The organism is Kitasatospora sp. NPDC058046 (assembly GCF_042885595.1).
Lineage (GTDB): Bacteria > Actinomycetota > Actinomycetes > Streptomycetales > Streptomycetaceae > Kitasatospora.
The window spans coordinates 1-57671 of record NZ_JBHVRS010000014.1 but is presented as its reverse complement, the minus strand read 5'-3'; the positions used below and the strand labels follow the sequence as shown (position 1 = coordinate 57671).

Below are 57671 nucleotides of genomic sequence, written 5' to 3'. Positions count from 1 at the left end.
GCCCGCGCGCGGGCGGCCGCCGCCGCGTCGGTGTGCAGCACCGGCCGGCGGAAGACCGACAGCAGCACGGCCAGCGCGACCGCCCAGAACGCCAGCCCGCAGTACGTCTCCAGGAAGCGCGCCACCGGCCCGACCGCGATCGGGTAGTCCGGCAGCAGGTCGTTGTACGCGGGCGGCAGGAACTGGGCCGGCAGCCCGGCCACCAGCCGGCGGGCGGACGCCCCCGGCTCGAACTCCCCGGCCACCAGCCGCCCGACCCCCACGTAGGTGGCCGCGGAGGCGAGCGCCGCGCCGCCGAGCACCAGGGCCAGCCGGCGCACCGAGCGGCCGGACAGCCGCAGCAGGAACCGCTTGCGGGTGGCCACCAGCAGCGCGGTGGTCAGCAGCGGCAGCAGCAGCGCCTCGACGAAGTACTGCACCACGTCCCGGCTGACCGGCCCGGCGTCCAGGTAGAGCCAGCACAGCAGCGCCGCCCAGAGCAGCTCGGTGGCCACGGTGACCAGCCAGGCGAACCGCAGCCCCCGGCGCAGCCCCTCGGCGAGCACCAGCAGCAGCGCCGGGATCAGCGCGGCCATCATCCGGCCCGGGGTGTCGAAGATCCGGACGACGGCGTGCGCCCGGGCGCAGTCGTGCGCCGACTGCGCGCAGAAGTCGGCCACCTCGTCCGGGCTGAGCCGGTGCGAGAAGTACAGCTCGGAGAAGGTGTTGAACGGCCCGCTGGCGTTGTCGTACAGCGAGGCGAGCAGCGGCCCGAAGGCGGCCGCGACCAGGCAGAGCGCCACCAGCACCCGGGTCTCCGAGTGCGAGGAGCGGTGCGTGCGCAGGTGCGGGCGGCCCCGGCTGACCAGCGCGCCCAGGCCGAGCCCGGCCAGCGCGGCGGCGCACCGCTGGACGCTCTGCAGGTGGCCCACGTACAGCGTCATCACCAGCGGGACGAGCAGCACCAGCAGGTGCAGCCGGCGGCGCCAGAGCACGGTGAGCCGGTACCCGAGGACCCCGGCCAGCGCGAACACGCCGACGCCGGGGCCGACCGAGATCTGGTCGGCCACCGAGGCGGTCCACTGCTCCCCCGCCGAGGAGCCGAACGCGACCAGCCCGGTGCCCAGCAGGGTGCCGACGACCTGCCCGCCGACCAGCACCGCGAGGGTGCGCAGCCGCCCGAGCCGGTGCTCGGCGGCCGGGCCGACCAGGAGCAGCAGCAGGCTGGTGAACACGTACGAGCCGCGGCCCGAGCACCAGAACATCGAGGTGACCGGCGTCCACCAGTGGCCCTCGGCCAGCGTGGACAGGCCGATGCCGGCCCGCTCCAGCAGCCGGTCCGACGGGCCGTGGCCCAGGCTGCGGGTGGCCGCGCCGAGCAGCCAGAGCCCGGCCAGCAGGGCCAGCGTCAGCGGCGCCGAGCGCAGCCTGGCCCCGAGCACCCCGGCCGCCCGCCGGACCTTCTGCGGGCGCGGCTCCGGCGTCCGGGTGACCGGCGCCCGGTCGGCCCGGTCGGTGCCGCGCTCGGCCGAGCGCTCCGCGTCCGGCCCCGGCCCGCGCTGCTCGCCGACGGTGGCCAGCGCCGTCCCCGCCCCGGTCACCGGGTCAGCCCGGTCTGCTGGGCGAGCCACGGGAGCTGCTGGGCGATGCCGGGCCGGAAGACGACCCAGCCGTGGCCGCCCGGCATCAGTTCGAACTTGGACTTCATTCCGGCCGCCTGCGCGGCCTGGTAGACCTTCTCCATCTGCGGTCTGAACTCCTCGTCGGTCTCGCCGACGACCAACGCGACGTTGGTGTCCGGGAACTTCTTGCGGGCCATCACCTGGAGCGGATCGACCGCGTCGAACTTCTTCTCGTCACCACCGAAGGCGGCCTTGACGGTCTGTTCCCGACTGCCCAGGGTCGGTTCCTCCTGCCCGGACATGTCGAGGACGGTGCCGTACACGTCGGAGGCGTTGACGCCGAGCTGGAGGGCGCAGGTTCCACCCATCGAGGCGCCCCCGATCGCCCAGGACTTCCGGCCGGCCGCCGTCTGGAGGTGCTGGTGCACCCACTCGGGGACGTCCACCGCCAGGTAGGTCTGGGTCTTGGCGATCTTGGAGTCGAGGCAGAGCGTGTTGGCCCAGGTGGAGCCGAGCTGGTCGGGCATCACCACGATCGGCGCGAGGCCGCCGTGGTCCGCGGCGTAGGCGTCCAGCGCCTCGTTGATCTGCGCGGAGAGCACCCAGTCCCCCGGGACGCCGGGCTGACCGGTGATCATCACGATCACCGGGAGCAGCGGCCGCGGGGTGGCCTGGTAGGCGGGCGGGAGGTAGACGTACGCGTCGCGGGCCTTGAAGCCCGACTTGGTGCCGGGGATCGGCACCACCGACACGGTGCCCTTCTCGGGCAGGTCCGCCGGGGGCTGCCAGACCTCCTCCAGCGTCTTGCCCGGCGGGGCGGCCACGGTCTGGCCCGCCTTGTCGGCGACCAGCCCGTCGGTCTTGGTCAGCCACGGCGCGAGCATCACGCGCCCGCTCGGGAACTGGCCGAAGCCGATGTTCACCTCGGAGGAGGCCATCAGCACCACCAGGCCGCACAGGCCCAGCGCGAGCCCCCGCCGCCGCCAGGTGAGCCGGCGCATCCGGTAGCCGGCCAGGCAGAGCCCGGTCAGGGCGATGGCTATCCACCAGGTGACGTACTTGGGCGTGCCCTCCGGGAAGGGGTGCCACCAGCCGTCGACCACGACGTCCAGCAGCCAGCTGAGCGCCGCGGCGGTGATCAGGGCGGCGGGCAGGCGGACCCGCCACCAGCTCCGGCCGCGGCCGACGGCGAGCGCGATCAGCGCCGCCCAGCCGGCCGCCAGCACGGCGTGCGGGATCAGGCCCTCGGTGAGCGGCCAGTCGATCGGGTTCCAGCGGGAGGCAAGGGTCAGCGTGCTCATGCGGCTTTGCCCGGCGGGGTGGTGTCGGCCAGGAAGCCGTAGGCGACGACGTTGCCGTCGTAGCCGTGCTCCTCGCTGTACGAGCCGCCGCAGGTGATCACCCGCAGCTGCGCGTCAGTGGCCTGACGGTAGACCCGATCGTCCGGGAAGTCCTTTCGGTCGTGCACTTCGATGGCGTAGAGCTGGTAGACGGCGGTGGCGCCGTCCGCCCGGGCGATCTCGATCCGGTCCCCCCGACGGAGCGCGCCCAGATGATAGAAGACCGCGGGGCCGGTCTTGTTGTCGACGTGTCCCGCCAGGATCGCGGTACCGCGCTGGCCGGGGCTGGCCCCGCCCCGGTACCAGCCCGCCAGGTTGCGGTCCGCCTCGGGCGGGGTCTGCAGGTGGCCGTCCGCGTCCAGTCCGAGCGCGGTGACCGGGGCGTCCAGGCGCACCGCCGGGATGCGGATCCGGGTCGGCGCGGACGGGCCCAGCGGAGGGACGACCGAGACCGGCGTGATCCCGGCCTGGGCCTGGCCGGCCCCCGGTGCGGGCGGCAGCGACGGGCCTCCGTCGTGCACGAGCCAGGCACCGAGCACCAGCGCGGCACCCGCCGCCAGGGTGCCCGGCCAGGGCCCCCTGCTCTGCTGGACGCCCACGGGCGCTCCCCTCTGCCGACGGAACCCCGCTTCCTGGGAGTTTCCTGGGAAACAATTCAACCGGAACGGACTGTAAGGCACGTCCATACGACGGTCGTACCGGCACCCGCCGATCGGCAGGGCTGACGCCCTCTTTCGTGCGCCCCGTGGGCACCCGGTCGCGGAGCGCGACGGCCGCCCCCCGCATACGATCGCCGCAGGAACACTCCCGACACGAGCTACCGACGGTTCTACGGACCCGATCGGTTGCGGCGTTCGGGCGATCGCTCCGGACGACGCGCTGCGCCTCTCCGACCGGCCCCGCCCCCGTGCCATGCTGACCCGGCCACGGGTTGTATCACCCACTTGTCCGACCGGACTCCGCACTCCCGCACGCCGCCCCACCGCCCCACGAACGGAGTGACCATGGAAGCCCTCTCACGCCGCACCCTGCTGGCGGCGGGCGCCGCCACCGCCGCCACCCTGGCGGCCGGCTGCGGCAGCGACCACGCCACCGGCGGAGTGCGGGTGCCCGGAGCCGTCGTCCCGGCCACCGGCGCGGCCGACGAGCGGGGCGACACCCCCGCCCCGGCCCCGGCCCCCAAGCCGCAGGCCGTCCTGATCGGCGACGGCTCCACGTCGGACACCGGCGCCCAGCCGCACCAGCCGGTCCCCGACCGGCTGCAGCCCGGCCAGCGCCCGCCGCAGTTCGTGGTCTTCTCCTGGGACGGCGCCGGCGAGCTCGACAACGGCCTGTTCGCCCGCTTCCGCCGGCTGGCGCAGGAGCACGACGCGAAGATGACCTTCTTCCTCAGCGGCCTCTACCTGCTGCCGGAGTCCAAGAAGGACCTCTACCGCCCGCCGCAGCACAGGGCCGGCGCCTCCGACATCGGCTACCTGAGCGACCAGCACATCCGCGACACCCTGGAGAACGTGCACGCGGCCTGGCTGGAGGGCCACGAGATCGGGACCCACTTCAACGGCCACTTCTGCGGCTCCACCGGCGTCGGCAAGTGGTCCCCCGAGGAGTGGGACAGCGAGATCCAGCAGGCGATGGACTTCGTGACGAACTGGCGCACCAACACCGGCTTCACCGACCTGCCGGCGCTGCCCTTCGACTACCGCAAGGAGCTGATCGGCAGCCGCACCCCCTGTCTGGAGGGCCAGCGCAACCTGCTGCCCACCGCGGTCAAGCGCGGCTGGCGCTACGACAGCAGCGGCAACGGCACCCAGGTGTGGCCGCAGAAGATCCAGGGCGGCGCCCTGTGGGACCTCCCGCTGCAGTCCATCCCGTTCCCCGGGCACACCTTCCAGGTGCTCTCGATGGACTACAACATCATGTACAACCAGTGCGGCCCCAACACCAAGGCCGACCCGGCGCTCCACCCCGGCTTCCAGACCCAGGCCCGCGACGCCTACCTGATGGGCTTCGACCGCACCTACAACGGCAACCGGGCGCCGTACGTCATCGGCAACCACTTCGAGGAGTGGAACGGCGGCATCTACATGAACGCCGTCGAGGACGTCCTCCGGACCATCGCGGGCAAGCCGGAGGTCCGGCTGGTCTCCTTCCGGCAGCTGGTCGACTGGCTGGACGCCCAGGACCCGGCGGTGCTGCGCAAGCTCCAGACCCTCGCCCCGGGCCAGGCGCCGGCCGGCGGCTGGGAGGCCTTCCTCGGCGCCCCGGTGGGGGCCGGAGCCCCCGCCGGGTCCTGACCGTCAGGCCTTCGCCCGCACCCGGCCGGCCAGCAGCGCGCCGAGCAGCGCCACCCCGGCCATCGACAGCAGGATCACCGCGAAGGCGCCGGGCGAGCCGGCCGCCCCGCCGCCCTCGTGGGCGGCGGCGAGCGAGCCGCCGCCCAGCGCCGCGAACAGCACCCCGGCCATCCCGGTCAGCAGCACGTTGCCCAGCGCGTCGCTCATCTGCAGGGCGGCCGAGTTGGCCCCGGCGTCCTCCGGCGTGGAGAGCTTCATCATCAGCACGCTGACGCTCGCGATCGCCATCCCCATCCCGATGCCGCCGACGCCCCAGGCCACGGACGCGACCCAGGCCGGCACCGCCGGGAACAGCACCAGCGCGGCGCCCCCGATCGCCACCGCGGTCAGCAGCAGGCCGCCCCGGATCATCGCCTCGCGGTAGCGCTCCGCCCCGGGCCGGCCCTGGAGCCAGGAGCCGACCGCCCAGGTGAGGCCGCCGCTGGTCAGGGTCAGGCCGGCCAGCGTCGGCGAGAGGTCCCGCTGGGTGGTCATCATCAGCGGGACGAAGGCCTCGGCGCCGAGGAACGCCCCGGCCGCCATCCCGCGCAGCAGGATCACCGCCGGCAGCCCCCGCCCGGCCCGCAGGGTCCCGGTCGGCAGCAGCCCCAGGACGGCCGGCACCAGCAGCGCCGCCCCGGCGATCCCCGGGAGCAGCCCGATCAGGTCGCGCCGCTGGCCCGCGTACTGCAGCAGGCCGGCGCCGACCGCCGCCATCGCGGCCAGCAGGGTGCGACGGCGGTCGAAGGCCGCGCCCCGGACCACCGGGCGCTCCCGCTCCGAACGGGCCAGCGCCGGGCCCATCACGGCCAGCGGCAGCAGGATCAGCGCCGGCACGGCCAGGAACACCCAGCGCCAGCCCAGGTGCTGGGTGACGGCCCCGGAGACCAGCGGGCCGATGATCGAGGGCAGCACCCAGGCGGAGGAGAAGGCCGCGAACACCGCGGGCCGCAGCCGCTCCGGGTAGGCCCGGCCGACGACCACGTACAGCGCGACGATCACCAGCCCGCCGCCCAGGCCCTGGATCGCCCGGCCGGCCACGAACACCCACATCCCGGGCGCCGTCCCGGCCACCACCAGCCCCACGCCGAACACCGCGATGCCGCTGAACAGCGGCCTCAGCGGGCCGCTCCGGTCGCACCACTGGCCGGAGACGACCAGGGCGAACAGGGTGGTGGTGAAGTAGCCGGAGAAGGCGAAGGCGTACAGCCCGAGCCCGTTCAGCTGGCGGGCCGCGGTCGGCATCGCGGTGTTGACGGCCGTCGCCTCGAAGGCGATCACCAGGACCACCGAGACGATCCCCAGGGTCAGCGCGCGGTAGCGGCCGCCGAGCACCCCGCCACCGGGGTCGTCGTCGAGGGGTATCGGAACAGGGTCGACCGAGGTGGGGGAAGCAGTGGTCATACGTAACATCGTAAGAGCCGTCCGCCCCGATGACCCCTGACCCCGGTCGGTGATCGACTCCGCCCCGGGACCTACGCCGCGGGCCCGCCGGGGCTCAGTGCAGCACCTTGAGGCCCACCACGCCGGAGACGATCAGCAGCAGGCAGCCGATCCGGGCCATGGTCACCGCGTCCCCCAGGACGGCCATGCCGTAGACCGCGGTGCCGACCGCGCCGATGCCGACCCAGACCGCGTAGCCGGTACCGATCGGAATGGTGCGCATCGCGTACGCCAGCCCGCCCATGCTGAACAGCAGGGCGACGCCGAAGACGAGGCTGGGAACGAGGCGGGTGAAGCCCTTGGACGATTCCAGGGCGACCGCCCAGACGGTTTCGAGGAAACCCGAGAGGATCAGAACGAGCCAGGCCATGACGGTGGTGCCTCCGCAGTCCACAGCGGCCGGATTGCCGCTGAACTGCGCCGTCTTGTCGTCACCGGGTACGACGCGCTCGTCCGGGGTGGCGGAAATGCCGCCACCGGTCTCCGACGGTAGCACACACTGCCATACAGAATTTACAAAGGAGCGTTGACCGCTCTCCCCGGATCGGCCACTATGAATTCACTGGCCGTGTGCCCGAGTGGCTTAGGGAACCGTCTGCAAAGCGGTACACGCGGGTTCGATCCCCGCCATGGCCTCGTGGAGAAAGGAATTGCCGGTCGACCCGGAAAAGTCGGCCGGCAATTCCTTTCCGCTGTTTGCACCGCTTTTTGTCGCCTTTCCGAACCGTCCGGTCAGGCGGTGACGGCGTCCTCCGCCCGGATCGGCAGCCGGCCGACCGGCAGGCCGGTGGCGGCGCGCACGGCCGCGGCGACGGCCGCCGGGGCGACCACCGCGGGGACGGCGCCGACCGCCTTGGCGCCGAACGGGGCCACCACGTCGCGCTCCTCCAGCAGCGCGGCGATCCGCACCTCCGGGGTGTCCAGCGCGGTGGGCAGCCGGTAGCCGGTGAGCGAGGGGTTCTGCAGCACCCCGCCCTCCGTCCGCAGGTCCTCCAGCAGCGCCAGGCCGACGCCCTGGGCCACCCCCGCCTCGATCCGGTCCTCGATCTGGCGCGGGTTCAGCGCCCGGCCGACGTCCTGGGCGACGGTCATCTCGACCACCCGGACGGCGCCCAGCTCGATGTCCACGTCCACCACCGCGCGCATCGCGCAGAACGAGATGGAGACGAAGGCGTCGCCCTGCCCGGACTCGTCCAGCGGCTCGGTGGGGTGCGGGCGGCACTGCGCGGTCGCCCACAGCTCCTTGCCCTCCAGCGCCTCGGCGACCGGCATGCCGAGCACCCCGTCGTACGAGGTGATCTTGCCGTCGGCGATCTGGAGCAGCTCCGCCGACATCCCGAAGTTCGCCGCGATCGGCTGCAGCAGCTGGTGGCGGACCATCAGCGCGGCCCGCTCGACGGCGCCGCCGGAGACCCAGGTGTGCCGGCCGCGGGCGGACGGCCCGGCGATCGACTGGTCGCTGTCGGCCGGCGCGATGTAGACCTCGCTGACGCCCAGCACGGTCTGCACGATCTGCCGGGCCAGCGTGGCGAAGCCCTGCCCGGCGTCGACCGCCGCGCAGATCACCGTCGCGTGGTCGCCGCTGACCCGCACCGTCGCGGTCGAGACCTCGTCCTCGCCCTCGGCGCCCAGCATGTGCACCATGCCGACGGCGTAGCCGATGCCGCGCCGCACCGCCGCCGGGTCGCCCGCGCCGCCGGGCCCGCCGGGCAGCAGCCACTCGGCGTCCGGGTCGTCCACCGGCAGGGCCGGCAGCGGCTCGGCCGCGACCGCGTCCAGCAGGGCGCGCACCGGCGCCGGGCAGGTGACGGCCTGTCCGGTGGGCAGCGGGTCGCCGGTGGACATCGCGTTGCGGCGGCGGATCTCCACCGGGTCCACGCCGATCCGGGCGGCCAGCTGGTCCAGCTGGGACTCGTAAGCGAAGCAGGCCTGCAGGGCGCCCTCGCCGCGCATCCGGCCGGCCGGCGGGTTGTTGGTGCGCACCGCCCAGGCGTCCACGAAGACGTTCGGGCAGACGTACGGACCGGCCGAGAAGGCCGTCGCGGCGGCCAGCGCCTCGGCGGAGACGTCCGCGTAGGCGCCGCCGTCCAGCAGGATCTGCGCCTCGACCTTCACCAGCGTGCCCTCGGCGTCGGCGTGGTGGCGGTAGCGCAGCAGCGCGGGGTGGCGCGAGGTGTGGGTGTGGAAGGACTCCTCGCGGGTGAGCGTCATCTTCACCGGGCGGCCGGTGCGCAGCGCCAGCAGGGCCAGGGTGACCTGGAACGAGAGGTCCTCGCGGTCGGTGGTGGCGCCGGGCACGCCGGTGGCCACCAGCCGGACCCGGTCCGGCTCCAGGCCGAGGCAGGCGGCGGTGCGGTCGCGGTCGCCGTGCGGGTCGGTGGAGGACAGGTGCAGTTCGACGCCACCGTCCGGGCGCGGCACGGCCAGCCCGGCCTCGGCGCCGAGCGGGGCCGGGTCCTGCCGGCCGACCTGGTAGAGGCCCTCGACGATGATCTCGCCGACCGCGTCCGGGTCCCCGGTGCGCAGCGGCAGGTGGCGGAACAGGTTGCCGTCGGGGTGCAGCGGCGGCGCGGTGAAGGACTGCTCCGGGTCGGTGACGGCCTCCAGCGGCTCGTAGTCGACCGCGATCAGGCCGACCGCCAGCCGGGCGGTGTCCGGGTGGTCGGCGGCCACCGCGGCGATCGGCTCGCCGTGGTGGCGCACCACGCCGGCGGCCAGCACCGGCCGGTCGGAGACGATCGGCCCGGCCGGGGCGCCGTCGGGGGTGCCGTCCGGGCCGGGCGGCAGGTCGGCGGCGGTGACCACGGCGTGCACCCCGGGCAGCGCCAGCGCGGCCGAGGTGTCGATGCCGCGGATCCGGGCGTGCGGGTGCGGCGAGCGCAGCACGGCGCCCCACAGCAGGCCCTCGGCCCACAGGTCGGCCGCGTACGGGTAGATGCCGAGCGCCTTCGGCAGCGCGTCGCCGCGCAGCGGGGAGCTGCCCAGGCCGATCGGCTCCGGTGCGCCGCCCTCGCCGCCGTCCTGCTGGAGTGCTGCGCCGATGTCGGTAGGCGACGTCATGATGCGTGGTCGTCCTCGGGGAGCCGGATGCCGTGGGCGGGGGTGGCCCCGTACGGGACACCGGCCGGGGCGCCGCCCTCGGCCGGGGCACCGTGCGGGTGCGGAGCGGGGTACGGGGTGCCGTGCGGCGGCGTGCCGTCGTAGACGGTGCCGGGCAGCGGGGTGCCGTGCGCGGGGGTGCCGTGCGGCGGCGTGCCGTCGTAGCCGGTGCCGGGCAGCGGGGTGCCGTGCGCGGGGGTGGGCTCGTAGACCGGGGCGTCGTACCCGGTGTCGTAGCCGTTCTGCTGCTGGTGGCCGTCCGGGTAGGGCAGGTAGGTGCCGTGCGCGGGGGTGGCCTGGTAGGGCTGCTCGGGGTAGCCCTGCGGCGGGTAGTACACCTGCTCGTCGGCGGCCTGGGCGGGGATGGCGTCCCGGATCGGGGCCAGCACGGTGGTGTCGTACACGCCGGTGTCGTAGCCGCCCTGGGGGTCGCCGTACGGCACTCCGGCCGGAGCCGGCCCGACGCCCAGCTGCCCGACGGCGTGCTGCGGGACGGCGTGCTGCTCGACGGGCTGCTGCGGGACGGGCTGCTGCGGGACGGGCTGCTGCTCGACGGCCTGCTGCGGGACGTGCTCGATCCAGTCCCCGGCGTCGGCGTAGACCGGCGGCTCGACGGCCTGCCCGGGCTCGACCGGCGCCTCCGCCGGCCGTGCGGCGGGCGGCTCGGCGACGGGCTCGGCGACCGGCTCGGCCGGTGCCTCGGCGACGGGCCCGGCGGCGGCCTGCGCGGCGGCGGCCTCGGCGGCCTCCTCCGCCTGCTCGGCCTCCAGCGCGCGGGCGTCCGCGACGGTCTGGACGGCGGCCAGCACGCCCCGGTAGCCGGTGCAGCGGCAGAGGTTGCCGCACAGGGCCTGACGGGCCTCCACCTCGGTGGGCCGGTGGTTGCGTTGGAGCAGGTCGTGCACCGCCATCGCCATGCCGGGGGTGCAGTAGCCGCACTGGACGGCGCCGGAGGCGGCCAGCGCCTGCTGGACGGCGCTCGCGCCGCCGGCGGCCGACAGGCCCTCGACGGTGTTGATCTCGCTGTCGGCGGCCAGCGCGGCGGGCACCAGGCAGCCGGCCACCAGCTGGCCGTCCACCTGCACCGAGCAGGCCCCGCACTCGCCCTGCTCGCAGCCGTCCTTGGCGCCGGCCAGGCCGAGCCGCTCGCGCAGCACGTAGAGCAGGCTCTCGCCGATCCAGGCGTCGGTGACGGGCCGTTCGAAACCGTTGACCCGCAGCGTGTACGAGGCGCACGGGCGCAGCTCGCGGCTGACCTGCGGGGAGAGGCCGAGCGGGTCGGCGTCGAGGGTCTCGATGGGGTCTGTGGTCACTTCAGCACCCTTCCCAGCGCCCGTCGGGCCAGCACCGATACGGTACGCCGCAGCCGAACGGCGGCCGCTGTCGGCCCCTCGGTCACGGCCTCCCAGGCGCCCTCGGCGCCGTAGTCGTCGGGGACGCAGGCGGCGGCCACGTACTCGCCGAAGGCGGCGGTCGCGGCCGGGTCGATCTCCCGGCTGCCGTCCCAGTCGATGCAGCCGGCGACCCAGGCCTCGGCCTCCAGCGGGCGCAGCGGCACCGGCGCGACGGCCCCGACGGCGCAGCGCACCGAGCGCCTGGCCGGGTCGAGGACGAGGGCGACGGAGGCGGTGGCGCGGGCCGGGCCGCTGCGGCCGGTGGCCTTGAGGAAGACCTGCGGGGCGTGCAGCAGCGGGACGCGCACCCAGGTGAGCAGTTCGCCGGGGCGCACCGGGTCGAGTCCGGTGAGCAGGTGACTGACCGGCACCTCGCGGGTGCCCCCGGCCCGGGTCAGGGTGACGCCGGCCTCCAGCGCGGTGAGCACCGGGAGGGTGTCGCCGGCCGGGGCGGCGGTGACGATGTTCCCGCCGAGGGTGCCGACGTTGCGGACCTGCGGCGGGCCGGCGGTGCGGGCGGCGTCGGCGAGCGCGGGGATGAGCGCGGCGAAGTCGGGGCGGTCCATCCGGGCGTGGGTGAGTCCGGCGCCGAGGACGGCGGTGCCGCCGTCCTCGTAGCGCCAGCCCCGCAGTTCGGTGATCCGGCCGAGGCCGACCAGGGCGGCGGGGCGCAAGCGGCCGGCGTTGACGGCCTCCATCAGGTCGGTGGCTCCGGCCACCGGTACCGCGGCCGGAGCGGCGGCCAGCGCGTCGACGGCCTCGTCGAGGGAGGCCGGCAGCATGATCGTCCGGTTCACCTGGGTCCCACCGTGCTCCACTTGCTCATCGATCGCCTGCCGCCCGCCGGCCTGCGGCCGTGCCGTCCTGCGTCAGCAGCCCGGCCTGGCCCGTAGGGTACGGGCGATCGGGCCGGGTTGGGCAACTCTGGCACACAATGCTCGATGATCATTTCGGGGCCGGTGAACGGGGCTGCCCGATTGGGACCGATACCGGGCGGTATCTGCCCCGACCCGCTCCGGGCCAGGGCAGATGTTCATCAGTTCTTGACGTCCGATGACCGCTCAGAAGTTCCCGGTCAGCACGACCGGGGCGTGTCACGGGGGTCCCGGCGGCCCCGGAAAGGGCCCCCGGGACACGCCCTAACGGACCGGCGGCGGGCCCTCGATCGGCCGGCCGGCCGGGGCGGGCCAGCGCTGCCACGGGTGCGGCCCGTCGGCCGGGCGGTACTCGACGCCGAGCGCGTCCAGCGCCTTCAGGTGGGTCGTCAGCCGCCGCTCGAAACCGGCGAAGTCCCGCTCGGCCGGCTCGGCGGGCAGCGCGGACCAGGCGACCTCGGCGAAGGCGACCAGCCGGGGGAAGGCCCGGTAGTCGATGTCCCGGGCGCTGTCCATGAACTCGCTCCACAGGTTGGCCTGGGTACCGATCACGTGCCGGGCGGCGGCCTCGTCCAGCTGCTTCGGGACGGGCTCGAACCGGTAGACGTCCTCCAGCGTGCGCACGAAGCCGACCGGGATCGGCTCGTCCGGCCCGTCCGCCTGCCGGTGGTCGAAGTAGACGTGCTGCTCGGGGCACATCACCACGTCGTGCCCGGCCTTCGCGGCGGCGATCCCGCCGCCGAAGCCGCGCCAGGAGGAGACCGCGGCGCCGGGCGCGAGCCCGCCCTCCAGGATCTCGTCCCAGCCGATCAGCCGGCGGCCGCGCTCGGCCAGCCAGCGGTCGAAGTGCCGGATCAGGTGGCTCTGCAGTTCGTCCTCGTTGGCCAGGCCCAGCTCGCGGATCCTCGCCTGCGCGGCGGCGCTGTCCTTCCACTGCTCCTTGGGGCACTCGTCGCCGCCGAGGTGGACGAACTCGGACGGGAAGAGCTCCAGGACCTCCTCCAGCACGCCCTCGAAGAAGCGCAGGGTCTCCTCGGAGGCGTTGAGCACGTTGTGGCTCACCCCCCAGTCGGTCCACACCCCGAGCGCGGCGGTGTCCACCACGTCGGTGTTGCCCAGTTCGGGGTAGGCGGCGACGGCGGCCTGGGTGTGGCCGGGCAGGTCGATCTCCGGGACGACGGTGATCCCGCGGGCGGCCGCGTAGGCGACGATCTCGCGCAGGTCGTCCTGGGTGTAGAAGCCGCCGTGCGGGCGGTCGTCGCGGCGCTGTCCGGCCCGGTACCCGACCATCGAGCGGTCCCGCCAGGAACCGCGCGCGGTCAGCCTCGGGTAGCGCTTGATCTCGACCCGCCACCCCTGGTCGTCGGTCAGGTGCAGGTGCAGCACGTTGAGCTTGTGCGCGGCCAGCAGGTCGACGAAGCGCAGCACGTCCGCCTTGGGCAGGAAGTGCCGGGCGACGTCGAGCAGCGCGCCGCGCCAGCCGAACCGGGGGGCGTCCTCGATGTCGGCGCCGGGCAGCACCCAGCCCTCGTGGCGCAGCGGCGAGCGGCGGTAGGCGTCCGGCCCGAGCAGCTGCCGCAGGGTCTGCGCGCCCCACAGCGCGCCGGCCGGGCCGCCCGCGGCGAGCAGGGCGTGGCCGGGGCGCACCGTGATCCGGTACGCCTCGGCGGCGAGCGTCCCGTCCTGGACCAGCTCGATGCCCGCACCCGGCCGGCCCGGGCCGAGCGGCAGCCCGGTGGCGGCGGACAGCGTGGCCCGCAGCCAGCGCTCGGCGTCGGCCAGCGCGGGGGGTGCGGTCAGCGTGGTGGCGGCGTCGAGCGGATAGTCCTCGTCCGGGCGGCGGGCGGCACTCGAAGGTGCGGGAATGAGGTCCATTCCGACATCCTGCCCACGCCCCGACGATTGGCATAGACCACCAGGGGAACCCTGGTGCTATGCAAAACGGCGTTGTGCGGGGCGCCGCGGACTACTTCTTGTCGCCGTCGCCGCCCTGCGGCTTGCCGATGCCGTCGTAGATCTCCTTGCACATCGGGCAGACCGGGTACTTCTTCGGGTCGCGGCCGGGCACCCACACCTTGCCGCAGAGCGCCACCACGGGGGACCCCGAGAGCGCGCTCTCCATGATCTTGTCCTTCTGGACGTAGTGCGCGAAGCGCTCGTGGTCGCCGTCCCCGTGGGACACCTGCGGGACGGGCTCGACCAGGGTGCCGGTGCCGAGGCCGCGCTCGGGCTCAAGAGTGCTCATGGGTGCCAAGTCTATGGGCGCCTCCGGAAACCCGGCCAGTGTCGCGGCTCCGGGCCGGTCGGCTCAGTTCATCGTCGGGTCGTCCGGGTAGGTCGCCAGCAGGGCGAGCGGGCCGCGCTGGCGGCGCAGCACCGAGCGCCACAGCCGCTCCGGCTCGGGGCTGGAGACGTCCCCCGGCTCGCAGTCCACCAGGTACCAGGCGCCGCTCTCCAGCTCCGCCTCCAGCTGCCCGGGCGACCACCCGGCGTACCCGGCGAAGATCCGCAGGCTGCCCAGTTCGCCGGCCAGCACCTCGGGCGGCGCCTCCAGGTCCACCAGGCCGATCGCGCCGTGCACCCGGCGCCAGCCGAGCGGCTCGCCGGTGCCCGGCTCCCCCGGCGCCACCGCGAGGCCGAGCGCCGAGTCCAGCGCCACCGGGCCGCCCTGGAAGACCACGGCCGGCTGTCCGACGAGTCTGTTCCAGCCGTCCAGCACACTGCCCACCTCGACCGGCGTCGGCCGGTTCAGGACCACGCCGAGCGCCCCCTCGACGTCGTGGTCGAGGAGCAGCACCACCGCCCGCGCGAAGTTCGGGTCGGTGAGCAGGGGCGTCGCGACGAGCAGACGGCCGGTGTGGGACCGGCCTCCGTGCGAATGGGCCGCCGTCATGCCCACATGATCCCGCAGAACCGCACCGCTCGGACACCGCAACGCCCGGAAACGGCCACGCCCACGAACACCCGTACGGCCGTACCGGGGGGCGGGCCCGGGCCCGGAGAGAGCACCATCACGGGAGAGGCTCACGGGAACCAACGGCACGCCTACTACCATCTACGTCTGGTGGACGCCTTTATACGGTGCCGACTCGGTTTCGCCGGGGGCCCGAACGCGCCCGTACGACCGGTCCACCACCGGCTCTCTCCCGGAGCCCTCCCCCCGACTCCTCTGGCACCCCGGATTGCGAGAACGATGACCGACGACGTCCTGCTGGTCCACGGCGGAAACCCGCTCGAAGGCGAGATCCGCGTCCGCGGAGCGAAGAACCTGGTGCCCAAGGCCATGGTCGCCGCCCTCCTCGGGCAGGGCCCCAGCAGACTGCGCAACGTCCCGGACATCCGCGACGTCAAGGTGGTCCGCGGCCTGCTGCAGCTGCACGGCGTGACCGTGCGCACCGGTGACGAGGACGGCGAGCTGATCCTCGACCCCTCGCACGTCGAGAGCGCCAATGTCGCGGACATCGACGCGCACGCCGGCTCCTCGCGGATCCCGATCCTGTTCTGCGGCCCGCTGCTGCACCGCCTCGGCCACGCCTTCATCCCCGGCCTGGGCGGCTGCGACATCGGCGGCCGCCCGGTCGACTTCCACTTCGAGGTGCTGCGCCAGTTCGGCGCCAGCATCGAGAAGCACCCGCAGGGCACCTACCTGGTGGCCCCGCAGCGGCTGCGCGGCACCAAGATCGAGCTGCCCTACCCCTCGGTCGGCGCGACCGAGCAGGTGCTGCTCACGGCGGTGCTCGCCGAGGGCGTCACCGAGCTGCGCAACGCGGCCATCGAGCCGGAGATCGTCGACCTGATCTGCGTGCTGCAGAAGATGGGCGCGATCATCACCCTGGGCACCGACCGGACGATCCTGATCACCGGTGTGGACGAGCTGAACGGCTACAACCACCGCGCGCTGCCGGACCGCCTGGAGGCCGCCTCCTGGGCCTGCGCGGCGCTGGCGACCAAGGGCGACATCTACGTCCGCGGCGCCCGCCAGCTGGAGATGATGACCTTCCTGAACACCTTCCGGAAGGTCGGCGGCGCCTTCGAGGTGGACGACGAGGGCATCCGCTTCTGGCACCCCGGCGGCGAGCTCAAGGCGATCGCCCTGGAGACCGACGTGCACCCGGGCTTCCAGACCGACTGGCAGCAGCCGCTGGTGGTCGCGCTGACCCAGGCCACCGGCCTGTCCATCGTCCACGAGACGGTGTACGAGTCGCGGCTCGGCTTCACCGGCGCGCTGAACCAGATGGGCGCGCACATCCAGCTCTACCGCGAGTGCCTGGGCGGCACCCCGTGCCGCTTCGGGGCCCGCAACTTCCTGCACTCCGCGGTCGTCTCCGGCCCGTCCAAGCTGATCGGCTCCGAGCTGGTCATCCCGGACCTGCGCGGCGGCTTCTCGTACCTGATCGCGGCGCTGGCGGCCGAGGGCACCTCGACCGTGCACGGCATCGACCTGATCAACCGCGGCTACGAGAACTTCATGGACAAGCTGCGCGACCTGGGCGCCCACGTCGAGCTGCCCAGCGAGCAGCTGGTCGACGCCTGACGGTCCGAGCACACAACGGCGAGAGGCCGGGCTCCCCAGTGGGGAGCCCGGCCTCTCGGGCGTTCAAGGGGTGGCTCAGGCAGCGCCCTTGGCGGCTTCCTTCAGCTTGGAGCCGGCGCTCACCTTGGCGCTGTAACCCGCGGCGATCTGGATCGGCTCGCCGGTCTGCGGGTTGCGGGCGGTGCGGGCAGCGCGGTGGGTGCGCTCGAAGGTCAGGAAACCGGGAATGGTGACCTTCTCGTCGCCCTTGGCGACGACCTCGCCGACGATCTCGGCGAAGGCGGCCAGAACGGCGTCGGCGTCCTTGCGGGTCACCTCGGCGCGCTCGGACAGCGCGGCCACCAGCTCACTGCGGTTCATGTGTACTCCTGTGGTCTGTTCGCTTGCGGTGCGCGGGGGCCCATCGGTGCTCCCACCGGGGGGCACCCGGATAGGCCGCAGGTCCGCACACTGTGCTCATGCAGGCAATGCGTGGTCGCAGGCCGGGTCCGTACCCGATGCCGCGCGCCGGAGCCGTCGAAGGCCCGCCCGCCCGCCTGGGTACGAATCCTGCCCCGACCGGCCCCGAGAAAGCCAATCGGGCCCCGGCCGAGCCACCCGAACATCGCCCGCCCGTCGGAGGTGTGACGCTCCGTCGGCTCCGGCGGACCGGACCCGGGCGGCGGTCGGGACGACACGCCGGAAGACCAGGGGGACGTTCCGTACTTGTCGGACACGCCTGCCCCGTGCAGGGCTACGGTACGCCCTACGACTGACAAGCCCAAACACGCCCCTCGCCCTTGTGTCGCAAGGGTTCGGGGCGAGCTGGGCGGGTATGACCGCTATTCGCACATTTGAGCGATCTGCGACACGTCGCCCGAGCCGTCCGTCAGAGCTTGACGGTGGGGAACGCGGCGGTGTCGAGGGTGCCCACGATGCCGGGGGTCGGACGGGCCGGCGCGCGGTCCTCCTGGGCCCCCGCCAGGGCCGCCTCGCGCACCGCGGAGGCGACGGTCTTGGCCACGTCCTTGTGGAACACGCTCGGGATGATGTAGTTCGCGTTCAGCTCGTCGTCGGCCACGGTGGTGGCCAGCGCACGGGCGGCGGCGATCATCATCTCGGTGTTGACGGTGCGGCTCTGGGCGTCCAGCAGGCCGCGGAAGACACCCGGGAAGACCAACACGTTGTTGATCTGGTTCGGGAAGTCGCTGCGGCCGGTGGCGACCACGGCGGCGGTCTGCCGGGCGATGGCCGGGTCGACCTCCGGGTCCGGGTTGGCCAGCGCGAAGACGATCGAGTCCTCGGCCATGGTGGCCAGGTCGTCGCCGTCCAGGACGTTCGGGGCCGAGACGCCGATGAAGACGTCGGCGCCCGCCACGGCCTCCTTGAGGCTGCCGGTGCGGCCCGAGCGGTTGGTGTGCTCGGCGATCCAGCGCAGGTTCTCGTTGAGGTCCCCGCGGCCCAGGTGGACCACGCCGTGCACGTCCGCCACGGTGGCGTGCTCGACGCCGGCCGCCATCAGCAGCTTGAGGATCGCGGTGCCGGCGGCGCCGGCGCCCGACATCACCACGCGGATGTCGCCGATCCGCTTGCCGACCACCTTCAGCGCGTTGGTGAGGGCGGCCAGCACCACGATCGCGGTGCCGTGCTGGTCGTCGTGGAAGACCGGGATGTCCAGGGCCTCGCGCAGCCGGGCCTCGATCTCGAAGCAGCGCGGCGCGGAGATGTCCTCCAGGTTGATCCCGGCGAAGCCCGGGGCGATCGCCTTGACGATGGCGACGATCTCGTCGGTGTCCTGGGTGTCCAGGCAGATCGGCCAGGCGTCGATCCCGGCGAAGCGCTTGAACAGGGCCGCCTTGCCCTCCATGACGGGCAGCGCGGCCTCCGGGCCGATGTTGCCCAGGCCCAGCACCGCGGAGCCGTCGGTGACCACGGCGACGCTGTTGCGCTTGATGGTCAGGCGGCGGGCGTCCTCGGGGTTCTCCGCGATCGCCATGCAGACCCGGGCGACACCCGGGGTGTAGATCATGCTGAGGTCGTCACGGTTGCGGATCGGCAGCTTGGAGGACATCTCGATCTTGCCGCCGAGGTGCATCAGGAAGGTGCGGTCCGAGACCTTGCCGATCGACACGCCGTCGATCGTGCGCAGCTTCTCGACGATCTCCTCGCCGTGCGCGACCGAGGCCGCCGCCACCGTGACGTCGATCCGCAGCGCCTCCAGCCCGGAGGCGGTGACGTCGAGACCGGTCACCGATCCGCCGGAGGACTCCACGGCCGTGGTGATCGCGCTGACGGCGTTGCCCCGGGCCGGGACCTCCAGCCGTACCGTGATCGAGTTGGAGACACTGGGCACCGTCGCCATCGACGCTTCCTTCTTCCGTCTGTCCCGCAGGCTCAACATTTTGTTGAAGGCATCGCCTGCGCATGCTAGACGTCGATCGTCGCACCTTCCAAGGGGTAGCCAGAAATAACGTTCATTGAGTGTGCGGACCCGACAATCCCACCCGATGGCCGTCCGGCTCCCGCCGCTCGCTCCTTGCCTCTCCCGGCCGATGCGTTACATTGGACGGGACACCGGCTCGATCCAAGCCCCCGGGCCCAACCTTCGTCCCTTCGAGGGACCACTTGCCGCGAGGCGAGCATGGCGGGTCGGTGTCGTAAACGTCTGAAGGCCCCTCACCACCCGGTGAGGGGCCTTCTTCCGTCGGACCCGGTACGGTCCGTCAGCCGTGCAGCAGCGCGGGCACGCCGGCCGCGTCCGGCAGGTCGTCCGGACCGGAGAGCACGGTCAGCCGCTGGGTCGCGCGGGTCAGCGCCACGTACAGCACCCGCAGGCCGGCCTCCGACTCGCCGGCGATGCCGGTCGGGTCGGCCACCACGGTCGCGTCGTACTCCAGGCCCTTGGCCTCCAGGCTGCCCAGCACCACCACGCGCCCGCCCAGGCCCTCGGCCCAGCCGGCCGCCTCGCCCCGGCGGTCCATCGGCACCACGAGCGCCACGGTGCCGTCCACCTCGGCCAGCAGCCGCTCCAGCTCGGCCCGGGCGGCCTTGCCGAAGGCCTCCGGCGCGGGGTCGGTGGTGGCCGCGAAGCGCGGCTCCACGCCGACGTGGCGCACCGCGCTCGGCGACGGGGTGCCCGGCGCGGCCAGCGCCAGCACCTTGGCCGCCACCTCGGCGATCTCGGCCGGGTTGCGGTAGTTCACGGTCAGCGTGAAGCGGCGGCGCGGCTTGCCGGAGAGCACCTCGTCCAGCGCGGCCTGGGCCTCCTGCGGGAACGGCCAGGAGGACTGCGCCGGGTCGCCCACGATCGTCCAGGTGGCCATCCGGGCCCGGCGGCCGATCATCCGCCACTGCATCGGGGTGAGGTCCTGCGCCTCGTCCACGATGATGTGCGCGTACTCCGTGCGCTCGACCGGCTGGCGGTCGCGCTGGCGGGCGCTGCGGTCGGCGAAGGTGGTGACCTCGTCCAGGCCGCTCAGCAGGTCCACCGCGTCCACCTCGCGGACCTTCGGGCGGGCCGGCTCGCCGAGCAGCACCTGGAGCTCGTCGATCAGCGCGACGTCGTGCGCGGACAGCGCGCCCTCGCCCCGCCCGGACAGGTGGCGCCAGGAGGCCGCCAGCAGCCTGGCCTCGTCCGGGGTGACGGCCCGGCGGGCGATCCGGTTGGTGTGCCGGTGCTGGCGCAGCGTGGCGAGCACCCGGCGCGGGGTCAGCGCCGGCCACCAGGCGTCCAGGAAGTCCAGGAACGACGCCTCGTCCGAGACGTACTCGTCGAAGGACTCCTTCTCCTCCTGGCGCTGCTCGCGGGCGTAGTGGTCGGCGGGCTTCGGCAGGTCCCTGGTGGCCTGCTGCCACAGGGCGTCCAGCAGCAGCCGGCGGGCGCGCGGGCGCAGCAGGTTCAGCGGGGTGCCGCCGGAGCCCACCACGTTGCCGCGCACGGCCTTCAGCCGGGAGGCGTCCAGCTTCAGCACCTCGCCCCGGGCGACCACCTTGAGCTCCTGCGGCGCGCCCAGCTCCAGCGCCGCGCGGGCGGCCCGGCGCAGCAGCTGGACCATCCGGGCCGAGCCCTTGACCCGGGCCGCCTCGGGCGTGTCGTAGGTGTCCGCCTCGATGCCGTCCACCAGCGAGCCGACCGCCCGGATGGCGACCTGGCCCTCCTCGCCCAGCGCGGGCAGCACGCCCTCGGTGTACGAGACCAGCAGCGCGGTCGGCGAGACCACCAGGATGCCCCCGGCGTAGCGGCGGCGGTCCTGGTAGAGCAGGTAGGCGGCGCGGTGCAGGGCGACTGCGGTCTTGCCGGTGCCGGGGCCGCCGGTGACCAGGGTGGCGCCCGCGGCGGCGGCGCGGATCACCTCGTCCTGCTCCTTCTGGATGGAGGAGACGATGTCGCGCATCGAGTGGCTGCGGGCGCGGCCCAGCGAGGCCATCAGCGCGCCGTCGCCGACCACCGCCAGCTCCTCGCCGTCCAGGGTCGGGGTGAGGTCGGGGCGCAGCAGGTCGTCCTCGACGCCGATCACCTTGCGGCCCTTGGAGCGGATCACCCGGCGGCGGATCACCCGGCCCGGTTCGACCGGGGTGGCGCGGTAGAAGGGGGCGGCGGCGGGCGCGCGCCAGTCGATCACCAGTGGGCCGTACTCGGCGTCCAGCACGCCCAGTCGGCCGATGTGGAGGGTCTCGGCGACGGCCGGGTCGGCCGGGTCGAGCGGGGTGTTCGACGGGATGCCGTGCTCCTCCGGGGCGTCGGCCCGCTGGAGGTCGATCCGGCCGAACAGGAAGTCCTCGAACTCGTTGTTCAGACGCTGGAGGTGGGCGCCGGCCCGGTAGACCTGGGCGTCGCGTTCGGCGAGCGCGCCGGGGGTGCCGACCTGGACCCGCTTGGCGGCGTCCTCCAGGATGTACTCGGCCTCGGCGAGCTTCTCCTCCAACCGGTGGTAGACGGTGTCGAGGTGCTGCTGCTCACCGGCGATCTCGCGTGCGCGGACGGTCTCGTGGTCGGTGGCGGGGGTGGTGGGCGTGTTGCTCTGCATGGCCTCGGTGGTAGCGGCGGAATCCGGCTCCGGAAAACGAGCGGACGGATGATCCTACGCCGCGACCCCCCGGCCGCGCTGCTCCGGAACGTACAAAAATCGAAGGCCGCCCTCCGCGGAGCGGAGGACGGCCTTCGTGTCAACATGGGGTGGTGGAGATGCCGGGAATCGAACCCGGGTCCAGTGGAGTTAATTCAGGGCTTCTCCGAGCGCAGTCCGCTGTGATTTTCTCGGCCCTGGCGGTCACACGGACAAGCCGCCAACAGGCCCAGCTGCTGTTTGATTTCCCATCCGCCCTCGCAGCCCGGGCGGACGGTTGAGTTCCCTAGATTATGCCAGGGTCCGGGTCGGGAACTCCCCGGTCTGACACCCAAGCGCTATCGGTGCTTATTAGGCAGCGAGAGCGAACTGCTGGGAATCGCGCTTAGAGTTGGCGATTATTTTTTTGCGACACGTGGTTAACGAGATCATTGCCGCGTTCCTCGGCTCGCTTCCCCTGTTTCAACATCCCCTGTCGAAACCGATCATCCCCATGTTTTGTTGAGAAACAGCTCGGACGGTCATCGTCCGTGTTGCTTGCGCCATAGTACGCGAGGCGACGGGCGAGGGTCCAGCGGATTAACCCTGGCGTCGGCGGGCCGCCGCCACCGCACGGGCCGTCTCGCGGGTGTCCTGCTTCTCGCGCAGCGTCTGGCGCTTGTCGTAGAGCTTCTTGCCGACCGCGAGCGCCAGTTCGAGCTTCACCCGGCCGTCCTTGAAGTACAGCGAGAGCGGGACCAGGGTGTGGCCCGCGTCGCGGACCTTGCTCTCGATCTTGTGGATCTCCATCCTGTGCAGCAGCAGCTTGCGCTTGCGCCGGGCCGCGTGGTTGGTCCACGTCCCCTGGGTGTACTCGGGGATGAAGACGTTGTCGATCCACGCCTCGTGGTTCTGGATGTACGCGTAGCCGTCGACCAGGTTGGCCCGCCCCTCGCGCAGCGACTTGACCTCGGTTCCGGTGAGGACGAGGCCGCACTCGTAGGTGTCGAGGATCGTGTACTCGTGTCGCGCCTTCTTGTTCTGCGCGATCAGCTTCTGTCCGGTTTCCTTTGCCATAACGCGGCCATTCTCGCACTTCGAGGCCGGATCGGGCAGCTGCTTTAGGCGCGGGTGCCCAGCCCCGAGAGGACCCGCAGGGCGAGCTCGTCGGCCTCCTCGCCCGAGCCGGCCGGGACGTCGGGGGTGAGGCCGGTGCCGTCCGGGGAGCGGCCCGCCGGGGTGTAGTAGCGGCCGACGGTCAGCTCCAGCACGGCGCCGTCGGCGAGCCGGCTGGGCTGCTGGACGGTGCCCTTGCCGAAGGTCCGCGAGCCCACCACCACGGCGCGGCTGCGGTCCTGGAGGGCTCCGGCCAGCAGTTCGGCGGCGCTCATCGTGCCGCCGTCCACCAGCAGCACCAGCGGGGTGCGCTGGTCGCCGCCGGGCGGGGCGGTCAACTCCCTGGTCTCGCCGCGCTCCTGGTACGAGCCGACCGTTCCGCCGTCCAGGAAGATCCCGGCGGTGCCGGCCGCCTCGTCGACCAACCCGCCCGAGTTGCCGCGCAGATCGAGCACCACGCCGGCGTGCGGGGCGCGCAGCGCGGCGCGCACCTGGTCGGCCACGCCGCTGGTGAAGCCGCGCACGGTCACCCGCAGCACGCCCTTGCCCAGCTGCTCCGCGGTGACCTGCCGGCTGTCCAGCAGCACGCGCCGCAGCCGCAGTTCGCGCTCCTCCCCCTCGCCGCGCCGGACCGCCAGGGTGACCTCGGAGCCGGCCCGGCGCTCCTCGCCCTGGCCGCGCAGCCGCGCGACCACCTCGGTGACCGGCAGGTGGTCGGCCTGGTCCTGGCCGATCCGTACGAGCCGGTCGCCGGGGGCGATGCCGGCCGCGGCGGCCGGGCCGCCGGGCGCGACCTGGGAGACCTCGGTGACGCCGTCCTGGCCGCGGCCGACCGAGAGGCCGACGCCCGGGTACCGGCCGTCCAGGCCCTGGCTGAACTCCGCGTACTCCTGGGCGCTGTAGTACGCGCCCCAGCGGTCGCCGCCGGCCGCCAGCAGGTGCTCGGCCTGCTGCTCGGACAGGGCGGCGCCGGCCGGGTCCGCCGGGAGCCCGCCGGTGGCCCGGGCGGTGTCGGCGGACGGGCTGTGCGCCGGCCCGCCCGGGTCGCCCCAGGCGCCGGTGGCCGCGCCGGCCAGCAGCACGGCGCCGAACACCAGGCTGAGCGCGGCCACCTGGCGGGCCCTGCGCGGAGTTTGCAGCATGGACCGGAGTGTAGACACCGCTCCGAGCGGGACGAACCGGAACGACGGGCCCCGGAACGCCGACGGCCCCGGACGGCGCAGTGCCGTCCGGGGCCGTCGGGGCGTCCGGGAATCAGACCTTGAGGTACTTGCGCAGCGTGAAGAACGCCGCCACACCGGCCATGCCCATACCCACCACGATCAGCAGCGGTATCACCGCCAGCACCGAGCCGAGGCCGATGAAGTGGATGAACTGCACCCGGTCGGCCAGCCAGTTCTGGACGAAGAAGTGCCCGCCGATCAGCAGTCCGGAGGCCATCATCGCGCCCAGCAGCGCCGAGAAGGCCGCCTCGGCGATGAACGGCATCTGGACGTAGAAGTTCGACGCACCGACCAGGCGCATGATCCCGGTTTCACGCCGTCGGCTGTACGCCGACACCCGGACGGTGTTGACGATCAGCAGCAGCGCGACGAACAGCATCAGCACCATGATCACGAAGGCCGCCGTCTGGAGGCCGTTCAGCAGGCCGAACAGGTTCTCCAGGATCTTCCGCTGGTCCTCGACCGACTTGACGCCGGGCTTGCCGGCGAAGGCGCTCTGGATCACGTCGTACTTGGTCGGGTCGTTGAGCTTGACCCGCCAGGACTGCGGCATGGCGTCCGCGCCCAGGACGGAGATGAGCGGGTTGTCCGGGTTCATCTCCTTCCAGTGCTTGTACGCGTCGGCGGAGCTCTCGTAGGTGGACGACTGGACCACCGAGGTCATCTTGTCCAGCTGGTCCTTGATGTCCTGGACCTGCTGGTCGGTGGCCGCACCCTTGTCGCACTGGGGCGAGTTCCGGGCGTCCGCCTTGGTGCAGAAGTAGATGCTCACCTCGACCTTGTCGTACCAGTACCCCTTCATGGAGTTCACCTGGTCGCGGACCAGGAGCGAGGAACCGGCGAGGGCGAGGGAGAGCGCGACACTGACCACGACCGCGATGGTCATGGTCAGGTTGCGTCGGAGACCCACACCGATCTCCGACAGGACGAACTGGGCACGCATGCGGGAAACAACTCCAGGGTCGGTACTGCTCCGGGACTGGCGGTTCGGGCCGGCGGCCCTACGGGTCAGCGCTGGTCGGTCAGTGCTGGTACCCGTAGACGCCGCGGGCCTGGTCGCGGACGAGCAGCCCCTTGTCGAGCTCGATGACGCGCTTGCGCATCTGGTCGACGATGGCCTGGTCGTGGGTGGCCATCAGCACCGTGGTGCCGGTGCGGTTGATGCGGTCGAGCAGCTTCATGATGCCGACCGAGTTCTGCGGGTCGAGGTTGCCGGTGGGCTCGTCCGCGATAAGCAGCATCGGACGGTTCACGAAGGCCCGGGCGATCGCCACGCGCTGCTGCTCACCACCGGACAGCTCGCCCGGCATGCGGTCCTCCTTGCCGCCGAGGCCGACCAGCTCCAGCACCTCGGGCACCACCTTGTTGATGGCGCTCTTGGGCTTGCCGATCACCTCCAGCGCGAAGGCGACGTTCTGCGCGACCGTCTTGTTCGGCAGCAGGCGGAAGTCCTGGAAGACGGTGCCCAGCTGGCGGCGCATGTGCGGCACCTTCCAGTTGGACAGCTTGCCGAGGTCCTTGCCCAGCACGTGCACCGCCCCCGTGGTGGGGCGCTCCTCGCGCAGGCACAGGCGCAGGAAGGTGGACTTGCCCGAGCCGGACGAGCCGACCAGGAAGACGAACTCACCCTTCTCGATCTCCAGCGAGACGTTGTCCAGGGCGGGACGGTTCTGCTTGGGATAGGTCTTGGAGACGTTGTCGAATCTGATCACGGCTGCATCACGGAGGCCATCCTAGGCGGCGCCAGTCCTTGGGTCGGTCCGCCCCTGGGGCCCGGCCCGGGGGCGGTCGAAGGGAGCGCGGAGGGCCGCTCCCGGACTCGGACCATACGCGAATCGGCATCCGGCCCGCAGGGGCCGCCCGCGACAACGCCCGCCCCTTGGGGGAGAATGTCCGTTTATGCCCCGAATATCGGGGGCCATCTCGCAGCCCGGGAGCCGGAACCGCCGGAACCTGGCAGAGTGGAGGGGGCGACCGCGTCACGGCCGCTCCCCCGTACAGGGCAGCACATGGAACCAAAGCCCCGTCCGGCGCGTTGGCTGTAGCAGCGAGGAGGAGATCGCATGACCTGCGACCATCTGGTGTGCGCCAACTGCAACGGCCGCGTCAGCGACGGGCGTTGCCCGGTGTGCCGGGCCAACCGGGCCCGGATCCAGGAGCAGCAGAGCCCGTTCGCCGCACTCTCCCCCGCGATGCTGCTGGCCCTGCTGGCCGGGCTGCTCGCGGTGGCGCTGATCGCGCGGCAGGCTCTGGCCTGACAACCCACGAGACGTACGACGAAGGCCCCCGACCACTGCGGTCGGGGGCCTTCGTCGTCTGCCGCTACTCGGCGCTGGTCTCGCGCTGCTTGCGCCAGCGGATCCCGGCCTCGATGAAGCCGTCGATGTCGCCGTCCAGCACGGCCTGCGGGTTGCCGGCCTCGTACGCGGTGCGGACGTCCTTCACCATCTGGTACGGGTGCAGCACGTAGGAGCGCATCTGGTTGCCCCAGGAGCTGCCGCTGTCCTTGAGCGCGTCCATCGCCGCCTTCTCCTCCTGGCGGCGCCGCTCCAGCAGCTTGGCCTGGAGGACGTTCATCGCGGACGCCTTGTTCTGGATCTGCGAGCGCTCGTTCTGGCAGGAGACCACGATGCCGGTCGGGATGTGCGTGATGCGCACCGCCGAGTCGGTGGTGTTGACGCCCTGGCCGCCGGGGCCGGAGGCGCGGTAGACGTCCACCCGGAGCTCGCCCTCGTCGATGTCGACGTGGTCGGACTGCTCGACGACGGGGAGCACCTCGACACCGGCGAAGGAGGTCTGCCGGCGGCCCTGGTTGTCGAACGGCGAGATGCGGACCAGGCGGTGGGTGCCCTGCTCGACCGAGAGGGTGCCGTAGGCGTACGGGGCCTTCACGGTGAAGGTCGCGGACTTGATGCCGGCCTCTTCGGCGTACGAGGTGTCGTACACCTCGGTGGGGTACCCGTGCCGCTCGGCCCAGCGCAGGTACATGCGCATGAGCTGCTCGGCGAAGTCGGCGGCGTCCACGCCACCGGCCTCGGCACGGATGTTGATCAGCGCCTCGCGGGCGTCGTACTCGCCGGACAGGAGGGTACGGACCTCCAGCTCCTCGACCGCCTTCTGGAGGGCGACGAGCTCGTTCTCGGCCTCGGTGCGGGTGTCCGCGTCGTCCTCGGCCTCGGCGAGCTCGAACAGCACGCCCAGGTCGTCGATACGGCTGCGCAGGCCCTCGACCCGGCGCAGTTCGCCCTGGAGGAAGGAGAGCCGGCTGGTCACCTTCTGCGCGTTCGCGACGTCGTCCCACAGGGTGGGGGCGGCTGCCTCCTCCTCCAGGACCGCGATGTCGGCCCGGATCTTGTCCAGGTCGATGACGGCCTCGATCGACCCCATGGTCGTATCGAGGTTCTTGAGCTCTTCGGAAGGATCGACGGCTGCCACGCCCCCAGGGTAATGGTTCCGGGAGTGGTCATGACGACACCCCCGGTCCCCCCGGCGTCACGACGGCGGCCACGGCCCCGGCTACGGCGCCCGCGGGGCCGTGCCGGACACCGCCGGACGGGTCGGGTGGCCGCCGTCCGGGACGGTGGCCGCGAAGGCCGTCCAGGCCGCGGCGGCGCCCGCCAGCAGCAGCACGGTGGCGATCAGCACGGCCAGCAGCCGGCGGCGGCGCAGCAGCGCCTGGCGGTCCCGGCGGTGGCCCGGGGCGGCGCGCTGGGCGCGGGACTCGAGCGCGTACGCGGCCAGCTCGTCGGCCGACGGGCGGCGCAGGCTGGTGTGGGTGTCCCGGGTGGAGTCCGGGGCGGCGCCGGGCACCAGCGGGACGGCCGGGCCGCGGCGGCGCTTGTGGATGCCGGGGCCGGCGTCGATCTCGGCGTAGACGGCCTCGCCGGGGGTCAGCTGCTCCTCGGCCGGGGCCCGGCCCTGGCCGGGCACGGCGAGCACCGGCAGGCCGGCCAGCGAGGGCAGCTGCTCGCGCAGCCGCGAGGCCAGCTCGGCGGCGCGCAGCCGGGAGGCCGGGGCCTTGGCCAGGCACTCGGAGATGATCCGCCACAGCCCGTCCGGCAGGCCGGGGATCGGCGGGACCTGCTCGGTGACGTGCCGGCGCAGCACCGCGCCGGTGTGGCCGCCGCCGAACGGGGTGAAGCCGGCCAGCAGCTCGTACAGCACGGTGGCGAGGGCGTAGATGTCGACGGCGGCGCGCGGCTCCAGGCCCTCGATGATCTCGGGGGCGAGGTAGTCCGGGGTGCCGATGATCCGGGTGGCCCGGGTGCGGCGCGGGGCGTCGACCAGGCGGGCCACCCCGAAGTCGGTGAGCTTGGCGCGCGGGGCGCCGCCGGGGCCGGGGGCGGCGGCGAGGTCGAGCAGGACGTTCTCCGGCTTGACGTCGCGGTGGACGATCCCGGCCGCGTGCGCGGCGGCCAGGCCGTCGGCGACGTCGGCGATGACCGAGGCGGCGGTCTGCGGCGGCAGCGCGCCGTCCCGCTCCAGCCGGGAGCGCAGGTCGGTGCCCTGGACCAGCTCCATCACCAGGGCGAGGTCGCTGCCGTCCACCACCATGTCGCGCACGCCGACCACCCGGGGGTGGTCGAGGCTGGTCAGCGCGGTGCGCTCCTGGACGAAGCGGCCGACCAGCACCTGGTCGGCGGCGAGGTCCTCGCGCAGCAGCTTGACCGCCACCGGGCCGTCGGGCCCTTCACCGAGCCAGACCGTCCCGGCCGAACCCCGGCCGATCACCTGGTGGACGGTGTACCGGCTGCCGATCTTGCGTGCCAATGCTGCTCCGTGGGCGGCGCGGGAGCGCTCCGGGGGTCCGGCGCGCTCGGTGGGGCGGGACAACAGCGACCAACCTACGCGCCCGGAGGGCCTGCGGGGGCCGCCCGAAGGGCCCGGAGCGGGAGTCCCGGCCGAGAAATCTCGATAATTGTCGACATAGCGTCAATGTGGCCGCCCGGGCGGGCCGGAGGCCGGAACGCCGTCCGGACCCGGACCGGTTCCGGCTCCGGATCGGCTCCGGCCTCGGGCGGCGCTACTTGCCGAAGAGGCTGTTCGCCCAGTCGCGCGCCGAGTCGAACCAGCCCACGACGTTGTCCCAGTAGTGCGGCAGCGGCGTGAAGTTCCACAGCGCCACCCCGGCCACGGCCAGCACCAGCAGCACCATCAGACAGCCCTTGAAGCAGCCGAGCCCCGGGATGTACATCCGGTTGCGGCTGCGCGGGCGCGGCTCGCGGGCCGGCCCGGGCTCGCGGCGGGCCGGGGCCGGCGGCTCCTCGCGGCGCTGCGGCGGGGCCTCCCGGTACTGCGGCGCGGGCGGCTCGGCCCGGCGCGGCACCGGGGTGGGCGCGGGCGGCGGCGGGTAGCCGCCCTGCGACTGGCCGTACCCGCCCGGGGCCTGCCGGTAGCCGCCGGGCGGCTGCGGACGGCCGCCCTGGCCCCGCTGGCCGCCCTGGCTTCCCTGGCCGGCCTGGCCCGCCTGGTAGGGCGGCGGGGCCACCGGCGGGCGCTGGGCGTAGCCGGGCGGGGGCGGGGCCTGGCGGTAGCCGCCGGGCTGCTGCCCGCCGGGGCGCCCGCCCGGGGCGCCCTGGCCCGGCCGGTGTCCCTGGCCGCCGTGGCCGCCCGGTCCGGCCGGGCCCCCCTGCCCGGCCTGGTAGGGCTGCGGGGCGACCTGCGGCTGCGGGAGGTCCTCGTAGTCCTCCGGGCCGAAGTAGCCGACCTGGGTCTGCTGGTTGCGGTCCCGCGCCGCGCGCAGCTGGGTCTGCCACGGGTGCGGCGCCTCCTCCTGCGGCGGCCCGGCGGGCGGGGGCGGCGGCACGGCGGCGGGCGGCATCACCCGGGTGCGGTCCGGGGCGCCCTGCGGGGGCGGCGGCTGGGTGCCCATCACCGCGGTCGCCGCGGCCGGGTCGTACTGCCCGCTGGTCGGCGGCAGCACCTGGGTGTGGTCCTCGGCGCCGGGGGCCGTACCGGGGACCATGAAGCCCGGGGCCAGGGCGCCCGGCACCATCGCGGGCGGCAGCGGCGGCACGCTGCCGGGGACGGCGGTCGGCTGCGGGTCCGGCAGCAGCAGGGCGCCGACCGCCAGCGCCTCGTCCACCGCCGCCGGGGAGGCGTGCACGCCGACCCCGGCCGCGACCACCCGCAGCGCGTGCGCCAGCGAGGTGGCACCGGGCCGCTGGGCCGGGTCCTTGCGCAGGCAGCGCTCGATCACCGTCCAGAGCGGCTCGGGCATGGTGCTGGGCCGCTGCGGCTCCTGGGCCAGGTGGGCCTGGAGCACGGCGAGGGCGCTGTCGCCCTGGAACGGCTGGCGGCCGGTGACCAGCTCGTACAGCATGATCCCGGCGCCGTACACGTCCACCGCGGAGGTCTGCGGACGGCCCTCGGCGGACTCCGGCGCGACGTAGGCGGGGGTGCCGACGAACTCGTGGGTGCGGGTGACGCCCGGGGAGTCGGCGAGCCGGGCGATGCCGAAGTCGGTCAGCAGCGGGTGCATCCGCTCGACGCCGTCCACCACGGTGGAGGCGAGCATCACGTTGGCCGGCTTGAGGTCGCGGTGGACGATCCCGTCCGCGTGGCTGGCCGCCAGCGCGTCCGCGACCTGGGCCATCAGCAGGGCGCCGGCGATCGGGCTGAACGGGCCGTTGGCGCGCAGGTAGCGGGCCAGGTCGGGGCCGTCCACCAGGTCCATCACCAGGGCCAGCAGCTCGCCCTCGACGACCAGGTCGCGGACCCGGACGATGTTGGGGTGGGTCAGCCGCAGCAGCAGGGAGCGCTCTCGCAGGAAGCGCATCACCACGTCGGGGTCGGCGGCCAGCTCCTCGCGCAGCACCTTGATCGCCACCCGCTGCCCGGGCGGGCAGCCCGGCACCTGGACGTCCTCGCGCACCACGCCGCGCCAGACGGTGCCGGTCGCACCCCGCCCGAGGGTCTCATCCAGCAGATACTTGCTGCCGACTGGCCGCACCTGTCGCACTCCTCGCCGTGCCGCCCGCGCGGGGCGCTCCTCCGCCGGTGCGGTGAGCCTGCCGGGCCCGTGTCTGCGGCCACTCTAACGGTGACCGTACGGGTTTTTGAGGTGGTCGGTAGGCCATCCGCACGGTCTGGGGAAGGGTTGGGGGAGATCCCCTAGGGAAGGTCCCGGGCACCCCGCGAGAGGACCGTCGACCTGACTCTCCGTCGCCCCGGTCACGGCCACGATCGCAAGATCGTCAAATCCGGTACGGTGCGCGGACCGTCCACGACGGATGGCAGGATGGACACTCGCCACTCGTGTGGCCCAACGGTGCCCTTGGCACCGGGCAGCGGCACCAGGCTTCACATCAGCAGAAGGGACCCGCGGGCGAGATGCAGATCCGGCTGACCGTCCTCCGACCGCGCAGCGGCCCGTCCGCCGCCGGCTCCGCCATTCCCTACGTGGACGTGCTGGTGACCGCGCCCGTCGGCACCGCACTCGGCGCCATCGCGGGCGCGCTCGCGGGTGCCGTGGGCGTGCGCGGGCCGCGGGCCGCCACCCACGTACACCTGTACGCCGGGGCGCACCGGGTCGACGAGCACACCCTGCTCGGCCACCCCCCGCTGCTCGACGGCGCCGTCCTCAGCCTGAACGAGCCCGACCCGACCGCCGACGACCCCGACGACGCCCCCGCCGCCGCCGAACTGCGGGTGGTCGGCGGCCCCGACGCCGGCGGCGTGCACCGGCTGCACGGCCGGGAGATCCGGATCGGCCGTTCCGCCGAGGCCGACGTCCCGCTCGACGACCCGGACGTCTCCCGGCTGCACCTCTCCCTGCACCTCGCCGAGGACGGCCGGATCTCCGTACGCGACCTCGGCTCCACCAACGGCACCGCCCTGGACGGCCGGCTCGTCCCGCCCGTCCCGCCGGAGGCCGCCGTCCCGCTGGAGCCCGGCGCCGTGCTGCGGATCGGCGAGTCCACCCTCCAGGTGACCGCCCCCGACCCGGCCGAGGCCGCCGGAGCCGTCCGCGCCGCCCTGCCGGACGGCCACGGCCACCTCCAGCTCGCCGCCCCCGGGCCGGTCCGGCCCGCACCGCCCGTGGTCGAGCCGCCCGCCGCCCCCGAACCCGCGCCCGGCCGCGGCCGCGGCCTCTTCTCCCTGCTGCCCGGCCGCGCCGCCGAACCGCCCGGTCAGGAGAGCGCCGAGCGCCACCACGCCGCGGTCCGGCTGCGCCAGACCGCCGCCCAGCGCGAACGCTGGCCCGACCTCGCCACCCTGCTGCTCAACGCCGTCGGCCCCGGCCCCCGGCTCTGGGAGCGCGGCCCCGGCCACCCCGACGCGCTCACCCTGCGGCTCGGCACCGCCGACCGCCCCGGCGGCCCCGGCACCACGCCCGGCACCATGCTGCCCGCCGTCCCGGTCACCCTCGACCTGCAGACCGCCGGCAGCCTCGGCCTCAGCGGCCCGCGCGAGCGCCTGGACGCGCTCACCCGCGCCGTCGTCGCCCAGCTCGCCGCGCTGCACCCGCCGACCGGGCTGAGCCTGGTCGTGGTCGACGCCGACCCGGCCCGCGCCGCCGAGGACCGCGTCGACACCTGGGCCTGGGCCCTGTGGCTGCCCCACCTGCGCCCGGTCGACGGCCAGGACTGCCGGCTGCTGATCGGCCTCGACGACGAACAGGCCACCGCCCGGCTGACCGAGCTCACCGCCCGGCTCAGCGGCCCCAGCGGCCTCGGCGGCCACCCCGCCACCGTGGTCGTGGTCGACGGCCGCCCGGCCACCGAGGCCGCCCGGCAGGCGCTCGACCTGCTGCTGCGCCAGGGCCCGGCGGTCGGCATCTTCCCGATCTGCCTCGCCGAGCAGCCCGAACTGCTCCCCCGGGGCCTCGGCGCCACCGCCCTGATCACCGGCGAGGTCGGCACCCAGCTGTCGCTGTCCCGGCCGGTCGCCCGCGGCCGGGAGACCCTCCACGAGGTCTCGCTGGACGCCGTCTCGGACGCCTGGGCCGAACGGCTGGCCCGGGTCCTCGCCCCGCTGCGCGAGGCCACCCCGGCCGCCCGCGGCCCGCTGCCCGACGTGCTGCGGCTGCTCGACCTGCTGCAGCTCGACACCGTCACCCCGGCCAAGCTGTCCGCCCGCTGGGACGCCCACGCCGGCGGCATCGGCGCCGCCACCGCCCTGCTCGGCACCACCCGGGACGAGCTCTGCACGCTCGACCTCGCCGACCCCGAACTCACCGTCCCCTCCCCCGACCCGGGCGGCCCGCACCTGCTGATCGGCGGCGCCCGCGGCTCCGGCAAGACCGAGCTGCTGCGCACCCTGGTCGCCTCGCTCGCCGTCTCCGAGCGGCCCGGGCGGCTCGCCGTCACGATCATCGAGGGCCGGGCCACCGCGGACGGCCAGGACGGACTGGACGGCTGCACCGAGCTGCCCCACGTCAGCGGCCGGGTGAACGCCGCCGCCGACCCGCGCGCAGCGCTGCTCGCGGCCGAGGCGCTGGAGGACGAACTCACCCTGCGGGAACGGCTGTTCGACGGGCTGGACTTCGCCTCCTGGCATGCCGCCCGCATCCTGGACGCGCAGAGCCTGGACGGGCCGGAAGCGGACGCCGAGCACCCCAAGGTCCCGGTGCCCGCCGCCGTCGGCGGCGGAGCGGCCACCACGCCCCGGATCATCCCGCCGCGCAGCGCGGAGGGCCCCCGCCCGACCGGCCCCGCCGCTCCCCCCGCCCGGCTGGTCGTCGTCGTCGACGACTACGACGCCCTGCTCTCCCCCACCTCCGCCGCCGGCCGCCCGCTCGCCCGCGCGCTGGCCGCCGTCGCCCGCCGCGGCGGACCGCTCGGCGTCCACCTCGCCGTCGCCACCGGCCGCCCGGAGGAGAGCGCCGGCACCGAGGTGGACGAGGCCGCGCTGCTGCGGATCGCCCTGCGCACCGAGGACCCGGCCGACTCCGACCTGCTGATCCACCTCGGCGACGCGGCCGCCCTGCCCGAGGACACCCCCGGCCGCGGCTACCTCCGCCTCCCGGACGGCGGCGTCACCGCCTTCCAGACCGCCCGGATCAGCGGCCGCATCCCGCGCACCGCCACCCTGCGGCCCACCGTCGTCGCGATAGACCCGCTCCAGCTCGGCGCCCCGCCGGCCCGCCGGCCCGTCCGTGAACTCGGCAACGGCCCCACCGACCTCGCCCTCCTCGCCAGCGCCCTCCAACGCGCCGCCGCCCGCTGACCCCTCCGGGGCCACCTCGCCTCGCACCCCGTTGCCGCTTCGGCCGACCCGAAGCGGCAACGGCATCAGGCACCACTCCCCGCACAGGAAGTCGTCAGATCGACTTCCTGTGCGGGGAGAGCCACAACCGCCGCGCTCCTCGCCGCAGGTCGCCCGCCCGCCAGGACGACAAGGCCCAGGCGGGCCCGACCGAGAAGGGCCGGGCCGCCGGAACCGCCGCCGAGCAGCGCTCACTTCACCCCGCCGTCCGGCGCCGCTCCTGCGCGGGAAGTCGGCCGGGCCGACTTCTCGCGCTTACGGGTGGGTTGCGCGGGCGCGGCAGCGGGTGAGGGCGTAGGTGATGCGGCGGTCGGAGGGGAGCGTGGTGGCGAGGAGTTCGCCGGCCGTGACGAGGGTGGTCCAGTAGAGGGCGGGGTCGCCGGTGCGGGGAAGGGGATGCGCGGCGGCGAGGGAGAGGTACGCGGAGATGAGGTTGCCGGTGGTGAACCAGCGTTGGAGGCCGTGGTGGTGGCCCGGTCGGATGCCGCCCATGGCGTCGATGGCGACGAGGAAGTGTTCGACGACGGCGAGTTCGGTGTCGGTGAGCGACTTGGGGACGTCGAAGACGCCGAGGGCTTCGAGGAGTTCGCCGGTGTCGGTCTCGGTGTCGGGGCGGGGGTCGGCGAGGAGGGCGTCGTAGCACTCGGCCAGGCGGCGGGTGGTTTCGGCGTGGGGGATGTCGAGGGCGAGGCAGACGGCGCGCGCGACGGGCAGGGGCGGGTGGCCGAGGCGGGCCAGGAGGGCGTAGGTCGCGGCCGGGGTGGCCCCACGGGAGAGGGTGTGCCGGGCGAGGGTGACGAGGTTCATGGAAGAAGCGGCTCTCAGGCGAGGGTGGTGACGGGGGCGATATGGGCCCAGACGAACTTGCCGATACCACAAGGGCGGGCGGCGCAACCCCACCGTTCGGCAAGTTCGTCGACAAGGAACAGACCGCGCCCCTTCTCATCGTCGGGGACGGCGGTCCGGAGGATCGGCCGTCCGGTGCCCGCATCGTGGACTTCGAGGCGCAAGCGGGAGCCGGTGACAGCGAAGCGGACCTCGATGTGGCGGTCGTCGGGGGCGTCGGAATGCAGGACGGCATTGGCGAAGAGCTCGCCGAGGAGCAGTTCGGCGGTGTCGCGGTAGCGGTCCCCGGAGGGCAGCCCGGAGAGGAAGGCCCGGAGCAAGTACCGGGCCAGGGGAGCGGATTCGGTCCGCGCGTCGAGGCGTGCGACGAACATGCGCGGGCGGCGGGACATCAGCATGGGGGCACCTCGAAGGGGAACGCGGACGGGACCATTCGCACCACGGCTGGTGATTGGCCGATGACGAACAGTCAACATCCATGCCCTGCGGTCGGCTATGGTCGGGGCGCGCCCGGACGTTGAAACCCTTGAAACCCACCTGCCAGGGGGAACTGTCGTGCGAACCGACCGTGGGCCGAACCACAGGCTCGCCTCACTGATGGCCGAAGCCGCCTGGGGCAACGGCGATTTGGCTCGGGCCGTCAACCGGACCGGCACCGAGACCGGGCAGCGGCTGAAGTACGACGCCTCGGCCGTCTCCCACTGGCTCAGCGGCACCTCGCCTACGGCGAAGGCCCTGCCGGTCGTCCTGGAGACACTGGCGCGGAGGCTCAAGCGGCCGATCACCGCCGTCGAGGCCGGATTCCGCGGGACACCTACCCCTGTCGACCAGCCGACGGATACGGTGTCAGGGCTGATCGACCTGGGGAGCCTCGATATGGACCCGTCCCGGCGCGGAATCCTCACGGCCGGCCTCTACTCGGTGGCCCTCACCATCCCCGGCTGGCCCGACGTGGTGGGCCGCTTCGAGAGACTGCGGACCGACCCCCACCTGCGGATCGGCATGGCGGAGGTCCAGGCGGTCGCGGCGATGACCGAGCGGATCAGCGACCTGGACGACCAGTTCGGCGGCCGGATGACCCGTCCGATGGCCGCCTCGTTCCTGGTCAACACGATCGTCCCGTACCTGCGGGCGGACGCCGGTGAGGACGTCCGCAAGGCCATGCTGTCGGCCGCCGCCGACCACTGCTACCTGACCGGCTACATGGCCGTGGACGAGCGCCATGACTCCTTGGCCCAGCGCTACTACTTGAAGGCCCTGGAGCTGGCCGGGCACGCGGGCGACCACCTCACCTACTGCACCACCCTGCGCGGCATGAGCGTCCAAGCCGTCAATCTCGGCCACGGCAGCAGCGCCCTGCGGCTCGCGGACGCCGCCTCGGCCGCTTCCCCGGAGGCCGGTCCCCGCATGAGGGCCTTCCTCGCCGGCCAGCAGGCCCACGCCCTCGCCCAGACCGGGGACAGGATCGGAGCCCTGCTCCACCTGCGCACAGCGGAAGTCGCGATGGATCAGGCCGAGTCGAAGGCGAAGGTCGTCGGCCGCTACGATCCGGCCGCCCTCGCGTACCACGTCGCCCAGGTCAACTACGAGCTCGGCGACCGCGATGGCGCGATCCGCGCGCTCCAGCACTCCGAGAAGCTCCGACCCCCGGTGTACCGCGGGTCCCGCGTACGCGCCCTCTCCATGCTCGCCGAGTGGCAGCTCGGAGCCGGCCGACTGGAAGAGGCCGTCCAGAACTGGCACCTCGCCCTGGACGACTACCCGACCATCCAGTCCGGCCGGGCCGACGACCGCTTCCGCTCGATGCTCTCCGCGACCCGGCCGCACCGCCGCAACCCCCACGTGCGCGGGCTCCTCGAACGCGCCCGCCCCATGGCGGGCGGCCGAGGACCGGCCCGAACGGTACGGGAGACCAGGGCATGACCAGCGGCGAACCGGTCGTGAAGCTGCTGACGAGTGGCGGGGTTCCGGACGGGCCGTCGCACGCCGCCCTGTCCTACTACCTCGGCCCGCATCGACTCGCTCGGTACTCCTGAACACCTCGCCCGGCGTGGGGGCGCACTCGGTGCGGGGGGCTTGGGCTTCACGCTCGAACGGTTCGCACTCTTCGTAGTGGCTGTGCTACTTTCCGCATCATCAACAGAACATAGGAGACCCCGGCGGTGGTGGAACACCCCGGGGTCAGGCACCAGGAGCAAGGACTCCAGATGCGGATTCATCGTAGCGTTCATTCGCGCGCGTTCAGCGTGCTTCCGAACGGCCTGTTGCAGGACCGGCGGTTGAGTTACACCGCTCGTGGCCTCCTCGCCGACCTGCTCTCCCGCCCCGACGGGTGGCGGGAGGACGGGCGGCAGATGGCGGACAGCAGTCCGCAGGGGCGGGGCGCCATCCGACGGGCCCTCAAGGAACTGAAGGACGCCGGGTACTACCGGGTCGACAGGGTCCGGATGGCCGACGGGACGGTCCGGTCCGAGGCCCACGTCTTCGACACCCCGCAGCCCGAACCGGCTGCCACCCGCCCGGCCTCCGGTGGAGGGAGTTCCGGCCGCGCTGTCACCCCTCCCGTAAAGGACCCGGGACAAGAACCCACCCTCCCGGATGAACGGACGCGGGCCGCCGTGGCCACCCTGTTCCGGGTGATCCGGCCCGAACCCCGCCTGCGCCTCGGCGAGGCCGAGGCCCGCGCGCTGGCACCGCTCGTCACGCAGTGGCTGGAACGGGGCTGCGACGAAGCCGAGTTGGCCCACGCCCTGCTCCCCGGACTGCCGCAGCCGATGCACTCCCCGGTGGCGATCCTCCGGGACCGCCTGCAACGGAAGCTGCCACCGGAACGAGCCGCGCCCCCACCGACGCCGTACGCCGAGTGCGGCCGCTGCCACGACCCGGTGCCCCGCCCCGGCATCTGCCGCGCCTGCGCGGGCCTCGGCACGAGAACCGTCGCCGTCGGCACCGGCGCGCCCGCCACCCCCGGAGGCGTCGCCCGCGCCCGCGCCGCCCTACGGGGGTGGCAGTCGCCGTCCACCGTGGCGGTCGGCGACTGACCCTCCATCGCACCATCGCCGCCCGCAGAAGCGCGCCTCTCCTCAGGGACGGGTGCCGGGCTGGTCGACGACGGCGCGGGCGAGGACGGCCATCTGGCTGGTGATGTCGCCCTTCCTGAAGGTCGCGCCGTCGGTGACGGCGACGCTGCGCTCGCCGAGGTAGGTGTAGTCGGTGCTGTCGAAGATCCACTGAACCTCGGCCCTCGCACCGCTGTCCCGGCGCGCGACCGCGATGCCGGGGCGGCCTGCCGCGTCGGTCACCGAGTCGATCACCCTGACGCCGGGGATCTTCGCGGCCGCCCGGTAGAGCGCAGCGCTGACGGCCGGTGGGGCGATCTGGTCGCGCAGGAGGTCGCCGACGGTCCTGAACGCCTCCTCGTCGGGGCCGGGCCCGTGGCCTTCGGTGTCCGCGTGGATCCTGGCCAGCAGCGCATCCGGGTCGGTCGGCAGGGCGGCGACGTAGGCGTAGCTGCCGAACCTCCCGGCGTTCGGCACGGGTTCGGCCTCCCCGTGCTCGTCGCTTCCTCCGGGGTTCGGCAGGTGCCCGTCCACGAGCAGCAGTCCCCGCTTGCTGCCGTCAACGGACGTCCAGAGCTCCCGGGTCTGCGGCGCCTCGCCCTGCGACTTCGCCCAGTCGTCCAGGCTCTTCACGTAGACGAACTGGTCCCCGCGCGCCGCCGGGGCGGGCTGCTGTTCGGCGGCCCGCGCCGCGCGGTCCAGGACCACGGCCGCGACCGGCCGCGTGGGGTCGGCGCCCCGCTCGGTCGGCCCGCCGGCCAGCACCAGGGACAGCGCCAGGCCGCCCGCCAGCGCGGGCAGGGCCACCCAGCCGAGCCGCTTCCGCCGGGGCGCGGCCGCCGGCCCGCGTGCGAACTCGCTCATCAGGTGCCCCCGCAGCTGCCGCCGGCGGTCGGCGGGGAGCCCCGGCCCCGTGGGCGGTGGCAGCAGTTCGTCCTCGTTCATCGGATTCATCGGACTCATCGGGTCCTCCCCGGTGTCGTCGACCTGGCCGCTTCGGTGCGGCCACCCCGTACCTGTCCGGTGTCCGGAGCGGGTTCCCGCCCGCCCCGGAGCTCCTCGTCCACCAGCGCGCGCAGCTTGGTGCGGGCGCGCGAGAGCCGGGAGCGCACCGTGCCGATCGGCACCCCGAGTGCCTCGGCCGCGCTCACGTAGTCCAGGCCCGCCAGGACGAGGAGGCCGAACACCTCGCGCTCCGCCTTCTGCAGCCCGCCCAGCGCCCGCCGCACGGCGGCGAGCCGGGCGTCGTCGTCGAGCCGCCCGGCCAACTCCTCGGCGAAGTCCGGCAGGACGCCCCGCTCGGGCAGCCGCGCCAGCGCCGCCCGGTGCCGCCGGGCCGCCCGGGTCGTGTTGCGCAGGACCTGGGCGGCTATCCCGAACAGCCAGGGCCGCACCGGCCCGTCGTCCTCCCGCAGCCTGCCGCGCAGGCGCCACGCTTCGAGGAACGTCAGCTGGACGACGTCCTCCGCCACGGCCCGGTCCCCCACCACCCGTACCGCGTACCGGTACAGATCGTCCGCCGCCTCATCGAACAGCTCCCCGAACGCCCACTGGTCGCCGCTCCTCAATCGCGCCCGCTGTGACAGTTCCACACCCCCACCTGTCCGCACGCACCGCCGGGTTCCCGCCGGAGCACGGCAGAGGGCCCCGCCGAACCGGACGGTTCGGCGGGGCCCTCCTCGACCGGTCGGACGATCAGACGGTCAGGCGCACTTGATGTCGCGGTTCACCGCGGCCATCCCGACGACCTTCCCGGCGTCCACGGTGAACTCGTACTGCCAGCCCGGCTGCCCCTCGACCGGCAGCACGTACCTGCCGCTCTTGTCCTGCTGGAGGCCCTTGGCGCCGTACGCCTGCTGGAGCGCCTCCAGGGTGGAGCCGGCGCCGATGCCCTCGGCCGTCCTCGCCTCCGCCGGGGCGGCCAGCTCGCGCAGGCCCGCCTCCGCGAAGGAGACCCGGCCGGTGGTCAGGTACGCCTTGTCCTTGGCCTCCTGCGCCACCCTCAGGTCGACCAGGGCCATCGTCGAGTCGGCGATCAGCTTGGCGGCGGCGGCCGAGTCCTTGGCCCCGGCGGCGGAGCCCGCGGCGGCGGCCGCCGCGTCCTTGGCGGAGGCGTTCGGCGGCAGGGTGCCCGCCGGGGCGGGCGCCTTCCCACTGGCCGCGTCGGCCTTGGCGCTGAGGTCCTTGTAGCGGGCCTCGGTGGCCGCCTCGGCGGCCATCCGGGCCTGGTCCGGCGCCGGTCCGCCCTTGTAGACGAAGTCCGTGCAGCCGCCGAGCAGCGAGACCGGCGACGCCTCCAGGGCGCCGGTGGCCAGCCCGGCGTCCTTGGCCATGCCCGGCTTGATCCCCTGGTACCCGGCCGCCGCGAAGGCCTCCGGGCCCTTCGTCGTGGGCGCCGCCGAGGGTGCCGCGGCGGCGCCCCCGGCCTTCGCCGAGTCCTTCTTGTCGTCGGACGAGCAGGCCGCCGCCGAGGCGGCCAGCAGTACTACCGAGATGCCCACGCCCACCGCGCGGACCGTGGCCCGGTTCTTCCCCATGTCACAAACCCCCACATGATCTTTCGAGGGTCACCGTACCGAGGATGCGGCCACGATCCACAACCGGTTTCTCAGGCGCAGTAGGTGTTGTGCTTCACCAGGGCGAGCCCGGCGACCTTGCCGTCGGCCATGGTGAACTCGTAGAACCAGTCCGGGCCGCCGCTGCCGCTCTCGGACGGGAGCTCGTAACCGCCCTCCTTGATCGGCTTGAGGTCCCTGCCCTCGTAGGCGCGCTTGAGCTCCTCCTCCGTCGAGCCGGCGCCGATGCCCTCGGCGGTGCGGGCGCCCGCCGGGGCGACCAGCTGGCGCAGGCCCTCGGTGCCGAAGTTGACCCGGCCGGTGGTCAGGAAGGCCTGGTCCCGGTTCTTGCGGGCGGGCCCGAGGAGGTCCAGGTCCTTGTAGAGCACGGCCATCTCCCGCCGCCCCGCCTCGGTCTGGTCGAGCTGCTCCCGAAGGCCCGCGAGGTACTCCTGCAGTTCCTTCGACGAGGCCCCGGACGGCGGGGGCGCGAGCGGCTTCCTGGCCGCCTTGATCTCGTCGATCCTGGCCAGGGCCTTGTCGGCCTTCGTACGGACCTCCGCCTCGGCCGCCATCCGGACCGGGTCCGGCGCCGGGCCGCCCTTGTACGCGTAGTCGGTGCAGCCGTTGAGCAGCGAGACCGGAGACGGCTCCAGGGCTCCGGAGGTGAGCGCCTCCTCCTTGGTCATCGAGAGCTGGAGCCCGCGGTAGCCGGCGGCGCCGAACGGCTGCGGCGGTGTACTGGCCGCCGCCTCGGCAGCGCCGCCCCCGTCTCCCCCGCAGGCCGCCGCTCCGGCCATGACCAGCGCCGTCGTCAGTACGGCCCCGGCCACGCGCCCGCCGCGCGTCGTCCCCACCATGATCATCTCTCCTTCGTCGACCGCACACGGTAGCGAACGTGCGGGCACGATCGACAACCGGCTCCCCCACGCGCGGAAGGGGCCCGGGTCCGAGGACGCGGGCCCCTTCGCGCACGCACCGGTCAGGAGGCCGGCCCCCGGTCGGCCAGGCTCCGGGTGTAGTGGGCGGCGGCCAGGACGGAGGCCATCAGCTCGGAGTCCAGCACGGCGGCGTCGGCCAGCCGGGTCGCGGACGCGTGGGAGGCGAGCAGCGTCTTGGTGACCCGCAGGGCGGCCTCGGAGCGGCGCGTGATGGGGCGGGCCCACTCGGCCACCGCCTCGTCCAGCTCCTGCTCGGGGACGACGCGCTGCAGGATGGCGAGCTCCCGCGCCTCCACCGCGCCGACCGGGCGGCCGGTCAGGATGATCTCGCGGACCCGGGCCGCGCCGACCTCGTGCAGCAGCCGGGGCAGCAGGCCGCCCCAGGCCACGGGCAGGCCCAGGGCCAGTTCGGGCAGCCGGAAGACGGCGTTGTCGGCGCCGGCCCGCAGGTCGCAGGCGAGCGCCAGGGCGAAGCCGGCACCGGTCGCCCGGCCCTGGACCCGGGCGATGGTGACGGCGGGGCTGTTGACGAGGGCGTCGCAGACCCGGCGGGCCTTGTCCCCGTAGGCCCGTATGCGGCCGCCGGTCGGGTCCTCGTCCAGGCCCGCGAGGAGTTCGTCGCGGTCGCCGCCGAGGCAGAAGTCGCGGCCGGCCGCGGAGAGCACGATCACCCGCACGGCCGGGTCGGGGACGGCGAGGAGAGCGAGGAGTTCGTCCAGCATGGCCGAGGTGACGGCGTTCCCCGTCCCCGGGCTGTCCAGCTCGACGTGGAGCACCGCGCCCCGGAGCTCGGAACGGACCGTACGGGCGGGCGCGGATTCGGGGACCACCGCGGCTTCGGGGACGGAAGCGCCTTCGGGAGCGGGAGCGCCTTCGGGGACCGGCGCGGACTGCGGGACCGGCGGGGACTGAGGGGCCGGCGGGTACCAGCCGGTCGTCGTCGACGGGTGCGGGACGTACGGCGGCGGCTGCATCGCGTACGGGGGGTACTGGGGAGCCTGCGGGGAGACGTTCATGCGGACACTCTCAGGGACGTCACCCGGTGGAAGACCATCCGGGGCGCGTGCTCCGGCGGGCTCACCGCCCGCAGCGTCGGGAAGCGCTCCAGCAGTTGACCGATCAGGGCCCGCGCCTCCAGCCGGGCCAGGCCCGCGCCGAGGCAGTAGTGGGCGCCGCCGCCGAAGGTGAGGTGGGTGCCCCGGCGGAGCGGGTCGAAGGCGTGCGGGTCCGGGTTGCGGCGCGGGTCGCGGTTGGCCGCGCCGTACATCACGTGGACCATCGTGTCCTTGGGGAGGAACGTTCCGGCCAGCACGGTGTCCTCGCCCGCGACGCGGCTGTTGACGCGGATCGGCGGGTCGTAGCGCAGCGCCTCGTCGATCGCCTCGTCGATGTGCTCGGGCCGCTCCCGCAGCCAGTCCCACGTCCCGGGCGACCGCAGCAGCTGCCACACCAGCGAGGAGAGCAGCGTCGCCGTGGTCTCCAGCGAGGCGATGGTGACGAACATGGTGAGCTGGTAGACCATCCGGTCGGTGGCCTCGGGGTCGGACTCCAGCGCGTCCCAGGTGCGGATCCAGCCGGCGATCACGTCGTCGCCGTCGTTGTCGCGGCGTTCCCGGACGAGCCGGGTGAAGTACTCGCGAAGGTCCATGGTGGCCTGCTCGGAGACCGCCAGCTGGCTCTTGGTGGGCAGCAGTTCCTGGGCGTGCACCTGGTTGTGGGTCATCGTCAGGATGTGCGGGTAGTCCGCGCGGGGGATGTCCAGCCAGCGACCGATGGTGCCGATCGGCAGCTGCTCGCTGACCACGGAGGCGAAGTCCGCCTCGCCGTCCGCCTGTATTCGCTCGGCCAGGCGGTCGAGCAGTTCGGTGGCGTCGGCCTCGATCCGCGGCGTCATGTCCCGGAGGGTGTTGCGGTCGAAGAGGCTGCCGAGGCTGCGCCGCTGCCGGGTGTGCTCGGGGGCGTTGAGGCGGGAGAGGGTGCGGCTCATCTCCTGGGTGGCGACGGCCTCCCAGCGCTCCGTCCCGGTCTGCCGCTCCTGCCAGGCGAAGTCGGGGACGAGCCAGGTCCTGCCGCGCAGGACCTGGTCGCAGGCCTCGTAACCGGTGACCAGGTAGCCGCCCCAGGGCGCCGGGACGAGGTCCCCGAGCGCCCGCAGCCCGTCGTAGACCGGGCTCGGGTCGGCGAGCCCCTCGGCCGACCGCAGCCTCCGCAGCAGCGGGACGGCGGCACGGCGGTCGACCCTGCCGTCAGGGTGCTCCGACTCCGCGGGGCGGGCTTCCAACATGGCGGTCACACGGGCTCCTTCAACACGCGGGCGGGCAGTACGGCGGCGTACTACCCAGCACCAGCGCGCTCAAGCGTCGATCCGTGTTGCCCCCGTCACGTACTGCACCGTCGTCGCACGCCGTTCACCTCGCGGTGACCGAACAACCGGTGACCGAACGGCTGGTACCCGAACGGCCCGTGCCCGGACGGCCCGTGACCGAACAGCCGCTGCCCGGACGGCCCGTGACCGAACAGCCGCTGCCCGGACGGCCCACGACGGCGGGTCGGGCCGGGAGCCCGGAGCCCGGGACGCCTCAGACCCGGAAGACGTCCAGGAAGGAGCTCCACCAGCCCTTCTTCTGCGGGGCCCGGGCCGGACCGGCGGCGGCCTGCGGGTACGCCTGCACCTGCTCGGCGGCGGCCTGCGCGGGCGCGGGAGCGGGGGCGGTGTCCGCGCCCACGGCCGGCCCCGCGGTGCGGGCGGCCACCGGGCTGAACCGCACCGGCAGCGAGACCAGGCCGCGCTGGAACGGGCCCGGCCGCCACTCGACGCTCTCCGCGGGCACCGCGAGCGTGACGTCCGGGAGCGCGTTGAGCAGGCACTCGATCGCACTCAGGGCGATCAACTGGGCCGGGGACTTGGCCGGGCAGGCGTGCGGGCCGGCGCCCCAGGCCAGGTGGGCCCCCTTGCTGAGGGTCAGTCGGGCGTCGGTCAGCACCGGGTCGCTGTTGGCGGCGGCGAAGCTGATCACCACCGGGCTGCCGGCGTCCATCGGGACGCCGCCCAGGTTGAGGTCCTGCATCGGGTAGTGCGTCGCGTAGTTGGCGATCGGCGGGTTGTTCCACAGCACGTCGTCGAGGGCGTCCTCGATGCGCAGTCCGGCACCGCCCTCGCCGGACAGCAGCAGGAGCAGCGCGTTGCCGATGAGGTTGCGCTCGGGCTCGACGCCGGCGCCCATCAGCATGACCAGCTGGTCCTTGAGCTCCTCGTCCCGCAGCCCGGCCGGGTGCTGGATGAGCCAGGAGGTGATGTCGTCGCCCGGCTGGCGGCGCTTCAGCGCGACCAGGTCCATCAGGCAGGAGGTCAGCTCCTCGTTGGCCTGGATCACGTCGAGGCCGTCGAAGAGCGCGGACATGCTGCGGGTCAGCCGGTCGCCGATGTCGGCCGGGCAGCCGAACAGCTGGTTGAACAGCAGCAGCGGCAGCAGCTTGGCGTAGTCGTTGAGCAGGTCCGCCCGGCCCAGCGCGCTGAACTGGTCGATCAGGTAGCCGGCGATCCGCTCGACGTGCCGGTTGAGCCGGTTGTCGTTGAGCCGGTCCAGGCTCTCGGTGACGGCCTTGCGCAGCCGCAGGTGCTCGGCGCCGTCCGTGAAGAGGCAGTTGGGCCGGTAGAACATCATCGGCAGGACGGGGCTGTCCATCGGCACCCGGCCCTCGTTCAGCGCCGCCCAGCGCCGCGAGTCCCGGGCGAACATGCCCGGGTTCTGCAGCACCCGCAGCGCGGCCTCGTGCGAGGTGACCAGGGTGGCGTCCACCCCCGGCGCCAACTCCACCGGCGCGGCCGGGCCGTTGGCGCGCAGCTTGTCGTAGACCGCGCCGGGGTCGGCCGAGAACATCTCCCCGTAGAGCGGCGTGCTCACGCCGGCGTGCATCGGGCAGCCCGGCGGAGGCGACTGCGGTACGGGTCGCTGCAGAGATTCCATGGGTCGTTCCTTGGAGGAGGCCCCGGGCGGGTGCGGACCCGGGAGACGTGAGGGGAGGAAGGCGTGGGGGAGGGAGGAGCCGTGGGGAGGTCAGGAGGCGCGGTCGAGCAGGTGCCGGACGAGCGTCAGCAGGGCGTTGGCCGAGGAGCGCTGGTCCCGCGCGTCGCAGAACACCACCGGCGTGTGCGGCAGCAGGTCGAGCGCCTCGCGCAGCTGGTCCTCGGTGTACCCGCTCTCCCGGTCGAAGCTGTTGACCGCGACCGCGTACTCCAGGCCGTACTGCTCGATCAGGTCGATGACGGGGAAGGTGTCCGCGAGGCGGGTCGGGTCGGCCAGCAGCAGCGCCCCCAGTGCCCCCCGCGCCATGTCCTCCCAGAGCTGCATGAACCGCTGCTGGCCCGGCGTACCGAACAGGTACAGCACCAGGTCGTCGCCGAGCGTCAGCCGGCCGAAGTCCAGGGCGACGGTCGTGGTCTTCTTGTCCGGCGCCCCGCGGAGGTCGTCGACGCGGACGGACGCCTGCGTCATGCTCTCCTCGGTGCTCAGCGGGGCGATCTCCGACAGGGCCCCGATGAGCGTCGTCTTGCCGACCGCGAAGTGCCCCACGACCAGGATCTTGACAGCGGTCGTCACCGCGCCCGGGACGTAGATGTCCTCAGGCGAACCGGCGTTGAAGTCCATGCAGTACCTTCTCTAGAAGTCTCGGGTCCGGGGCCTGGGCCGGGGGCGGGGCCGACCGCCGCAGCAGCCGCCCCTCACGGATCAGGTCCGTCAGCAGCAGCCTCACGACCCCCACCGGCAGCTCCAGCCTGGCCGCGACCTCGGCCACCGAGAGGTAGCCGCCGGAGCACAGCTCCCAGATCGCCCGGGTCTCCGGGCTCGGCAGCGCGGGGAGGTCCTGCTCGGGCGCGATGGTGACCAGGGTGATCAGAGACAGGTCGTCCGCACTCGGTAACGCGCGCCCGCCGGTGATGACGTAGGAGCGGATGAAGCCGCCGGAGACCCGCTGTTCCTCGCCGCCGGTCGTCATGAGCCGCTGAGCGTGCTCTGGCGCGGCGCCGCCGACATCGCCCGTCCGAGCGCGCCCACCTGCTGCTGCATCCGGAAGGACATCGCCTCCATGTCGACGTCGGGGGCGGTGGAGGCGGCCAGGTACGCGCCGCTGCCGGCCGCGATCAGGAAGATCCAGCCGTGGTCGTACTCCAGGAGGGTCTGGCGCCAGACCCCGGCGCCGCCGCCGACGAACGGGGCGACCGCGCGGCTCAGCGACTGCATCGAGCTCATCGCGGCGGCGTTGGTCTCCGCCTCGTCGCGGCCGATCTCGCTGGACCGTTCGAGCAGGAGGCCGTCGGCGGAGACGAGGATAGCGTGCCGGGCGCCCGGTACCTGGAGTACGTCGTTGAGCACCCAGGAAAGATCGCGGCTCACTGGATCTCGGTTCCTTCCGTGGTCATGGTGTTGCGCCCGGACAGCGTGCCGCGCTGGAACGCGCCGAGGCGGGACGGCGTGTACTGGCCGGTGCCCCGCGGATCCTCGGCCCGACCGGGACCGGGCTCCTGCGGGGTGGGGACGACCGACACGGGACGCTGGCGGCGGCGCCGGGGCAGCAGTCCGTCCGCGGTCGTCTCCGGTCCCGCCGTCGCCGCGTACGGCGTCGGCACCGGGGCCAGGGGCGCCGTCGGCTCGGACAGCGACACGAGCCGCTGGCCGGCACCCGGCGCCCAGGCCTGCGCGGGCTGCTCCACCGGCGCGGCCTGGTAGTCGGGGTAGTCGGTGTGCTCGGCGACGGGCGGGGCCGCGACCTCGCTGCTCAGCAGCTCGGCCGGCAGCAGCACCACGGCCCGCACGCCCCCGTACGGGGAGACGGAGTCGACGGAGACCCGGAAGCCGTAGCGGGCGGCCAGCATGCCGGAGACGGCGAAGCCGAACTTCGGGGGGTTGCCCAGGCTGGTGAGGCTGATCGGCGCGCCCGGGTTCAGGAGCAGCGACGCGCGGTCCTTCTCCTCCTGGCCCATGCCGAGGCCGGCGTCGTCGATGATCAGGCAGACGCCGGTGGGGACGGCCTGGACACTGACCTCCACCGGGGTGTCCGGGGCGGAGTAGTTGGTCGCGTTGGCGAGCAGCTCGGACAGCACGACGGCGACCGGCTCGACGACCTTGCTGGCGAGCGAGACGCTGACCCGGGAGTGGATCCGCACCCGGTCGAAGTGCCGGATCCGGCCCTGGGCGCTGCGGACCACGTCGAAGACCGAGGCGACGCTCTCACGGCGGCCCAACCAGCCGCCGCAGAGCACCGCGATGCCCTGGGCACGCCGGCCGAACTGGCTGTTGGTGTGGTCGATCGTCATCAGGTCGGCGAGGATCTGCGGGCTGTCGCCGTACTTCCGCTGCACCTTGTCGATGACGATCTGCTGTTCGTCGGCCAAGCCCTGCAGCGTCCGCATCGCCGCCTTGAGGACGGCCTTGGTGTCCTCCTCGGCGTCCCGGCGGACGGCCGTCAGCTCGGAGGCGTGCTGGCCCTGCAGGCGGTCGTGCAGCACGGCGAGTTCCTCGCGCTGCCGCTGTGCCAGGGCGCTCTCCTCCTCCAGCGAGGCGTTGCGCCGTCGCAGGGCGAGGTTCGTCCGGCGGGCCTGGAGGGCCGCTCCGACGGATACGAGCATCACCACGATGAAGACCCAGAAAAAGGGTTCCTGCACAAATGACGTCATGAAACTCTCTTCAGGTGGCATCGCGTGGGGCCGGTCCGGGCCCCGGAACGCGAATGGGACTGGCGGCCTGAACCTCTCCGAAAGGCACCCGATGTCACACCACATCGAAGTGCGTTCCGGTACGAGACCTGCGGCGACGCCTATCGCGGAGTCAGCCTACTGCACCTCATGCCATGTCAGAACAGATAGCAAAAAGGGCAGTTGGGGCGAAATTCCACGACTTGCTGGGAACTCTGACAAGAAATGGCGGCATTCGTGACGCCGCGTTAACCATAGGGACACATCCCGACCACACTTCGATTCGCGCGCAGCGTGATTCCGCTGTCACGCTCCGGAATTGACGGACCTCAGGGCGGACCTCAGGACGGACCTCAGGACGACTTCTCCGGAGGGCCGTCGGACGGCCCTCCGGGCGGGCGGCCGGACATGCGGAAGGGGCCCGCGTCCGTGGACGCGGGCCCCTCCGGTACAGCCGTCCGTCAGCGCATCGAACCGGTGCGCAGCAGAGTGCGGATGACGCGCATCGCGACCGAGAGGCTGGACAGCTCGTAGTTGTCCGAACCCCTTATGTCGTCGAGGGTGCTCTTGGCGCGGTTCAGCAGGGTCGCGTTGAGCTCGGCCCAGGCGGTGTACCGCTCCTCCGGGGTCGCGCCCTCGGGGCCGCAGGCCAGGATGTCGGCGGTCAGCGCCGCGTGCGCCGCGAAGAGGTCCTCGCGGATCGCGGCCCGGGCCATCGACGACCAGCGGTCGGTGCGGGGCAGCTCGATGATGCGGTCGAGCAGGTGCGAGATCTGGAGCCGGTCGCCCAGGTCGTAGTAGAGGTCGGCGACCTCGGCGACGTCCTTGCCGGAGCGGTCCGCGACCTCGGCCACGTCCAGGGTCGGGAAGACCGAGGAGAGGCCGGCGATCCGGGTGGCCAGTTCCTCCGGCACCCCGGCCGCGGCGAGTTCGCCGTAGATCGACTCGAACCAGGTCAGGTCCTCGCCGCGGAGCGGCTTGGGCAGCGACGCCCAGACCTGGTTGACCCGGTCGTGGAAGAACTCGATGGTGCCGGCGATGTCGAGCGGCTGGCGGCGGTTGTTGAGCATCCACCGGGTGGCGCGCTCGACCAGGCGCCGCGAGTGCAGCCGCATCTTGGTCTGCACCCGGGCCGGGACCTTGTTGTCCAGGTCCTCGATCTCGGCCCAGATCGGCTCCAGGTCGAAGACGGCCCGCGCGGCGGTGTGCGTCCGGGCGATCTCCTCGTAGGTCGCGCCGGTCTCCTCCTTCAGGCGGAAGGCGAAGGTGCAGCCACCGCGGTTGATCGTGTCGTTGACGATCAGCGTGGTGATGATCTCGCGGCGCAGCGCGTGGTTGTCGATCGCCTCGGCGAACCTCGCCCGCAGCGCGGTCGGGAAGTACTCGTGCAGCGAGGTGCGGAAGAACGGGTCGTCCGGCAGCTCGGTGGCCAGCAGCTCCTCGGCCAGGATGATCTTGGTGTAGGCGAGCAGGACGGACATCTCGGGCTGCGAGAGGCCGCGGCCGTTCTGCTGGCGCTCACGGATCTGGCGCTCGGCGGGCAGGAACTCCAGCCCGCGGTCCAGCTGGCCGGCCGACTCGAAGCGGCTGATCATCCGGGCGTGCACGTTGACCATGCTGTGCGCCTGGGCGACGGCGTTGGCCAGCACCACGTTCTGCGCGTAGTTGTTGCGCAGCACCAGGTGGCCGACCTCGTCGGTCATCTCGGCCAGCAGGACGTTGCGCTGCTTGACCGTCATGTCGCCCTCGGCGACCACCTGGTTGAGCAGGATCTTGATGTTGACCTCGTGGTCCGAGGTGTCCACACCGGCCGAGTTGTCGATCGCGTCGGTGTCGATCCAGCCGCCGGTGCCCTCCGGGCCGCCGGTGGCCGCGTACTCGATGCGGCCGAGCTGGGTGCAGCCGAGGTTGCCGCCCTCGCCGATGACCCGGGCCCGGACCTGCTCGCCGTTGACCCGGATGGCGTCGTTGGACTTGTCGCCCACCTCGGCGTTGGTCTCGGTGGAGGCCTTGACGTAGGTGCCGATGCCGCCGTTCCAGAACAGGTCGACCGGGGCCTGGAGGACGGCCCGCATCAGCTCGGCCGGGGTCAGCTTGGTCGCCGACACACCGAGGGCGGCGCGGACCTGCGGGGTCAGCTGGATCGACTTGGCGCTGCGCGGGAAGACCCCGCCGCCGGCCGAGATCAGCGACCGGTCGTAGTCGTCCCAGGAGCTGCGCGGCAGCTCGAACAGGCGGCGGCGCTCGGCGTACGAGGAGGCCGCCTCCGGGTTCGGGTCCAGGAAGATGTGCCGGTGGTCGAAGGCGGCGACCAGGCGGATGTGCTCGCTGAGCAGCATGCCGTTGCCGAAGACGTCGCCGGACATGTCGCCGATGCCGATGACGGTGAAGTCCTCGGTCTGGGTGTCGACGCCGAGCTCGCGGAAGTTGCGCTTGACCGACTCCCAGGCACCGCGGGCGGTGATGCCCATGCCCTTGTGGTCGTAGCCGGCCGAGCCGCCGGAGGCGAACGCGTCGCCCAGCCAGAAGCCGTAGGACTCGGCGACGCCGTTGGCGATGTCCGAGAAGGTCGCGGTGCCCTTGTCGGCGGCGACGACCAGGTAGGTGTCGTCCTCGTCGTGGCGGACCACGTCGGCCGGGTGCACGACCTCGCCGCCGACCAGGTTGTCGGTGATGTCGAGCAGCGCCGAGATGAAGGTCTTGTACGAGGAGACGCCCTCGGCCAGCCAGGCGTCGCGGTCGACCGCCGGGTCCGGCAGCTGCTTGGCGACGAAGCCGCCCTTGGCGCCGACCGGGACGATGACGGTGTTCTTGACCATCTGCGCCTTGACCAGGCCCAGGATCTCGGTGCGGAAGTCCTCGCGCCGGTCGGACCAGCGCAGACCGCCGCGGGCGACCTTGCCGAAGCGCAGGTGGACGCCCTCGACCTGCGGCGAGTAGACCCAGATCTCGAACGCCGGGCGCGGGGCCGGCAGGTCCGGGATGGCCTTCGGGTCGAACTTCATCGACACGTAGGAGTGCCACTCGCCGGAGGCGGCGTGCTGGAAGAAGTTGGTCCGCAGGGTCGCCTTGATGAGGTTCAGGAAGGAGCGCAGGATGCGGTCCTCGTCCAGCGAGACGACCTCGTCGAGGGCGCCGGACAGCTCCTCCAGGATGCCCTCGGTCAGCTCCAGGGCGCCCGCGCGGTGGCTCGGGCTCAGCCGGGCCTCGAACAGGTTGACCAGCAGCCGGGTGGAGTGGGTGTTGTTGCGGAGCGCGTCCTCCATGTAGTCCTGGGAGAACGTGGAGCCCGCCTGGCGCAGGTACTTGGCGTACGCGCGCAGCATCATCGCCTGGCGCCAGGTCAGCCCGGCGGTCAGCACCAGCTCGTTGAAGCCGTCGTTCTCGGCCTTGCCCGTCCAGGTGGCGGCGAAGGTCTCCTGGAAGCGCTCGCGGGCCTCGTCGGTGAGCTCGGTGGCCTCGCGCAGCTTCAGGCCGAAGTCGTAGACCCACGCGGTGCTGCCGTCGGAGCGGCGCAGCGCGTACGGGTGCTCGTCCAGCACCTCGACGCCCAGGCGCTGGAGCACCGGCAGGACCTCGGTCAGCGAGATCGGGCCGCCGACCCGGTAGATCTTGAAGCGGCGCTCGTCGTCGCCGGCGCCGACCGGCTGGTACAGGTTCAGGCGGAAGTCGCCCTCGCCGTGCAGCGACTCGATCTGCTTGATGTCGGCGACGGCGGTGCGCGGCGGGAAGTCGGCGCGGTAGCCGTCGGGGAAGGCGTTGGCGTACTTGTGGCCGAGCTCGGCGGCCCGCTCCTCGCCCAGCTCGGTGTGCAGCTGGTCGTGGAAGCCGTCCATCCAGAACCGGGCGGCCTCGGCCAGCCGGTTCTCGATCCGCTCGATGTCCGTGTCGCTGAGGTGCGGCAGCGCGGTGCCCGGGGCGACCCGGACGACGAAGTGCAGACGGGTCAGCACCGACTCGGTGGCGTACACCGTGTAGTCGATGGTGGCGCCGTTCAGCTCCTCCTTGAGGATGTCGGTGATCAGCAGCCGGATGCGCGTGGTGTAGCGGTCGCGCGGCAGGTAGATGAACGCCGAGAAGTAGCGCCCGTACTCGTCCTGGCGCAGGAACAGCCGCAGCTTGCGGCGCTCCTGGAGGTAGAGCACGCTCGTCGCGATGGAGAGCAGCTCGGAGGCCGGGGTCTGGAAGATCTCGTCCCGCGGGAAGGTCTCCATGATCTGGAGCAGGTCGCGGCCGTCGTGGCTCTCGCTGGAGAAGCCGGAGTCCTCCAGCACCTCCTGGACCTTGCGGCGCACGACCGGGATGCGGGTGACCGACTCGGTGTAGGCGGCGGAGGAGAACAGGCCGAGGAAGCGGCGCTCGCCGATCGGCTCGCCGGCGGCGTTGAACTTCTTCACGCCGACGTAGTCCAGGTAGGCCGGGCGGTGCACGGTGGACCGGCTGTTGGCCTTGGTCAGGACGAGCAGCTTCTTCTCGTGGGCCTTGGCGCGCACCGGCGCGGAGAGCCGGCCGAAGGCCTCGCTGACGGCGTGGTGGGCGTCGTCGTGGCTGTGCGGGTCGGAGCGCAGGATGCCGAGGCCGGTCCCGGCGACGGCCTTGAGGACCTCCTCGCCCTCGTGCTCGACCAGGTCGTACTCGCGGTAGCCGAGGAAGGTGAAGTGGTCGTCGGCGAGCCAGCGCATCAGCTCCCAGGCCTCGCCGACCTCCTGCTCGGGCAGGCCGGCCGGGGGCTCCTCGGCCAGCTCGTCGGCCAGGCGCAGGGCGCTCTCGCGCATCTTGCCCCAGTCCTCGACGACCTCGCGGACGTCGCCGAGCACGCGGCGCAGGTCGGCCTCGATGGCGCGCAGGTCCTCGCGGTCGGTCTCGCGGTCGACCTCGATGTGCATCCACGACTCGACGGTCGCGTCGGCGGGCCACTCGGTGCCGGCGGCCTGGCTGCGGGAGCAGGCGTCGACGTCCAGGATCTCCAGCAGCTTGCCGGTGATGTCGCGGCGGACGACCAGCTGGGGGTGGATCACGACGTGGATCGCGCGGTCCTGGCGGGACAGCTCGTTGGTGACGGAGTCGACCAGGAAGGGCATGTCGTCCGTGACGACCTCGACCACGGTGTGGCCGCAGGACCAGCCGTTCTCCTCGACCGAGGGGGTGTGGACCCGCACCTCGGCGGTGCCCTGCGGGCGCTTGAGGCCCAGGCGGTAGTGGGAGGCGGCCGCGCCGTACACGTCGACCGGGTCTCTGTCGACCAGGTCCTCGGGCGCGGTGTGGAGGTAGTAGTGGTGCAGGTACGCGGTCAGAGCGCCGTTGCTCAGACCCTCCCCCGGCGCCGCTCCCCCCACCTGGCTGTTCTCAGCGGCTGCGGCTGCCTTCTTGAGCAGTTCGGCCTTGGCTGCGTCCAGCTTGGTCTGCATGACTTCTTGGCTCCTGTCGCGCGCCGTTGCGTGACTCGGTGGTGTGTGGATGTACACCGACGGGTCACCGCAATCCTGCCGCACCATCCGACTGAAAGGGGCTCATGGCACGCATGAAACGCCCTCCCAGCGGGTAGGACGTTCCGTTCGTCCTGCAGCCACCCGACGACGCCAGCCAGCCTAACCGGATCAATCGAAGGTGGACAGGGACAGGTCGGCGCAAACCCGCAGGAAGTCGGGTCCGTCCTGGACAGCATGTCCAAACCGGAGCCCGGTGTTCACTCTCAGCCCATGTGCGGGTGGCCGTGGTGGGTCGGCGGGACGAAGGTCTCCTTGATCGACCGGGCCGAGGTCCAGCGCAGCAGGTTCTGCGCGGCGCCCGCCTTGTCGTTGGTGCCGGAGGCCCGGCCGCCGCCGAAGGGCTGCTGGCCGACCACCGCGCCGGTCGGCTTGTCGTTGATGTAGAAGTTCCCCGCGGTGAACCGCAGCTCCTCGACGGCCTGGGCGATGGCGTAACGATCCTGCGCGATCACCGAACCGGTCAGGCCGTACGGGGCGCCGGCGTCGACCCGGCGCAGCACGTCGTCCCAGCGGGAGTCCTCGTAGACGTGGACGGCGAGGATCGGACCGAAGTACTCGGTCCGGAAGATCTCGCCCCGGTGGTCGGAGGAGACCAGCACGGTCGGCCGGACGAACCAGCCGATCGCGTCGTCGTACTGTCCTCCGGCCGCCAGTTCGATCGTCGGATCGGCCTTCGCCCGGTCGATGGCGTCCCGGTTCTTCTCGAAGGCGCGCCGGTCGATCAGGGCGCCCATGAAGTTGGACAGGTCGGTCACGTCGCCCACCGCGAGCGCGTCCACCTCGGCCAGGAAGTCGTCCTTGATCCGCTGCCAGAGGCTGCGCGGCAGGTAGGCGCGGGACAGCGCCGAGCACTTCTGGCCCTGGTACTCGAAGGCGCCGCGGATCAGCGCGGTCCTCAGGATCTCCGGGTCGGCCGAGCGGTGGGCCAGCAGGAAGTCCTTGCCGCCGGTCTCGCCGACGATCCTCGGGTACGCGCGGTAGCCGCCGATGTTGGCGCCGACGGTCTGCCACAGGGAGCGGAAGGTGGCGGTGGAGCCGGTGAAGTGCAGCCCGGCGAACGCCGGGTCGGCGAGCACCACCGGGGAGACCTGGAGGCCGTCGCCGGTCACCAGGTTGATCACCCCGGGCGGCAGGCCGGCCGCCTCCAGCAGCCGCATCAGGTGGTACGCGGCCAGGGTCTGGGTCGGCGCGGGCTTCCAGACCACGGTGTTGCCCATCAGCGCGGGGGCGGTCGGCAGGTTGCCGGCGATCGCGGTGAAGTTGAACGGGGTGACCGCGTAGACGAAACCTTCCAGCGGGCGGTGGTCGGTGCGGTTCCACACGCCGGGCGAGGAGATCGGCTGGTCCGCCAGGATCTGCCGGGCGAACCCCACGTTGAACCGCCAGAAGTCGATCAGCTCGCACGCCGAGTCGATCTCCGCCTGCTGCGCGGTCTTGGACTGGCCGAGCATGGTGGCCGCGTTGAGCGTCTCCCGCCAGGGGCCGGCCAGCAGGTCGGCGGCGCGCAGGAAGACCGCCGCGCGGTCGTCGAAGGAGAGCGAGCGCCACTGCCGGCCGGCGGCCAGCGCCGCGTCCACCGCCGCCCGGGCGTCCTCCCGGGTGGCGTTGCCGAGCACGCCCAGCTTGGCGGCGTGGTGGTGCGGCTGCACCACCTCGATCCGCTCGCCGCCGCCGAAGCGCTGCTCGCCGCCGATCGTCATCGGCAGCGGCACCTGCTCGGCCGCCAGGTCGTCCAGCCGCCGCACCAGCCGGTCCCGCTCCGGACTGCCGGGCGCGTACGCCCGCACCGGCTCGTTGACCGGGACCGGCACCTCGGTGACTGCGTCGATGGGCATGGCGGGCTCCGTCCTGGGGCTGGTCGGGTGTGACACCAGCCTGACCAGCCGGGGCGCGATCCGCCCGCTCAGACACGCGGACGGCGGACGTGGCGCCCGCCACGTCCGCCGGTATCCCGTCCCGCCCCTTCCGGACGGGCCCCGGGGTTCAGCCCGTGATCCGGCCCGCCAGCTCGACCGCCTCGGCCAGGCTGTCCACCACCGGGACGCCGACCGGCTCCAGCTTCTCCCGAGTGTGCGAACCGCCGGTGTAGAGCACCGCGTGGGCGCCCGCGCCCAGCGCCGCCAGGGCGTCGTCCGCGGCGTCGCCGATCAGCACCGTACGGGCCGGGTCCACCAGCTCGCCGAGCGCGGCCAGGTGCCGGGTCAGGTGCTCCGCCTTCTGACCGCCGGACGGGCCGCTGCGGCCGTCCACCCGCAGGAAGCCGCTGCTCAGGCCGAAGGTGTCGACCAGCGGCACCAGCTTGTCGTGCTCGTACATCGACAGCAGCGACTGGCTGTTCCCGGCCGCCCGCCAGCCGTCCAACAGCTCGCGCACGCCCTCGGTCAGCCCGCAGGACGGGCTGAGCTCCCGGTAGCGGTCGTGGAACGCGTCGTCGAGCCTCAGCCACTCCTCCGCGGAGGGCGTCCGGCCGAGCAGGCGCTGGTAGAAGCGGGGAATCGGGATCTCGTACTGCTCGCGGTACTCCTGGAGCGTCATCGGCCCGACGCCGATGGTCGCGAACGCGGCGTTGCTCGCCCCGAGCACGGCCTCCATGTCGTGGAAGAGCGTGCCGTTCCAGTCCCAAACGATGTGAGTGCGCACGGGGTGAAACGGTAACCCGGCCGGGTGACACGCCGGTAGGGCGGAACTCACCCGAGCAGGGAGGGGATCTCCTGGGTCGCGAACCAGAGCAGGTCGTGGTCCTCGGCTCCGTCCACGGTGAACTGGGCGTCCTGGTCGCCGGCGTCGGCCGCGGCCACCGCCGCCACCGCCGCCGCGACGTCCGTGACCACCTCGTCGTCGGACACGTCGGCGTGCACCGCGGCCGCCTTGGCCAACCGCACCGGGCCGGCCAGCACCACCCGGCCGAGCGAGGCCTGGTCCTGGTACTCGTCGCCGGGGAACGGCCGCACCGACCCGTCCGCCACGTCCAGCGCCACCACCACCCGGCGGCGCGGGGCCCCCGGGTCGGCGGCCAGCAGCCGCAGCGAGGACTGGGCGGCCCGGTTCAGCGCCGCGTACTCCAGCTCCTCCAGGTCGTCGCTGACGTACCACTCGCGCAGCGCGGGCGTCACCGCGTACGCGGCGGACTGGTCCAGGGCGCCGCCCTCGTGCGCCGCCGCCAGGCCGGCCAGGGTGGTGGGCACGTACACGCGCATCGGGGGCACTCTCCGGTTCGTCCAGCGGGGTTCGTCCAGCAGCACAGTCTCCAGCGCCCCAAGAATAAGCGCCGCCGGGCCGCCCGTGATCACCCCTGGTCCGGGGGCGGGCGCCCGCGGCCGGGGCCGGCTGGGGCCGGGCGGTGCCCGCGCCGGGCCCGCGCCGGACCCGCGCCGGGCCCGCGCCGGACCCGCGCCGGGCCCGCGCTAGGCCCGGAGCGCCTCCCGGCTGGTGCGCAGGGCGCTCTCCAGGACGGCGCCGCGGCGGGCCGGGTCCATCATGTTCGGGCCCATCACCGCGAGGTCCGCCAGGGTCGGCGCGAGCAGCCGCACCCGGACACCCTCGGCCCGCAGCTGGGCGGCCTCGCGCAGCAGCTGCCGGGTGACGGCGTGGCGGTAGCGGCTCACCAGCTGGGCGAGCACGCCGCGCGGACGGTCCCGGGCGCGCCACTCGCGCAGGGCGGCCAGGGTGTCGCGGCCGCCCCCGAGCCGGCCATCCCGGCCGTCCTGCCCCTCCCGGTCCTCCCGGCCCCGCCGCCAGGCCCGCCCCGGCCTCGGGTCCAGCCGCAGGGCCATCGGGGCGAGCACGTACACCTCGTCCAGGCCCCGGCCGAGCATCAGGTCGGCGTTGGTGGCGGACCAGCAGCCGCCGTCCACGTACGCCGAGCCGTCCAGCCGCACCGGCGCGAACCAGCCGGG

General features: G+C 73.3%; 44 protein-coding genes, 1 tRNA gene, 1 other RNA gene, 1 pseudogene and 1 riboswitch (1 of these 48 running past the window's edge). Of the genes and pseudogenes, 7 read left to right on the top strand and 40 right to left on the bottom strand.

The window, feature by feature from the left end; genetic code table 11:
• The 3 genes in view from ACFVU7_RS26120 to ACFVU7_RS26110 are tightly spaced (each overlapping or abutting the next) and all read right to left on the bottom strand, a layout consistent with a single transcriptional unit that may run on beyond the window.
• Nucleotides 1–1610, bottom strand: partial view of a rhomboid family intramembrane serine protease gene (locus ACFVU7_RS26120; RefSeq protein WP_147409113.1) — the 5' portion only. It extends 1003 nt beyond the left edge of the window; 1610 of the gene's 2613 nt are visible here — the first part of the coding sequence; it begins with the start codon at nt 1608–1610; its stop codon lies beyond the left edge, outside the window.
• Nucleotides 1577–2902, bottom strand: coding sequence for an alpha/beta hydrolase (locus tag ACFVU7_RS26115; protein ID WP_387827325.1), 1326 nt, complete (start codon nt 2900–2902; stop codon nt 1577–1579). The genes ACFVU7_RS26120 and ACFVU7_RS26115 overlap by 34 nt, the downstream gene beginning before the upstream one ends.
• Entirely contained in the window at nt 2899–3540 is a 642-nt protein-coding gene (locus ACFVU7_RS26110; protein ID WP_049656930.1) for a class F sortase, read from the bottom strand. The genes ACFVU7_RS26115 and ACFVU7_RS26110 overlap by 4 nt, the downstream gene beginning before the upstream one ends.
• Nucleotides 3541–3945: 405 nt before the next feature.
• Here ACFVU7_RS26110 and ACFVU7_RS26105 point away from each other — a divergent pair, with 405 nt between their 5' ends.
• Nucleotides 3946–5235, top strand: coding sequence for a hypothetical protein (locus ACFVU7_RS26105; protein WP_199823158.1), 1290 nt, complete (start codon nt 3946–3948; stop codon nt 5233–5235).
• A gap of 3 nt (nt 5236–5238) precedes the next feature.
• Here ACFVU7_RS26105 and ACFVU7_RS26100 read toward each other — a convergent pair whose 3' ends face one another.
• Both ACFVU7_RS26100 and ACFVU7_RS26095 read right to left on the bottom strand, forming a co-directional pair.
• On the bottom strand, nt 5239–6678 hold the full coding sequence (locus ACFVU7_RS26100; protein ID WP_049656932.1) for an MFS transporter: 1440 nt from the start codon (nt 6676–6678) through the stop codon (nt 5239–5241).
• A gap of 94 nt (nt 6679–6772) precedes the next feature.
• Nucleotides 6773–7087, bottom strand: coding sequence for a multidrug efflux SMR transporter (locus tag ACFVU7_RS26095; RefSeq protein ID WP_049656934.1), 315 nt, complete (start codon nt 7085–7087; stop codon nt 6773–6775).
• A gap of 44 nt (nt 7088–7131) precedes the next feature.
• Nucleotides 7132–7197: riboswitch (guanidine-III (ykkC-III) riboswitch) on the bottom strand.
• Nucleotides 7198–7281: 84 nt separating this feature from the next.
• Between ACFVU7_RS26095 and ACFVU7_RS26090 the strand changes: the two genes are divergently transcribed.
• Nucleotides 7282–7353 (top strand) — tRNA-Cys (locus ACFVU7_RS26090).
• A gap of 96 nt (nt 7354–7449) precedes the next feature.
• On the opposite strand, the gene ACFVU7_RS26085 is transcribed toward ACFVU7_RS26090, so the two are convergent.
• The 6 genes from ACFVU7_RS26085 to ACFVU7_RS26060 all read right to left on the bottom strand — a co-directional run bounded on the left by ACFVU7_RS26085 (nt 7450) and on the right by ACFVU7_RS26060 (nt 14978).
• Entirely contained in the window at nt 7450–9777 is a 2328-nt protein-coding gene (locus tag ACFVU7_RS26085; protein ID WP_079272634.1) for a xanthine dehydrogenase family protein molybdopterin-binding subunit, read from the bottom strand.
• Nucleotides 9774–11129, bottom strand: a complete 1356-nt coding sequence (locus ACFVU7_RS26080) for a 2Fe-2S iron-sulfur cluster-binding protein (RefSeq protein WP_388047394.1) — start codon at nt 11127–11129, stop codon at nt 9774–9776. Before ACFVU7_RS26080 ends, ACFVU7_RS26085 begins: the two co-directional genes overlap by 4 nt.
• Nucleotides 11126–11992 carry a xanthine dehydrogenase family protein subunit M gene (locus ACFVU7_RS26075; RefSeq protein ID WP_049659370.1) on the bottom strand — a complete coding sequence of 289 codons (867 nt, stop codon included), beginning with the start codon at nt 11990–11992 and terminating at the stop codon, nt 11126–11128. The genes ACFVU7_RS26080 and ACFVU7_RS26075 overlap by 4 nt, the downstream gene beginning before the upstream one ends.
• Before the next feature lie 357 nt (nt 11993–12349).
• Nucleotides 12350–13960 carry a beta-N-acetylhexosaminidase gene (locus tag ACFVU7_RS26070; protein ID WP_074005025.1) on the bottom strand — a complete coding sequence of 537 codons (1611 nt, stop codon included), beginning with the start codon at nt 13958–13960 and terminating at the stop codon, nt 12350–12352.
• A gap of 91 nt (nt 13961–14051) precedes the next feature.
• The gene (locus ACFVU7_RS26065; protein ID WP_049653451.1) at nt 14052–14330 is read right to left on the bottom strand and encodes a DUF3039 domain-containing protein; all 279 of its coding nucleotides are present in this window, start codon (nt 14328–14330) and stop codon (nt 14052–14054) included.
• 63 nt (nt 14331–14393) lie between these two features.
• A complete protein-coding gene (locus ACFVU7_RS26060; protein WP_049653449.1) occupies nt 14394–14978 on the bottom strand; it encodes a YqgE/AlgH family protein in 585 nt (194 codons plus the stop codon).
• Between the two features lie 300 nt (nt 14979–15278).
• Between ACFVU7_RS26060 and murA the strand changes: the two genes are divergently transcribed.
• Entirely contained in the window at nt 15279–16619 is a 1341-nt protein-coding gene (murA, locus tag ACFVU7_RS26055) for a UDP-N-acetylglucosamine 1-carboxyvinyltransferase (protein ID WP_049653446.1), read from the top strand.
• A 75-nt stretch (nt 16620–16694) separates the two neighbouring features.
• Here murA and ACFVU7_RS26050 read toward each other — a convergent pair whose 3' ends face one another.
• The 8 genes from ACFVU7_RS26050 to ftsE form a co-directional block, all read right to left on the bottom strand.
• Nucleotides 16695–16979: an HU family DNA-binding protein gene (locus tag ACFVU7_RS26050; RefSeq protein WP_030242980.1), complete on the bottom strand. Its 285-nt coding sequence runs from the start codon at nt 16977–16979 to the stop codon at nt 16695–16697.
• A gap of 508 nt (nt 16980–17487) precedes the next feature.
• On the bottom strand, nt 17488–18960 hold the full coding sequence (locus ACFVU7_RS26045) for an NAD-dependent malic enzyme (protein WP_049653443.1): 1473 nt from the start codon (nt 18958–18960) through the stop codon (nt 17488–17490).
• Between the two features lie 361 nt (nt 18961–19321).
• Nucleotides 19322–21625, bottom strand: coding sequence for a UvrD-helicase domain-containing protein (locus ACFVU7_RS26040; protein WP_049653441.1), 2304 nt, complete (start codon nt 21623–21625; stop codon nt 19322–19324).
• A 150-nt stretch (nt 21626–21775) separates the two neighbouring features.
• Nucleotides 21776–22157: a transfer-messenger RNA gene (gene ssrA / locus ACFVU7_RS26035) on the bottom strand.
• Nucleotides 22158–22243: 86 nt separating this feature from the next.
• Nucleotides 22244–22720, bottom strand: coding sequence for an SsrA-binding protein SmpB (gene smpB, locus ACFVU7_RS26030; RefSeq protein ID WP_049653438.1), 477 nt, complete (start codon nt 22718–22720; stop codon nt 22244–22246).
• A 44-nt stretch (nt 22721–22764) separates the two neighbouring features.
• Complete coding sequence (locus ACFVU7_RS26025; RefSeq protein WP_388047392.1) at nt 22765–23901, bottom strand: S41 family peptidase; 1137 nt, start codon at nt 23899–23901, stop codon at nt 22765–22767.
• Between the two features lie 112 nt (nt 23902–24013).
• Nucleotides 24014–24925: a permease-like cell division protein FtsX gene (gene ftsX / locus ACFVU7_RS26020; protein WP_049653435.1), complete on the bottom strand. Its 912-nt coding sequence runs from the start codon at nt 24923–24925 to the stop codon at nt 24014–24016.
• 79 nt (nt 24926–25004) lie between these two features.
• Entirely contained in the window at nt 25005–25694 is a 690-nt protein-coding gene (gene ftsE, locus ACFVU7_RS26015) for a cell division ATP-binding protein FtsE (RefSeq protein WP_049653434.1), read from the bottom strand.
• 351 nt (nt 25695–26045) lie between these two features.
• Between ftsE and ACFVU7_RS26010 the strand changes: the two genes are divergently transcribed.
• Nucleotides 26046–26240: a hypothetical protein gene (locus ACFVU7_RS26010; protein ID WP_049653432.1), complete on the top strand. Its 195-nt coding sequence runs from the start codon at nt 26046–26048 to the stop codon at nt 26238–26240.
• 64 nt (nt 26241–26304) lie between these two features.
• Here ACFVU7_RS26010 and prfB read toward each other — a convergent pair whose 3' ends face one another.
• From prfB to ACFVU7_RS25995, 3 genes are all read right to left on the bottom strand, one after another.
• Entirely contained in the window at nt 26305–27417 is a 1113-nt protein-coding gene (prfB, locus tag ACFVU7_RS26005; RefSeq protein ID WP_049653430.1) for a peptide chain release factor 2, read from the bottom strand.
• A gap of 81 nt (nt 27418–27498) precedes the next feature.
• Nucleotides 27499–28752, bottom strand: coding sequence for a serine/threonine-protein kinase (locus ACFVU7_RS26000; RefSeq protein ID WP_380780301.1), 1254 nt, complete (start codon nt 28750–28752; stop codon nt 27499–27501).
• 253 nt (nt 28753–29005) lie between these two features.
• Entirely contained in the window at nt 29006–30934 is a 1929-nt protein-coding gene (locus tag ACFVU7_RS25995) for a protein kinase (protein WP_388047390.1), read from the bottom strand.
• 380 nt (nt 30935–31314) lie between these two features.
• On the opposite strand from ACFVU7_RS25995, the gene ACFVU7_RS25990 reads away from it, so the two are divergent.
• Nucleotides 31315–34152, top strand: a complete 2838-nt coding sequence (locus ACFVU7_RS25990; RefSeq protein ID WP_388047389.1) for an FHA domain-containing protein — start codon at nt 31315–31317, stop codon at nt 34150–34152.
• A gap of 294 nt (nt 34153–34446) precedes the next feature.
• Here ACFVU7_RS25990 and ACFVU7_RS25985 read toward each other — a convergent pair whose 3' ends face one another.
• Together ACFVU7_RS25985 and ACFVU7_RS25980 are read right to left on the bottom strand one after the other, a co-directional pair.
• Nucleotides 34447–34998, bottom strand: coding sequence for a hypothetical protein (locus tag ACFVU7_RS25985; protein WP_049650826.1), 552 nt, complete (start codon nt 34996–34998; stop codon nt 34447–34449).
• 14 nt (nt 34999–35012) lie between these two features.
• Nucleotides 35013–35435 (bottom strand): ATP-binding protein, encoded by a 423-nt coding sequence (locus tag ACFVU7_RS25980; protein WP_388047387.1) that lies wholly within the window; start codon nt 35433–35435, stop codon nt 35013–35015.
• Between the two features lie 199 nt (nt 35436–35634).
• Between ACFVU7_RS25980 and ACFVU7_RS25975 the strand changes: the two genes are divergently transcribed.
• Together ACFVU7_RS25975 and ACFVU7_RS25970 are read left to right on the top strand one after the other, a co-directional pair.
• Complete coding sequence (locus ACFVU7_RS25975; RefSeq protein WP_388047545.1) at nt 35635–36960, top strand: tetratricopeptide repeat protein; 1326 nt, start codon at nt 35635–35637, stop codon at nt 36958–36960.
• A gap of 356 nt (nt 36961–37316) precedes the next feature.
• Nucleotides 37317–38078, top strand: a complete 762-nt coding sequence (locus ACFVU7_RS25970) for a hypothetical protein (protein WP_388047385.1) — start codon at nt 37317–37319, stop codon at nt 38076–38078.
• Between the two features lie 42 nt (nt 38079–38120).
• On the opposite strand, the gene ACFVU7_RS25965 is transcribed toward ACFVU7_RS25970, so the two are convergent.
• The 16 genes and pseudogenes from ACFVU7_RS25965 to ACFVU7_RS25890 all read right to left on the bottom strand — a co-directional run.
• Entirely contained in the window at nt 38121–39059 is a 939-nt protein-coding gene (locus ACFVU7_RS25965) for a CU044_5270 family protein (RefSeq protein ID WP_388047383.1), read from the bottom strand.
• Nucleotides 39056–39688, bottom strand: coding sequence for an RNA polymerase sigma factor (locus tag ACFVU7_RS25960; protein WP_388047381.1), 633 nt, complete (start codon nt 39686–39688; stop codon nt 39056–39058). The genes ACFVU7_RS25965 and ACFVU7_RS25960 overlap by 4 nt, the downstream gene beginning before the upstream one ends.
• A 111-nt stretch (nt 39689–39799) precedes the next feature.
• Nucleotides 39800–40633: a hypothetical protein gene (locus ACFVU7_RS25955; protein ID WP_388047380.1), complete on the bottom strand. Its 834-nt coding sequence runs from the start codon at nt 40631–40633 to the stop codon at nt 39800–39802.
• 71 nt (nt 40634–40704) lie between these two features.
• Entirely contained in the window at nt 40705–41511 is an 807-nt protein-coding gene (locus tag ACFVU7_RS25950) for a hypothetical protein (protein ID WP_387827290.1), read from the bottom strand.
• A 122-nt stretch (nt 41512–41633) separates the two neighbouring features.
• Nucleotides 41634–42608 (bottom strand): enoyl-CoA hydratase/isomerase family protein, encoded by a 975-nt coding sequence (locus ACFVU7_RS25945; RefSeq protein ID WP_387827288.1) that lies wholly within the window; start codon nt 42606–42608, stop codon nt 41634–41636.
• The gene (locus ACFVU7_RS25940) at nt 42605–43876 is read right to left on the bottom strand and encodes a cytochrome P450 (RefSeq protein WP_117491748.1); all 1272 of its coding nucleotides are present in this window, start codon (nt 43874–43876) and stop codon (nt 42605–42607) included. Before ACFVU7_RS25940 ends, ACFVU7_RS25945 begins: the two co-directional genes overlap by 4 nt.
• Nucleotides 43877–44171: 295 nt before the next feature.
• Nucleotides 44172–45560 (bottom strand): cytochrome P450, encoded by a 1389-nt coding sequence (locus ACFVU7_RS25935; protein ID WP_074005014.1) that lies wholly within the window; start codon nt 45558–45560, stop codon nt 44172–44174.
• Nucleotides 45561–45650: 90 nt separating this feature from the next.
• Nucleotides 45651–46241 (bottom strand): ATP/GTP-binding protein, encoded by a 591-nt coding sequence (locus tag ACFVU7_RS25930; protein ID WP_049653842.1) that lies wholly within the window; start codon nt 46239–46241, stop codon nt 45651–45653.
• Nucleotides 46216–46590 (bottom strand): DUF742 domain-containing protein, encoded by a 375-nt coding sequence (locus tag ACFVU7_RS25925; protein ID WP_049653843.1) that lies wholly within the window; start codon nt 46588–46590, stop codon nt 46216–46218. Before ACFVU7_RS25925 ends, ACFVU7_RS25930 begins: the two co-directional genes overlap by 26 nt.
• Complete coding sequence (locus ACFVU7_RS25920; protein ID WP_049653846.1) at nt 46587–46988, bottom strand: roadblock/LC7 domain-containing protein; 402 nt, start codon at nt 46986–46988, stop codon at nt 46587–46589. Before ACFVU7_RS25920 ends, ACFVU7_RS25925 begins: the two co-directional genes overlap by 4 nt.
• The gene (locus tag ACFVU7_RS25915) at nt 46985–48268 is read right to left on the bottom strand and encodes an ATP-binding protein (protein WP_049653847.1); all 1284 of its coding nucleotides are present in this window, start codon (nt 48266–48268) and stop codon (nt 46985–46987) included. Before ACFVU7_RS25915 ends, ACFVU7_RS25920 begins: the two co-directional genes overlap by 4 nt.
• Nucleotides 48269–48747: 479 nt before the next feature.
• Nucleotides 48748–53694, bottom strand: coding sequence for an NAD-glutamate dehydrogenase (locus ACFVU7_RS25910; protein WP_388047379.1), 4947 nt, complete (start codon nt 53692–53694; stop codon nt 48748–48750).
• A 284-nt stretch (nt 53695–53978) separates the two neighbouring features.
• Complete coding sequence (pruA, locus tag ACFVU7_RS25905; protein WP_387827584.1) at nt 53979–55604, bottom strand: L-glutamate gamma-semialdehyde dehydrogenase; 1626 nt, start codon at nt 55602–55604, stop codon at nt 53979–53981.
• 154 nt (nt 55605–55758) lie between these two features.
• Entirely contained in the window at nt 55759–56415 is a 657-nt protein-coding gene (locus tag ACFVU7_RS25900) for an HAD family hydrolase (RefSeq protein WP_387827280.1), read from the bottom strand.
• Nucleotides 56416–56462: 47 nt separating this feature from the next.
• A complete protein-coding gene (locus ACFVU7_RS25895) occupies nt 56463–56972 on the bottom strand; it encodes a DUF6912 family protein (protein ID WP_049653861.1) in 510 nt (169 codons plus the stop codon).
• 207 nt (nt 56973–57179) lie between these two features.
• Nucleotides 57180–57671: pseudogene (locus ACFVU7_RS25890) on the bottom strand (hypothetical protein); the annotation flags it as partial.

Bases quoted from the DNA above. Each gene is read 5' to 3' on its own strand.
- ACFVU7_RS26065 (WP_049653451.1), bottom strand. From the start codon at position 14,330: ATGAGCACTCTTGAGCCCGAGCGCGGCCTCGGCACCGGCACCCTGGTC.
- ACFVU7_RS25940 (WP_117491748.1), bottom strand. From the start codon at position 43,876: ATGTTGGAAGCCCGCCCCGCGGAGTCGGAGCACCCTGACGGCAGGGTC.
- ACFVU7_RS25935 (WP_074005014.1), bottom strand. From the start codon at position 45,560: ATGGAATCTCTGCAGCGACCCGTACCGCAGTCGCCTCCGCCGGGCTGC.
- ACFVU7_RS25915 (WP_049653847.1), bottom strand. From the start codon at position 48,268: ATGACGTCATTTGTGCAGGAACCCTTTTTCTGGGTCTTCATCGTGGTG.
- ACFVU7_RS26040 (WP_049653441.1), bottom strand. From the start codon at position 21,625: ATGCAGAGCAACACGCCCACCACCCCCGCCACCGACCACGAGACCGTC.
- ACFVU7_RS26010 (WP_049653432.1), top strand. From the start codon at position 26,046: ATGACCTGCGACCATCTGGTGTGCGCCAACTGCAACGGCCGCGTCAGC.
- ftsX (WP_049653435.1), bottom strand. From the start codon at position 24,925: ATGCGTGCCCAGTTCGTCCTGTCGGAGATCGGTGTGGGTCTCCGACGC.
- ACFVU7_RS25990 (WP_388047389.1), top strand. From the start codon at position 31,315: ATGCAGATCCGGCTGACCGTCCTCCGACCGCGCAGCGGCCCGTCCGCC.
- ACFVU7_RS25955 (WP_388047380.1), bottom strand. From the start codon at position 40,633: ATGGGGAAGAACCGGGCCACGGTCCGCGCGGTGGGCGTGGGCATCTCG.
- smpB (WP_049653438.1), bottom strand. From the start codon at position 22,720: ATGGCAAAGGAAACCGGACAGAAGCTGATCGCGCAGAACAAGAAGGCG.
- ACFVU7_RS26095 (WP_049656934.1), bottom strand. From the start codon at position 7,087: ATGGCCTGGCTCGTTCTGATCCTCTCGGGTTTCCTCGAAACCGTCTGG.
- ACFVU7_RS26100 (WP_049656932.1), bottom strand. From the start codon at position 6,678: ATGACCACTGCTTCCCCCACCTCGGTCGACCCTGTTCCGATACCCCTC.
- ACFVU7_RS25950 (WP_387827290.1), bottom strand. From the start codon at position 41,511: ATGGTGGGGACGACGCGCGGCGGGCGCGTGGCCGGGGCCGTACTGACG.
- ACFVU7_RS25945 (WP_387827288.1), bottom strand. From the start codon at position 42,608: ATGAACGTCTCCCCGCAGGCTCCCCAGTACCCCCCGTACGCGATGCAG.
- ACFVU7_RS26075 (WP_049659370.1), bottom strand. From the start codon at position 11,992: ATGCTGCCGGCCTCCCTCGACGAGGCCGTCGACGCGCTGGCCGCCGCT.
- ACFVU7_RS25985 (WP_049650826.1), bottom strand. From the start codon at position 34,998: ATGAACCTCGTCACCCTCGCCCGGCACACCCTCTCCCGTGGGGCCACC.
- ACFVU7_RS26070 (WP_074005025.1), bottom strand. From the start codon at position 13,960: ATGGACCTCATTCCCGCACCTTCGAGTGCCGCCCGCCGCCCGGACGAG.
- murA (WP_049653446.1), top strand. From the start codon at position 15,279: ATGACCGACGACGTCCTGCTGGTCCACGGCGGAAACCCGCTCGAAGGC.
- ACFVU7_RS26045 (WP_049653443.1), bottom strand. From the start codon at position 18,960: ATGGCGACGGTGCCCAGTGTCTCCAACTCGATCACGGTACGGCTGGAG.
- ACFVU7_RS26025 (WP_388047392.1), bottom strand. From the start codon at position 23,901: ATGCTGCAAACTCCGCGCAGGGCCCGCCAGGTGGCCGCGCTCAGCCTG.
- ACFVU7_RS26060 (WP_049653449.1), bottom strand. From the start codon at position 14,978: ATGACGGCGGCCCATTCGCACGGAGGCCGGTCCCACACCGGCCGTCTG.
- ACFVU7_RS26085 (WP_079272634.1), bottom strand. From the start codon at position 9,777: ATGACGTCGCCTACCGACATCGGCGCAGCACTCCAGCAGGACGGCGGC.
- ACFVU7_RS25980 (WP_388047387.1), bottom strand. From the start codon at position 35,435: ATGCTGATGTCCCGCCGCCCGCGCATGTTCGTCGCACGCCTCGACGCG.
- ACFVU7_RS25965 (WP_388047383.1), bottom strand. From the start codon at position 39,059: ATGAGTCCGATGAATCCGATGAACGAGGACGAACTGCTGCCACCGCCC.
- ACFVU7_RS26050 (WP_030242980.1), bottom strand. From the start codon at position 16,979: ATGAACCGCAGTGAGCTGGTGGCCGCGCTGTCCGAGCGCGCCGAGGTG.
- ACFVU7_RS26115 (WP_387827325.1), bottom strand. From the start codon at position 2,902: ATGAGCACGCTGACCCTTGCCTCCCGCTGGAACCCGATCGACTGGCCG.
- ACFVU7_RS25930 (WP_049653842.1), bottom strand. From the start codon at position 46,241: ATGGACTTCAACGCCGGTTCGCCTGAGGACATCTACGTCCCGGGCGCG.
- ACFVU7_RS25925 (WP_049653843.1), bottom strand. From the start codon at position 46,590: ATGACGACCGGCGGCGAGGAACAGCGGGTCTCCGGCGGCTTCATCCGC.
- ACFVU7_RS25895 (WP_049653861.1), bottom strand. From the start codon at position 56,972: ATGCGCGTGTACGTGCCCACCACCCTGGCCGGCCTGGCGGCGGCGCAC.
- ACFVU7_RS25910 (WP_388047379.1), bottom strand. From the start codon at position 53,694: ATGCAGACCAAGCTGGACGCAGCCAAGGCCGAACTGCTCAAGAAGGCA.
- ACFVU7_RS25975 (WP_388047545.1), top strand. From the start codon at position 35,635: ATGGCCGAAGCCGCCTGGGGCAACGGCGATTTGGCTCGGGCCGTCAAC.
- ACFVU7_RS26105 (WP_199823158.1), top strand. From the start codon at position 3,946: ATGGAAGCCCTCTCACGCCGCACCCTGCTGGCGGCGGGCGCCGCCACC.